At 63.8% G+C, this 54,581-nt stretch carries 57 protein-coding genes (1 of these 57 running past the window's edge); 19 read left to right on the forward strand and 38 right to left on the reverse strand.

Features of this window, described 5'->3' with window-relative positions; all coding sequences use genetic code 11:
* Positions 1-192 precede the first annotated feature (192 nt).
* Positions 193-1,056 (reverse strand): prephenate dehydratase, encoded by an 864-nt coding sequence (locus ACFFP0_RS22005; protein WP_377264356.1) that lies wholly within the window; start codon positions 1,054-1,056, stop codon positions 193-195.
* A gap of 12 nt (positions 1,057-1,068) precedes the next feature.
* Complete coding sequence (locus ACFFP0_RS22010; protein ID WP_377264357.1) at positions 1,069-1,824, reverse strand: 3-deoxy-manno-octulosonate cytidylyltransferase; 756 nt, start codon at positions 1,822-1,824, stop codon at positions 1,069-1,071.
* A 164-nt stretch (positions 1,825-1,988) separates the two neighbouring features.
* On the opposite strand from ACFFP0_RS22010, the gene ACFFP0_RS22015 reads away from it, so the two are divergent.
* Positions 1,989-2,576, forward strand: a complete 588-nt coding sequence (locus ACFFP0_RS22015) for a c-type cytochrome (protein WP_377264358.1) — start codon at positions 1,989-1,991, stop codon at positions 2,574-2,576.
* Positions 2,577-2,658: 82 nt separating this feature from the next.
* On the opposite strand, the gene ACFFP0_RS22020 is transcribed toward ACFFP0_RS22015, so the two are convergent.
* Positions 2,659-3,603 (reverse strand): AEC family transporter, encoded by a 945-nt coding sequence (locus ACFFP0_RS22020; protein ID WP_377264359.1) that lies wholly within the window; start codon positions 3,601-3,603, stop codon positions 2,659-2,661.
* Positions 3,604-3,968: 365 nt separating this feature from the next.
* On the opposite strand from ACFFP0_RS22020, the gene ACFFP0_RS22025 reads away from it, so the two are divergent.
* The gene (locus ACFFP0_RS22025) at positions 3,969-4,961 is read left to right on the forward strand and encodes an adenosine kinase (protein ID WP_377264360.1); all 993 of its coding nucleotides are present in this window, start codon (positions 3,969-3,971) and stop codon (positions 4,959-4,961) included.
* Here ACFFP0_RS22025 and ACFFP0_RS22030 read toward each other — a convergent pair.
* Positions 4,954-5,493, reverse strand: a complete 540-nt coding sequence (locus tag ACFFP0_RS22030; protein ID WP_377264361.1) for an SH3 domain-containing protein — start codon at positions 5,491-5,493, stop codon at positions 4,954-4,956. The two genes, ACFFP0_RS22025 and ACFFP0_RS22030, sit on opposite strands and share 8 nt — an antisense overlap.
* A gap of 156 nt (positions 5,494-5,649) precedes the next feature.
* On the opposite strand from ACFFP0_RS22030, the gene ACFFP0_RS22035 reads away from it, so the two are divergent.
* Entirely contained in the window at positions 5,650-6,654 is a 1,005-nt protein-coding gene (locus ACFFP0_RS22035; RefSeq protein WP_377264362.1) for a 2-hydroxyacid dehydrogenase, read from the forward strand.
* 2 nt (positions 6,655-6,656) lie between these two features.
* Here ACFFP0_RS22035 and ACFFP0_RS22040 read toward each other — a convergent pair whose 3' ends face one another.
* The 3 genes from ACFFP0_RS22040 to recF form a co-directional block, all read right to left on the reverse strand.
* On the reverse strand, positions 6,657-7,127 hold the full coding sequence (locus tag ACFFP0_RS22040) for a GNAT family N-acetyltransferase (protein ID WP_377264419.1): 471 nt from the start codon (positions 7,125-7,127) through the stop codon (positions 6,657-6,659).
* On the reverse strand, positions 7,127-7,897 hold the full coding sequence (gene moeB, locus ACFFP0_RS22045) for a molybdopterin-synthase adenylyltransferase MoeB (protein WP_377264363.1): 771 nt from the start codon (positions 7,895-7,897) through the stop codon (positions 7,127-7,129). Before moeB ends, ACFFP0_RS22040 begins: the two co-directional genes overlap by 1 nt.
* A gap of 184 nt (positions 7,898-8,081) precedes the next feature.
* Positions 8,082-9,206, reverse strand: a complete 1,125-nt coding sequence (gene recF / locus ACFFP0_RS22050) for a DNA replication/repair protein RecF (protein WP_377264364.1) — start codon at positions 9,204-9,206, stop codon at positions 8,082-8,084.
* A 760-nt stretch (positions 9,207-9,966) separates the two neighbouring features.
* On the opposite strand from recF, the gene ACFFP0_RS22055 reads away from it, so the two are divergent.
* The 4 genes from ACFFP0_RS22055 (at position 9,967) to ACFFP0_RS22070 (ending at position 13,078) form a co-directional block, all read left to right on the forward strand.
* On the forward strand, positions 9,967-11,466 hold the full coding sequence (locus ACFFP0_RS22055) for a globin-coupled sensor protein (protein WP_377264365.1): 1,500 nt from the start codon (positions 9,967-9,969) through the stop codon (positions 11,464-11,466).
* 169 nt (positions 11,467-11,635) lie between these two features.
* Positions 11,636-12,175: a cupin domain-containing protein gene (locus tag ACFFP0_RS22060; RefSeq protein WP_377264366.1), complete on the forward strand. Its 540-nt coding sequence runs from the start codon at positions 11,636-11,638 to the stop codon at positions 12,173-12,175.
* Positions 12,172-12,378 carry a SlyX family protein gene (locus tag ACFFP0_RS22065; protein ID WP_377264367.1) on the forward strand — a complete coding sequence of 69 codons (207 nt, stop codon included), beginning with the start codon at positions 12,172-12,174 and terminating at the stop codon, positions 12,376-12,378. Before ACFFP0_RS22060 ends, ACFFP0_RS22065 begins: the two co-directional genes overlap by 4 nt.
* 118 nt (positions 12,379-12,496) lie before the next feature.
* Complete coding sequence (locus ACFFP0_RS22070) at positions 12,497-13,078, forward strand: LysE family translocator (protein ID WP_377264368.1); 582 nt, start codon at positions 12,497-12,499, stop codon at positions 13,076-13,078.
* 196 nt (positions 13,079-13,274) lie between these two features.
* Here ACFFP0_RS22070 and dnaJ read toward each other — a convergent pair whose 3' ends face one another.
* The 3 genes from dnaJ to ACFFP0_RS22085 form a co-directional block, all read right to left on the reverse strand.
* Positions 13,275-14,411 (reverse strand): molecular chaperone DnaJ, encoded by a 1,137-nt coding sequence (dnaJ, locus tag ACFFP0_RS22075; RefSeq protein ID WP_377264369.1) that lies wholly within the window; start codon positions 14,409-14,411, stop codon positions 13,275-13,277.
* 96 nt (positions 14,412-14,507) lie between these two features.
* Positions 14,508-16,409 (reverse strand): molecular chaperone DnaK, encoded by a 1,902-nt coding sequence (gene dnaK, locus ACFFP0_RS22080; RefSeq protein ID WP_377264370.1) that lies wholly within the window; start codon positions 16,407-16,409, stop codon positions 14,508-14,510.
* A 196-nt stretch (positions 16,410-16,605) separates the two neighbouring features.
* Positions 16,606-19,041: a transglycosylase domain-containing protein gene (locus ACFFP0_RS22085; RefSeq protein ID WP_377264371.1), complete on the reverse strand. Its 2,436-nt coding sequence runs from the start codon at positions 19,039-19,041 to the stop codon at positions 16,606-16,608.
* A gap of 197 nt (positions 19,042-19,238) precedes the next feature.
* On the opposite strand from ACFFP0_RS22085, the gene ACFFP0_RS22090 reads away from it, so the two are divergent.
* The 5 genes from ACFFP0_RS22090 to ACFFP0_RS22110 all read left to right on the forward strand — a co-directional run bounded on the left by ACFFP0_RS22090 (position 19,239) and on the right by ACFFP0_RS22110 (position 21,570).
* The gene (locus ACFFP0_RS22090) at positions 19,239-19,412 is read left to right on the forward strand and encodes a hypothetical protein (protein ID WP_377264372.1); all 174 of its coding nucleotides are present in this window, start codon (positions 19,239-19,241) and stop codon (positions 19,410-19,412) included.
* Between the two features lie 174 nt (positions 19,413-19,586).
* Positions 19,587-19,769, forward strand: coding sequence for a hypothetical protein (locus ACFFP0_RS22095; protein WP_377264373.1), 183 nt, complete (start codon positions 19,587-19,589; stop codon positions 19,767-19,769).
* 250 nt (positions 19,770-20,019) lie between these two features.
* Positions 20,020-20,232: a hypothetical protein gene (locus ACFFP0_RS22100; RefSeq protein WP_377264374.1), complete on the forward strand. Its 213-nt coding sequence runs from the start codon at positions 20,020-20,022 to the stop codon at positions 20,230-20,232.
* A gap of 658 nt (positions 20,233-20,890) precedes the next feature.
* Positions 20,891-21,103, forward strand: coding sequence for a hypothetical protein (locus tag ACFFP0_RS22105; RefSeq protein WP_377264375.1), 213 nt, complete (start codon positions 20,891-20,893; stop codon positions 21,101-21,103).
* 95 nt (positions 21,104-21,198) lie between these two features.
* Positions 21,199-21,570, forward strand: a complete 372-nt coding sequence (locus ACFFP0_RS22110; protein WP_377264376.1) for a hypothetical protein — start codon at positions 21,199-21,201, stop codon at positions 21,568-21,570.
* A 91-nt stretch (positions 21,571-21,661) separates the two neighbouring features.
* On the opposite strand, the gene ACFFP0_RS22115 is transcribed toward ACFFP0_RS22110, so the two are convergent.
* Entirely contained in the window at positions 21,662-22,144 is a 483-nt protein-coding gene (locus ACFFP0_RS22115; RefSeq protein ID WP_377264377.1) for a YbaK/EbsC family protein, read from the reverse strand.
* A 476-nt stretch (positions 22,145-22,620) separates the two neighbouring features.
* On the opposite strand from ACFFP0_RS22115, the gene ACFFP0_RS22120 reads away from it, so the two are divergent.
* On the forward strand, positions 22,621-22,830 hold the full coding sequence (locus tag ACFFP0_RS22120) for a cold-shock protein (protein WP_037151572.1): 210 nt from the start codon (positions 22,621-22,623) through the stop codon (positions 22,828-22,830).
* A 446-nt stretch (positions 22,831-23,276) separates the two neighbouring features.
* Here the strand turns inward: ACFFP0_RS22120 and ACFFP0_RS22125 are convergent, their stop codons facing one another.
* The 6 genes from ACFFP0_RS22125 to ACFFP0_RS22150 all read right to left on the reverse strand — a co-directional run bounded on the left by ACFFP0_RS22125 (position 23,277) and on the right by ACFFP0_RS22150 (position 27,368).
* Positions 23,277-24,665, reverse strand: a complete 1,389-nt coding sequence (locus ACFFP0_RS22125) for a dipeptidase (protein WP_377264378.1) — start codon at positions 24,663-24,665, stop codon at positions 23,277-23,279.
* Between the two features lie 169 nt (positions 24,666-24,834).
* Positions 24,835-25,263 carry an arsenate reductase (glutaredoxin) gene (arsC, locus tag ACFFP0_RS22130; RefSeq protein ID WP_377264379.1) on the reverse strand — a complete coding sequence of 143 codons (429 nt, stop codon included), beginning with the start codon at positions 25,261-25,263 and terminating at the stop codon, positions 24,835-24,837.
* The gene (locus ACFFP0_RS22135) at positions 25,260-25,967 is read right to left on the reverse strand and encodes an aquaporin (RefSeq protein WP_377264380.1); all 708 of its coding nucleotides are present in this window, start codon (positions 25,965-25,967) and stop codon (positions 25,260-25,262) included. The genes arsC and ACFFP0_RS22135 overlap by 4 nt, the downstream gene beginning before the upstream one ends.
* A 3-nt stretch (positions 25,968-25,970) precedes the next feature.
* Positions 25,971-26,504, reverse strand: coding sequence for an arsenate reductase ArsC (locus ACFFP0_RS22140; RefSeq protein ID WP_377264381.1), 534 nt, complete (start codon positions 26,502-26,504; stop codon positions 25,971-25,973).
* Positions 26,501-26,857, reverse strand: a complete 357-nt coding sequence (locus ACFFP0_RS22145; RefSeq protein WP_377264382.1) for an ArsR/SmtB family transcription factor — start codon at positions 26,855-26,857, stop codon at positions 26,501-26,503. Before ACFFP0_RS22145 ends, ACFFP0_RS22140 begins: the two co-directional genes overlap by 4 nt.
* A 79-nt stretch (positions 26,858-26,936) precedes the next feature.
* Entirely contained in the window at positions 26,937-27,368 is a 432-nt protein-coding gene (locus ACFFP0_RS22150; RefSeq protein ID WP_377264383.1) for a MarR family winged helix-turn-helix transcriptional regulator, read from the reverse strand.
* A gap of 427 nt (positions 27,369-27,795) precedes the next feature.
* Here ACFFP0_RS22150 and polA point away from each other — a divergent pair, with 427 nt between their 5' ends.
* Positions 27,796-30,780, forward strand: coding sequence for a DNA polymerase I (polA, locus tag ACFFP0_RS22155; protein WP_377264384.1), 2,985 nt, complete (start codon positions 27,796-27,798; stop codon positions 30,778-30,780).
* Between the two features lie 9 nt (positions 30,781-30,789).
* On the opposite strand, the gene ACFFP0_RS22160 is transcribed toward polA, so the two are convergent.
* From ACFFP0_RS22160 to phnG, 15 genes are all read right to left on the reverse strand, one after another.
* Complete coding sequence (locus ACFFP0_RS22160; RefSeq protein ID WP_377264385.1) at positions 30,790-31,092, reverse strand: hypothetical protein; 303 nt, start codon at positions 31,090-31,092, stop codon at positions 30,790-30,792.
* A gap of 87 nt (positions 31,093-31,179) precedes the next feature.
* Complete coding sequence (gene phnN, locus ACFFP0_RS22165) at positions 31,180-31,776, reverse strand: phosphonate metabolism protein/1,5-bisphosphokinase (PRPP-forming) PhnN (protein ID WP_377264386.1); 597 nt, start codon at positions 31,774-31,776, stop codon at positions 31,180-31,182.
* Positions 31,773-32,912, reverse strand: a complete 1,140-nt coding sequence (locus ACFFP0_RS22170) for an alpha-D-ribose 1-methylphosphonate 5-triphosphate diphosphatase (RefSeq protein WP_377264387.1) — start codon at positions 32,910-32,912, stop codon at positions 31,773-31,775. The genes phnN and ACFFP0_RS22170 overlap by 4 nt, the downstream gene beginning before the upstream one ends.
* The gene (locus ACFFP0_RS22175) at positions 32,909-33,622 is read right to left on the reverse strand and encodes a DUF1045 domain-containing protein (RefSeq protein WP_377264388.1); all 714 of its coding nucleotides are present in this window, start codon (positions 33,620-33,622) and stop codon (positions 32,909-32,911) included. The genes ACFFP0_RS22170 and ACFFP0_RS22175 overlap by 4 nt, the downstream gene beginning before the upstream one ends.
* A gap of 166 nt (positions 33,623-33,788) precedes the next feature.
* Positions 33,789-35,138, reverse strand: coding sequence for a phosphonate ABC transporter, permease protein PhnE (gene phnE, locus ACFFP0_RS22180; protein WP_377264389.1), 1,350 nt, complete (start codon positions 35,136-35,138; stop codon positions 33,789-33,791).
* On the reverse strand, positions 35,138-36,118 hold the full coding sequence (phnE, locus tag ACFFP0_RS22185; RefSeq protein WP_377264390.1) for a phosphonate ABC transporter, permease protein PhnE: 981 nt from the start codon (positions 36,116-36,118) through the stop codon (positions 35,138-35,140). Before phnE (ACFFP0_RS22185) ends, phnE (ACFFP0_RS22180) begins: the two co-directional genes overlap by 1 nt.
* Positions 36,119-36,358: 240 nt before the next feature.
* Positions 36,359-37,270: a phosphonate ABC transporter substrate-binding protein gene (phnD, locus tag ACFFP0_RS22190; protein WP_377264391.1), complete on the reverse strand. Its 912-nt coding sequence runs from the start codon at positions 37,268-37,270 to the stop codon at positions 36,359-36,361.
* 67 nt (positions 37,271-37,337) lie between these two features.
* Positions 37,338-38,186, reverse strand: coding sequence for a phosphonate ABC transporter ATP-binding protein (phnC, locus tag ACFFP0_RS22195; protein WP_377264392.1), 849 nt, complete (start codon positions 38,184-38,186; stop codon positions 37,338-37,340).
* Positions 38,187-38,301: 115 nt separating this feature from the next.
* Complete coding sequence (locus ACFFP0_RS22200) at positions 38,302-38,919, reverse strand: DapH/DapD/GlmU-related protein (RefSeq protein WP_377264393.1); 618 nt, start codon at positions 38,917-38,919, stop codon at positions 38,302-38,304.
* Entirely contained in the window at positions 38,916-39,626 is a 711-nt protein-coding gene (phnL, locus tag ACFFP0_RS22205) for a phosphonate C-P lyase system protein PhnL (RefSeq protein ID WP_377264394.1), read from the reverse strand. The genes ACFFP0_RS22200 and phnL overlap by 4 nt, the downstream gene beginning before the upstream one ends.
* A 75-nt stretch (positions 39,627-39,701) precedes the next feature.
* A complete protein-coding gene (gene phnK / locus ACFFP0_RS22210; RefSeq protein WP_377264395.1) occupies positions 39,702-40,478 on the reverse strand; it encodes a phosphonate C-P lyase system protein PhnK in 777 nt (258 codons plus the stop codon).
* A complete protein-coding gene (locus ACFFP0_RS22215; RefSeq protein WP_377264396.1) occupies positions 40,478-41,359 on the reverse strand; it encodes an alpha-D-ribose 1-methylphosphonate 5-phosphate C-P-lyase PhnJ in 882 nt (293 codons plus the stop codon). The genes phnK and ACFFP0_RS22215 overlap by 1 nt, the downstream gene beginning before the upstream one ends.
* A complete protein-coding gene (locus ACFFP0_RS22220) occupies positions 41,356-42,462 on the reverse strand; it encodes a carbon-phosphorus lyase complex subunit (RefSeq protein WP_377264397.1) in 1,107 nt (368 codons plus the stop codon). Before ACFFP0_RS22220 ends, ACFFP0_RS22215 begins: the two co-directional genes overlap by 4 nt.
* Positions 42,463-42,555: 93 nt before the next feature.
* Positions 42,556-43,158: a phosphonate C-P lyase system protein PhnH gene (phnH, locus tag ACFFP0_RS22225; RefSeq protein ID WP_377264398.1), complete on the reverse strand. Its 603-nt coding sequence runs from the start codon at positions 43,156-43,158 to the stop codon at positions 42,556-42,558.
* Positions 43,158-43,631 (reverse strand): phosphonate C-P lyase system protein PhnG, encoded by a 474-nt coding sequence (phnG, locus tag ACFFP0_RS22230; protein WP_377264399.1) that lies wholly within the window; start codon positions 43,629-43,631, stop codon positions 43,158-43,160. The genes phnH and phnG overlap by 1 nt, the downstream gene beginning before the upstream one ends.
* 84 nt (positions 43,632-43,715) lie before the next feature.
* Here phnG and phnF point away from each other — a divergent pair, with 84 nt between their 5' ends.
* Positions 43,716-44,456 (forward strand): phosphonate metabolism transcriptional regulator PhnF, encoded by a 741-nt coding sequence (phnF, locus tag ACFFP0_RS22235; RefSeq protein WP_377264400.1) that lies wholly within the window; start codon positions 43,716-43,718, stop codon positions 44,454-44,456.
* Positions 44,457-44,578: 122 nt separating this feature from the next.
* On the opposite strand, the gene ACFFP0_RS22240 is transcribed toward phnF, so the two are convergent.
* The 6 genes from ACFFP0_RS22240 to mepA form a co-directional block, all read right to left on the reverse strand.
* On the reverse strand, positions 44,579-45,214 hold the full coding sequence (locus ACFFP0_RS22240; RefSeq protein ID WP_377264401.1) for a 2,3-bisphosphoglycerate-dependent phosphoglycerate mutase: 636 nt from the start codon (positions 45,212-45,214) through the stop codon (positions 44,579-44,581).
* Positions 45,215-45,235: 21 nt separating this feature from the next.
* Positions 45,236-46,057, reverse strand: coding sequence for a 4-hydroxy-tetrahydrodipicolinate reductase (gene dapB / locus ACFFP0_RS22245; protein WP_377264402.1), 822 nt, complete (start codon positions 46,055-46,057; stop codon positions 45,236-45,238).
* Positions 46,058-46,079: 22 nt separating this feature from the next.
* Entirely contained in the window at positions 46,080-47,903 is a 1,824-nt protein-coding gene (locus ACFFP0_RS22250; protein WP_377264403.1) for an ABC transporter ATP-binding protein, read from the reverse strand.
* Between the two features lie 88 nt (positions 47,904-47,991).
* A complete protein-coding gene (locus ACFFP0_RS22255; RefSeq protein WP_377264404.1) occupies positions 47,992-49,014 on the reverse strand; it encodes a glucokinase in 1,023 nt (340 codons plus the stop codon).
* An 8-nt stretch (positions 49,015-49,022) separates the two neighbouring features.
* Positions 49,023-49,403 carry a methylglyoxal synthase gene (locus ACFFP0_RS22260; protein ID WP_377264405.1) on the reverse strand — a complete coding sequence of 127 codons (381 nt, stop codon included), beginning with the start codon at positions 49,401-49,403 and terminating at the stop codon, positions 49,023-49,025.
* Positions 49,404-49,522: 119 nt separating this feature from the next.
* A complete protein-coding gene (mepA, locus tag ACFFP0_RS22265; RefSeq protein WP_377264406.1) occupies positions 49,523-50,575 on the reverse strand; it encodes a penicillin-insensitive murein endopeptidase in 1,053 nt (350 codons plus the stop codon).
* Between the two features lie 39 nt (positions 50,576-50,614).
* Here mepA and ACFFP0_RS22270 point away from each other — a divergent pair, with 39 nt between their 5' ends.
* The 4 genes from ACFFP0_RS22270 to ACFFP0_RS22285 form a co-directional block, all read left to right on the forward strand.
* Positions 50,615-50,758, forward strand: coding sequence for a hypothetical protein (locus ACFFP0_RS22270; RefSeq protein ID WP_377264407.1), 144 nt, complete (start codon positions 50,615-50,617; stop codon positions 50,756-50,758).
* A 3-nt stretch (positions 50,759-50,761) separates the two neighbouring features.
* Positions 50,762-52,600, forward strand: coding sequence for an extracellular solute-binding protein (locus ACFFP0_RS22275; protein WP_377264408.1), 1,839 nt, complete (start codon positions 50,762-50,764; stop codon positions 52,598-52,600).
* A gap of 147 nt (positions 52,601-52,747) precedes the next feature.
* Positions 52,748-53,833 carry a microcin C ABC transporter permease YejB gene (locus tag ACFFP0_RS22280; RefSeq protein WP_377264409.1) on the forward strand — a complete coding sequence of 362 codons (1,086 nt, stop codon included), beginning with the start codon at positions 52,748-52,750 and terminating at the stop codon, positions 53,831-53,833.
* Positions 53,833-54,581, forward strand: partial view of an ABC transporter permease gene (locus ACFFP0_RS22285; protein WP_377264410.1) — the 5' portion only. It continues 397 nt past the right edge of the window; only the first 749 of its 1,146 coding nucleotides appear in the window; it begins with the start codon at positions 53,833-53,835; the stop codon falls past the right edge of the window. The genes ACFFP0_RS22280 and ACFFP0_RS22285 overlap by 1 nt, the downstream gene beginning before the upstream one ends.

A 54,581-nucleotide genomic window follows, 5' to 3' on the forward strand; every position in this document is an offset into this window, starting at 1 on the left:
CGCAGAGGGACCGGAGTTGCGCGGAAAAACACACCGAACGGGACACGTCGCGTGTCACTTATCAATTTCAATACGAGGCACTCGACGTGTCCCGGCCGAAACCTTGCCCCCGGTCAAACCGGGAGAAAATCAACCGGGATCGCCAAGGGATTATTGCGCCTGTCGTCATATGGCTTCACGCCGGGGCGTTCCTCACCCCTTCTGCAGCGCTCCCCGCATCGGATGGCCCTTGTAGGTGCCGAGGATGCGGACCTTCTCCGAGAAGAAGCGCAGTTCCTCCAGCGCGCGGCGCACGGGCGCGTCGTCGGGATGTCCCTCGATATCCGCATAGAACTGCGTCGCCACGAACTTGCCGCCGAGCTGATAGCTTTCGAGCTTCGTCATGTTGATCCCGTTCGTCGCAAAGCCGCCCATCGCCTTGTAGAGCGCGGCCGGAATGTTGCGGACGTTGAACACGAAAGTCGTGACGATCACTTCCGAGGGATCGCTCCGCGGCACCCATTTTTCATCGCGGGACAGGATCACGAAGCGGGTGACGTTGTTTTCGGTGTCCTCGACATTCTCGGCCAGGATCTCCAGTCCGTAGAGGTCGGCGGCAAGCCGCGGGGCGAGCGCCGCCATGGAGCGGTCGCCCTTTTCCGCCACCAGTTTGGCCGCCCCCGCGGTGTCGCCCGCCACGACCGCTTTCCAGCCGTTGGCGCGGATGACCTTGCGGCACTGGCCGAGCGCGTGGATATGGCTGTGGACGGTGCGGATTTCCTCGCGCGCGACCCCCGGCAGGACCATCAGCTGGAAGTGGATCGGCATGAAATATTCGCCGACGATATGCAGCCGCGATTCCGGCAGGAGATAATGGATGTCGGCGACGCGGCCGGCGATCGTGTTCTCGATCGGGATCATCGCCAGATCGGCGTCGCCGTTTTCAAGCGCCTGGAAGGCATCCTCGAACGTCGGGCAGGGCAGCGGCTCCATGGTCGGGAACATGTCGCGGCAGGCCATGTCGGAATTGGCGCCGTGGTCGCCCTGGAAGGCGATGCGATTGGTGGGAGCGTTCATCGGAGACATCCGTCAGGAAGCACGCGCGGCAAGCATTGCACGCGCCTTTTCAAGGTCGGCGGGAGTATCGACACCGAGCGGCACGGAGTCAACGATTTCAGCATCGATGCGCATGCCGGCTTCCAGCGCCCGGAGCTGCTCGAGCGATTCGCGCCTTTCGAGCACGGACGGTCCGAGCGACACGAATTTTTCAAGCGCGGCGCGGCGGTAGGCGTAAAGCCCGATGTGGTGATAGAGCGGACCGTTGCCGTAGGGCGCGGTGGCGCGGGTGAAATAAAGCGCCCTCAGCCGCGTCGGGGAAAGCGGCGAGCCGACGATCTTCACCACGTTCGGATTGGTCTTTTCATGCTCGTCGGTGATCTCGACCGTCAGCGTCGCGATGTCGGTCGAGGGATTTTCGAGCGGACGCAGGGAGGCGCGCACGGCCTCCGGCTCGATCGTCGGCAGGTCGCCCTGCACGTTGATGACGAAATCCGCCTTCGCATCGGGGTCGGCTTTCCGCACGGCTTCGAAGATGCGGTCGGAACCCGACTGGTGATCCTGGCGGGTCATCACGACCTCGAACCCGGCGGCGGCCACCGCATCGTAGACGTCCTGATGATCGACCGCGACGATGATTCGCCCGGCTTCCGCTTCCCGCGCGCGCTTTGCCACCTGGACGATCATTGGCAGTCCGGCGATATCAGCCAGGGGTTTTCCTGGCAGGCGTGTCGAGGCCATTCTGGCCGGGATCAGCACCAGCGTCCGGTCAAAAGCCGAATTCTTCATGGGGGGACCCTTCTATTCCCGCGGAAACAGTGTCAAAAAGTCTCACGAGCGGGACGAATATCGTGTTGCAACGATGATGCAAAAGACATAGGTTCCGCGCAATTTCAAGATGGTCCGCCCTGGGAATGGGGGAGGGACAGGCGGTTGCGAAGGAGCGGTTGCGGATGAATTCCTATGTGAACATGGCTGCAGGCGCCCTGCTTGCTACGGTTTTCGTCATGATGTCGGTGTCGATTGCCTCGGAGGGCATCTTCCATTCGCCGCTTCCTGAAAAGGCCGGTTTTGCCATCGTTGCCGCCGAAGAGCCGGCTGCCGGCGAAGGTGGCGGCGAAGCCGCTCCCGCCGCCGTTCCGGTCGGGCAACTGCTTGCCAAGGCCGATGCCGCTGCCGGCGCGGCCGTTTTCAAGAAGTGTCAGAGCTGTCATTCCATCGAGAAGGGCGGGCCGAACAAGGTCGGCCCGGACCTCTGGGGCGTTGTCGGCCGCCCGGTCGCCTCGCATGAAGGTTTCGCCTATTCGGCGGGCATGAAGGATTTCTCCAAGGGCGGTTCGGAAACCTGGACCTTCGATCACCTGAACCACTTCCTGACGGCCCCCAAGGCCTATGTGAAGGGCACGGCCATGGGTTTCGCCGGTCTCAAGAACGACACCGAGCGCGCCAACCTGCTCGCCTATATTCGTGAACAGTCCGACAGCCCGGCTCCTCTTCCGGACCCGAACGCGGCGCCGGCCGCCCCGCCGGCCACGAACTGATCGGCCGCAAGGCGGAGTTTTTCCACAGATCGGATGCCCGGCTTCGGCCGGGCATTTTCGTTATGGGGTTCCGCTTCCGGAATCAGCCGAGCAGCCAGGCCCAGAAGCTGACGGTGACGACGCCGAAGGCCGTGGTGATGCTGATCACCGAGGCCGCCAGGCTGTGGCCGGCGCGGAAACGCTGGGCGATCAGCCAGGCGTTGATGCCGGTCGGGACCGAGGCCGTCAGCACCAGCGCCGCCGTCCAGTCGGCGGGCAGGCCGAGGAGGTGGCCCGCGAGGAACACGACCGCCGGCAGCAGCGTGAGCTTCAGCAGCGCCGCGGTGCCTGAAAGGCCGATATCGCCACGGATCTGGTATCGCGTCAGCGCCATGCCGATCGACAGCAACGCCACAGGGCCTGCGGCGGCCGAGAGCTGGTCGACGACGGTGGCGATCACCGGCGTCAGATGCAGGCCGAGGAGGTTGAAGATCACGCCGGCGAGGAGGGCGATCACCAGCGGATTGCGGGCGAGATTGGTGCCGACCTGCTTCAGGATGGCCATGATGCCGCGCTTTTCCCGCCCGTCGGTCCTGGCGACCGCGCCCTCCATCAGGATGGTGCCCGCCACCATCATCAGCGGCAGGTGGATTGCAAGCAGGATGGAGAGCGCGACCAGCCCGTCCTTGCCGACGATGTGGGCGACGAGCGGCAATCCGATGAAGACGTTGTTGGCGAAGGAGGCGGACATGCCGGTAATGACGCCGAGCTTGGCATCCCGCCCGAAGACGCGGGTGGCGATGAGATGGCCTGTCGCCCAGGTGACGGCGACGCCGAGAAAATAGGCCATCCACAGCCGGAAGGGCGAGACACCCTCGAAATGCGCGTCCGTGAGCGTCCGGAAGATCAGCATGGGCACCGCGATCTTGAAGACGAATTCACCCAGCGCGTCGCCGGTTTCCTCCTTCAAGATCCCGGTTTTCGCCGACACCCAGCCGACCAGGATCAGGATGAAGACGGGCACGACATTCACGAGAACGGAAGACACGGCAGGCAAGCTTTCGACAGACCAGGTTTTATGCGTCTAGCGCATATCGCAGGCCGCGACAAATGCGTTGATCGCAGAGGAACTTTCCGCAGGCGGGAGTGTCGGCCGCCAGCCAACAAAAAAGCGGGGCAATCCCCGCTTTCCCTCCTGGTCTCGTCCAGGACCCCGGATACTACGCCGCCAGTTCATCCGTGGTCGGCAGTACAACCGGATCGGGGATCTGTATAACCCCGGATCGTGACAGGGGCATGACGCTTGCCGGAAAGCCTTGTCTTGCCGGCATTGCCGTTATTTCTGCTTCCAATCGGGTCGAAACAGGAATACCGGTTTTCGCGGATCAACCTGTTCAAGAGGATCAAGACCGGATGCCCAAATTCGACGTGCTGACCATCGGCAACGCCATTGTGGATATTCTTGCCCGCTGCGAAGACAGCTTTCTGAGCGAGAATGCGATCATCAAGGGAGCGATGAACCTGATCGATGCCGAGCGCGCCGAACTTCTCTATTCGAAGATGGGCCCGGCGGTGGAAGCCTCGGGCGGCTCGGCAGGAAACACGGCCGCCGGCATCGCCGGTTTCGGCGGCAGGGCCGCCTATTTCGGCAAGGTCGCGGAAGATCAGCTCGGCACCATCTTCCAGCACGATATCCGGGCCCAGGGCGTGCATTACCAGACGAAGCCGGAAGGCACCTATCCCCCGACCGCCCGCTCGATGATCTTCGTCACGCCGGATGGCGAGCGCTCGATGAACACCTTTCTCGGAGCCTGCGTCGACCTCGGTCCGGAACATGTCGAGGAGGATGTGGTCGCTGAGGCGAAGGTCACCTATTTCGAGGGCTACCTCTGGGACCCGCCGCGCGCCAAGGAGGCGATCCGCGAGGCCGCCCGCATCGCCCATGCGCATGGCCGCGAGGTCTCGATGACGCTCTCCGATCCCTTCTGCGTCGGCCGTTACCGGGCGGAATTCCTCGATCTGATGCGCTCCGGCACGGTCGACATCGTCTTCGCCAACCGGCAGGAGGCGCTCTCGCTCTACGAGACGGAGGATTTCGAACTGGCGCTGGAGAAGATCGGGCAGGATTGCAAGCTCGCGGCGGTCACGCTCAGCGAGGAAGGCGCGGTCGTCATCCGTGGCGGCGAGCGCGTGAAGGTCGCGGCCTATCCGATCAAGGAACTGGTCGACACGACCGGTGCGGGCGATCTTTTCGCGGCCGGTTTCCTCTTCGGCTACACGCAGGGCCGTTCGCTCGAGGATTGCGGCAGGCTCGGCTGCCTGGCGGCCGCCATCACCATCCAGCAGATCGGCCCGCGCCCGATGGCGTCGCTGAAGGAGGCGGCCGGGGCGGAAGGCCTTATTTGAAGGCTTCGCCCGGATAGGCGCCCCAGATCTCGCCCTGCGCGACCCAGCCTTCGGTGCCGCCGGCTTCCGCGCGGCACCAGTCGCCGTTGCATTCGTCTATGCTGAGCACGACGCCGGGCTCCAGCTTGGCGACGATGCCGGCGCTGGCCTGCGGGTCGCGGCGCATGTTGACGAAGATGTCCTTGCCCTTGCCGCGCATCCAGGGTGCGGCAACCGCGGTGCGCTCGCCGGAAAGCAGCGCCTGGTTCACCCAGCCCTCGGTGCCCTCGGCATCGCGCACGCGCCGCCAGTTCTCGTATTCCTGGATGACTTCCATCGGCGTTCCGGATTTCATGTACATCCAGGAGACGGCGTAATCCGTGCTCGGGCCGATCCGGATATTCACCTTCCTCGACTTGAGGCTGACGAAGCGCGGCAGCGGCAGGCCGCTTGCCCCTTTTGCGCCCTGGGCGTAAGCCGTTGTCGAAATGGACAGGCAGGTGGCGATGCCGAAGGTGAAAGCGGCGAGGGAGCGGAGAATGACGCGACGCATGAGTATGGTTCCGGCTGAAAGACCACGGGCGTCGAGCCGACCTTCGCGAGGTTTTGTTTGTCTTCGCCGACGGGTCTGGTAGAAAACGCCCTGGATGAACCGAATATCGCGCGACTTGGTTAAGGACCTCCTAAAAGGCGCCGGATAGCGAACCTCATGACGGCAAAAAAGAAACCCAAGGTCTACATCACCCGCAAGCTCCCGGACGCGGTGGAAACCCGCATGCGGGAACTGTTCGAGGCCGAACTCAATATCGACGATGCGCCGCGCACGCGCGACGAGATCGCCGCGGCGATGAAGACCGCCGACGTGCTGGTGCCGACGGTCACCGACAGGATCGACGAGGCGCTGATTGCCGAGGCCGGGCCGCAGCTCAAGCTGATCGCCAGCTTCTCCAACGGTTTCGATCATATCGACGTGGATGCCGCCGCCAGGAAAGGCATCACGGTCACCAACACGCCCAACGTCCTGACCGAGGACACCGCCGACATGACGGTGGCGCTGATCCTGGCCGTCAACCGGCGGCTGGTGGAAGGTTCGCGCATCCTCACGGACCGCCCGGGGGACTGGGCCGGCTGGAGCCCCACCTGGATGCTGGGACGGCGCATCTGGGGCAAGCGCATCGGCATCGTCGGCATGGGGCGCATCGGCACCGCCGTTGCCCGCCGGGCCAAGGCCTTCGGCCTGTCGATCCACTACCACAACAGGAAGCGGGTCAACCCGGCGACCGAGGAAGAGCTGGAGGCGACCTATTGGGACAGCCTCGACCAGATGCTCGCCCGCGTCGATATCGTCTCGGTCAACTGCCCGTCGACGCCGGCGACCTTCCACCTGCTTTCCGCGCGCCGGCTGGCGCTGATGCAGCCAAGCGCGATCATCGTCAACACGGCCCGCGGCGACATCATCGACGAGGCGGCGATGATCCAGCTTCTGCGTGACGGCAGGATCGCCGGCGCCGGCCTCGACGTCTACCAGAACGAACCGGTGGTGAATCCGAAGCTCGTCAAGCTGGCGAACCAAGGCCGCGTCGTCCTGCTGCCGCACATGGGGTCCGCGACGATCGAGGGCCGGATCGACATGGGCGACAAGGTGATCATCAACATCCGGACCTTCTTCGACGGGCATCGCCCGCCGAACCGGGTGCTGCCGGGCCGCAACTGAGATCAGGCCAGCCGCTTCTGCATTTCGATGGAGGTGGTGCGGGCAAAACCCGGATGGGATTTCTCGGCGGTCCTGGAAAAGCCCCACCGCGCGAAGGTGGCGTGATTGCCGGCAAGCTCGATCCGGGCCTCGAGCCTGAGCGCCGGCAAGCCCCTTTCCCGGGCGACGTCCTCGGCGATCGTCAGCAGCCGGCGGCCGAGACCCTTGCCCTGATGGTCCGGCGCGACGGCGAGCTTGCCGATATAGAGGAAACCGGGTTCGGGCCTCAGGAAAACGCAGCCGGCGAGTCCCCCGTTCTCGATCGCGGCGAAGGCGGTTTCGGCCTTCGCCTTTTCGGCGAGCGATGCCGGCGTCAGCAGATGCGCCGAGGAAGGCGGGTCGATGACGCCGTCCATATAGGCGAAGGACGCAAGGATGAGCGCCAGCAGCTCGTCGAAGCGGCTGAAATTCTCGTCGATGCGGATCGTTTCGATCATTCGGCGGCAGCCTTCGCGGCACGTCGCCTGTATTTGATCGTGTCGAACCGGGCGGCGAGCGAATCGTAGAGCATCAGCCGGCCGACGAGCGGTTCGCCGATGCCGGTCAGAAGCTTGATCGCCTCCATGGCCATCACCGTGCCGATGACGCCGGTCAGCGCGCCGACGATGCCGGTTTCGGCGCAGGAGGGGATGAGACCTTCCGGCGGCTTCTCCGGGAAGAGATCGCGGTAGGTGGGATTGAGAGCGCCGTCCGCCCCCGCCTCATAGGGCTTCAGCACCGTCACCGAACCGTCGAACCGGCCGACCGCCCCGGTCACCAGCGGAATCCTGGCGCGTTCCGCCGCATCGGCCGCGGCATAGCGGGTGTCGAAATTGTCGGAGCCGTCGATCAGCAGGTTGAAGCGGGAAAGATGCCGTTCTGCCCATTCCAGCGAGAAGCGCTCCTCGAAATCCACGATCCGGACGTTCGGGTTGAGTCTGGCGATCGCGTCGCGCGCGCTCTTCGTCTTCATCTCGCTGATCGTGCCGGTATCGTGGATGACCTGCCGCTGCAGGTTGGAAAGGGAAACGCGGTCGTCATCGACGATGCCCAGCGTGCCGATGCCGGCAGCGGCCAGGTATTGAAGGACCGGCGCGCCAAGCCCGCCGGCTCCGACCACCAGCACGCGCGCGTTCTTCATCTTCTGCTGTCCCGCGCCGCCGATCTCCGGCAGCAGGATATGGCGGCGATAACGCTCGATTTCTTCGCGGGTGAGGGTGTCCATGGAGTGAGCATAGCACCGGGGAAGGGAGGGTGTAAGATAGTTTAATTGGCTGCCACGATGCGCTGTCGGCCATGACCCCGTCATGCCCGGGCCTGTTCCGGGCATCCGCAACGGCCCGATATTTAGATTCTTGGGATAAGCCCAAGGATGACGAGGGAGTTCTTCACGGGCTGCTCGCCGAACCTCAGCCGCCGATGCCGCCGTGTGCGACGGTGAAGAACTGCGCCCGGTCGGCGAGCGCGGAAAACATTCCTCTGTCGGTGCCGGTCATGAAGGACTGGCCGCCGAGACCGTGGACAAGGTCGAACAGGGCCGTGCGCCGTCCCTCGTCGAGATGGGCGGCGATCTCGTCGAGCAGCAGGACCGGCGCCGAACCGGTCATGTCGGCGGTCAGGCGCGCATGGGCGAGCACGAGGCCGATCAGCAGCGCCTTCTGTTCGCCGGTCGAGCAGCGCTCGGCCTCCATGTCCTTCTCGCGGTGCCGGACGAGAAGATCGGAGCGGTGCGGCCCTTCGAGCGTGCGTCCGGCGGCGGCATCCCGTCCGCGTCCGTTGCGCAGCATGTCGAGGTATTCCTCCTCCAGGTCGGCGGCCGGCCGGTCCGCCGCATGGCCGAGAAAGCCTTCGAGGGCGAGAACCGGCGAGGGGAAGGGTGTTTCGCCGGAACCGGCCGACAGGGTCCTGAGAAGCCCGAGCATCTCCTGGCGCGCCGCGGCCATGGCGATCCCGAGGCTCGCCATCTGGGCCTCGATCGCCGAAAGCCAGGAGGGATCGAAACGTCCCTCCGAAAGCAGGCGGTTGCGGCTTCTCATGGCGCGCTCGAAATCGCTCGCCCGGCGGCCATGCGCGGGATCGAGCGAAAGCACGAGCCGGTCGAGGAAGCGCCGTCTGTCCGCCGAAGGACCGGTGAAGAGACCGTCCATCGCGGGGGTGAGCCAGAGGACGCTCAGATGGTCGGACAGTTCCTCGGTCGATTTAGCCGGCGTGCCGTTGATCCGGAGCTTGCGGCTCGCGGTTTCGCCATCGATGCCCTCGATGCCGGTGCCGATCGAGACCTCGCCCTCCATCCCGTCGACATCGGCGAAGATGGCGAAGCCGCCGGCGGCGCCGACACGCGTGACATCGGTCAGGACGGCGCGGCGAAGGCCGCGGCCCGGCGAAAGGAAGGAGACCGCTTCCAGAAGATTGGTCTTGCCGGCGCCGTTCTCGCCGGTCAGCACCACATGTCGCCCGTCGAGCACCAGCGCCGCTTCCGCATAGTTGCGGAAATCGGTGAGCTTGAGCCGGGAAAGGGAGATCTTCTGCGCCATCGGGAATCTTCAGTGTCGTTGAACAGGAGCTAAGGTTTCGAAGCCCGGATGGCAAGCGTTTGCGTCCATGCGGTCGAACGGGCTGGCCTTTTCCCCCGTGCGGCTTGCTCCCTCTTCTCCCCGGCGGGGAGAAGAGGGAGCGCTTCGCCTGCCCATCACTCCATAAAAACCCCGGCATGACTTGCTCACACGCAATCCGGGGAAGGCTGCCCGGAGAAGGCTTGATAGGAAGGTTTGCCTGTCACGGACCACCCTTCCATGGCTTTCACCTCTTCCACCTTTCCCGCACGTTACGGTTCCGATGAAAGCGCCGGCTCCCGCCTGCCCGCGAACGTCTCGCGAAATGCTCCGGCGACGGAAGCGGGGCTATTGCAGGCACAGCGGAAAGCGGCGGGGATGGACGGGAGCGCGTCTCCTGTTTCCTCCTCTGCGGGAGGGATAAGAAAATCAGCGACTTGACCGACAGGCCGCGCGCCGAATTCTTCAAGCCGGGGGAAATTTCGTCCCCGCCGGCAAGATGGCCGCACCGTCTCGACGACAAGAAGATCGCCATGTCCCGGCCGAATACTGCGGGTTTTTCCGCGTTGGAAAGAAGAGTTTCAGGGGCATGTTTCTTCGGTCCTTCTTTATTACGATTGTTGCGAATTCACCCGCATGGATAACAGTCCATTAAGACTTAATTCCTAGAAATGACCCTGCACACGCAAGCACTTCTCAAGCCCGGATGTTCGGGTTGCCCCCCTTCCTCCTGGAGTTATCCATGAAAGACCAGAAGCAGAAAGCTGATCTGAACGAGCGACTGGAATTCGTCGGTCTCGGCGAAGAACAGCGCCGGCATCTCTCCGAAATCCAGCCGGTCATCAGGAATGCTCTCGGCGCCACGCTGGATGCTTTCTATCGCAAGATGAAAGCCCAGCCGCACACGGCGAAGTTCTTCTCCAGCGAAGCGCACATGGAGCAGGCCAAGGGGCGGCAGTTCAAGCATTGGGAAGGGATCGCCTCCGGCCGGTACGATGCGGGCTATGTCGATGCCGTTTCGCGGATCGGCCATGCCCATGCCCGCCTCGGGCTGGAGCCGCGCTGGTATATCGGCGGATATGCGCTGGTTCTCGACGGGCTCATCCGGGCTGTGGTCAAGGAGGAGGTCAAGGGGTTCTTCAAGGAGAAGAAGGCCCGCGCCCTTTCCGACCACCTGACGGCCATCGTCAAGGCCGCCTTGCTCGACATGGACTACAGCATCTCCATCTACCTGCAGGCGCTGAACGACGAGCGCGAACGGGCGGAGGCGCAGCGCGAGCAGGCGAAAAGCGAGCAGGACACGGCGCTCGCCGCCCTGGACGCGGCGCTCGGAAGCCTTTCCGAACGGGATCTGACGGCCGAGCTGTGGCAGGAGCTCGCACCGGATTTCGCCAAGCTGAAACAGAACTACAATGCCTCCATCGCGGAACTGGATTCCGCCATGCGCGAGATCGACAGTTCGGTGGAACAGGTCCGTGCCGAGGTGCATGGCATTTCCTCCGGCTCCGACAACATGGCCAAGCGCACCGAACAGCAGGCATCCGCCCTGGAGCAGACGGCGGCGGCGCTGGAGGAAATCACCACGATCGCGGCCCAATCGGCGCAGCGCACGCGTGAAGTGCAGGACATCGTCCGCGATTCCGCCGCCGAGACCGTTCTCTCGGGCCGGGTGGTGGAAGAGGCGATCGCCGCCATGGGCGATATCGAGCAATCCTCCCGGAAGATGACGCAGATCATCGGCGCGATCGACGAGATCGCCTTCCAGACCAATCTGCTCGCCTTGAACGCGGGCGTCGAGGCCGCCCGCGCCGGCGAGCAGGGCAAGGGCTTTGCGGTCGTCGCCCAGGAGGTCCGCGAGCTCGCCCAGCGTTCGGCCGCCGCGGCGAAGGAGATCAAGGAACTGATCGACCGGTCCTCCGCCGACGTGCATCGCGGCGTCGATCTCGTCAACAAGACGGGCGAAGCCCTGGTCAGCATCGGCGCGCGGGTGAAGTCGATCGACGAACATATCGGCTCCATCGCGCTGTCGGCCCAGGAACAGTCTTCCGGCATCGAGGAGATCAATTCCGCGGTCCGCGACATGGACCAGATCACCCAGCAGAACGCCGCGCTGATGGAAAAGACCCATGCCTCGACCCAGAGCCTCGTCGGCATCAGCAGCCGCCTTGCCGCGCTGGTCGGACGGTTCAAGACGAAGGCTTCGCGCGAGGCCTTCGTGGAGCGGCCCCGCCTTCGGGCCTGACCCGGGACGCCCGATCCGAACCTGTGGCGCGCCGCGCCGAAAGCCGGACCGGCATCGCGAATCCATTCACATCGGCCCGAAAATCGATTTCGATTTTCGGGCCGATGTTATAGTGTCGCGCCTTTCCAAGAAATTGGGTCGAGAGACATTGGGCCAAGGGAGATTGGGCATGACCGACCAGGACCGTCCTTCCTGCATCCGACACTGGACCGAGGTCGAGAAGCCGACCGAAACGCATTATCGCGGCGACGACGAACTGATGGGTTTCGGCGCGGCGCTCGGCCGGCATTTCGGCCTGACCCGGCTCGGCATCCATCACCATCGCCTGCCGCCCGGCCGCCGCACCTCGTTCCCGCATGCCGAAAGCCTGGAGGAGGAATTCGTCCATGTGATCGAGGGCACGCCGGATGTCTGGCTGGACGGCGAACTGCACCGCCTGAAGCCGGGCGACTCGGTGGGTTTTCCGGCAGGCACCGGCCTGGCGCACACGTTCATCAACAATACGCAGGCCGAGATACGCCTGCTGGTCGTCGGCGAGACGGAGAAACCCGAAAACCGCATCGTCTATCCCAGGAATCTCGACATGCAGCCGGTCCGGTCCGACTGGTGGAATGACGCGCCCGTCCGGCCGCTCGGAGCCCATGACGGCATGCCGGACAAGGTTCGGGCCTGGAAGGCCGCGAAGGGCGGCGAGGGAAAGAGGCAGTGACCGACGAGGAAAGACTGGTGAAGCTCGAGGAGCTCGCCGCCCATCAGGCAAAGGTGATCGAGGAACTCTCCGACCAGCTTGCCGGGCAATGGAAGGTGCTCGACCAGACGCGCATCAAGCTCGACCGCCTGACGGAGCGGTTTCTGGAGCTGGAGGAGACGTCGCGGGAGGCAGCGCCCGTCACCAGGCCGCCGCATTATTGAACGGCTGGATTGAATGCCTGGATTGAATGTTTGGGCTTGATGGAAATCAAGGGAGGCGCGGGAGGCGCCTGCTATCGGGGAATGGCCGGAATCGCCGGCATTCCGGACAGGTCGCTTCATGACGCCCTTGCAATTCATCCTCGCCATCCTGCTGCTTCTGTGCACGCCCGGACCGACGAACACGCTGATGGCGCTCGGCGGCTATTCCCGCGGCTGGGCGAGGGCCCTGCCGCTGATCCCGGGCGAGCTTTTCGGCTATCTCGTCGTGATCGTTCCGGTGGCCACGCTCGCGGCCCCTTTCTTCGATGCCTATCCCGAGGCTGCGATCTGGACCAAGCTCGCGGCCGGCCTGTGGGTCCTGTATCTGAGCTATCGCCTGTGGACGTCCGGGAAGAAGGCGAAGGAGGGCGCGGAGATTTCCGTCCGGCAGGTCTTCGTGACGACCGTGCTCAATCCCAAGGCGCTGATCATCGCGCTCGTCATCATGCCGCATGCCGGGTTGCTGCGGCTTCTGCCCTGGCTCGGCCTGTTTGCGGCGCTCGTCCTGTTTGCCGCCAATGGCTGGATAGTGTTCGGCAACCTGATGCGCCGGACCGAAAGATTCGAGATCAAGCCGGTCCTCGTGCATCGCGTCGCGGCGGCCTGCCTTTTCCTGTTCGCGATGATCCTTGCGAGCTCTTCGATCCAGTCGCTTGCCTGATTGAGCCGGCCTTTACCTGAGCTGAGCATCCCGCCCGAGCCGAGGTCGCAGGTCAGGCCGATGCCCTGCGCGCCGTCATCCTCGGGCTTATCCCGAGGATCTGCCGTGCTTCGATAGGTCGAAAGGCCTGTATGCCCGGCACGAGGCCGGACATGACGAAAGTGAAGCTGGGGCGCCAAAGGTCGGCGCCGGAAGCTCAGTTGTCGAAGAATTCCTTCATCCGGGCGAAGAAGCCGGTGGATTCCGGATTGTTCTCCTTGGAGGAGAGCTCTTCGAATTCCTGTAGCAGCTCGCGCTGCCGCTTGGTGAGCTTCTGGGGCGTCTCGATCTGGATCTGGATGTAGAGATCACCCGTCTGCGAGGATCTCAGCACCGGCATGCCCTTGCCCTTGAGGCGGAACTGTTTGCCCGCCTGTGTGCCTTCCGGCACGGTGACGCGGGATTTCGTCCCGTCGAGCGTCGCCACGTCGAACGTGCCGCCAAGCGCCGCCGTCGTCATGGAGATCGGCACGGCGCAATAGAGGTCCGCTCCGTCGCGCTGGAAGAACTGGTGCGGCTTCACCGACAGGAAGATATAGAGGTCTCCCGCAGGTCCCCCGCGCGTGCCGGCCTCGCCTTCGCCCTGCAGGCGGATGCGGGTGCCGTCCTCGATGCCGGCCGGAATGTTGACCGACAGCGAGCGCTCTTCCGTGACGCGGCCCTGGCCGTGGCACTTGGTGCAGGGATCGGTGATCGTCTGGCCCCGGCCATGACAGGTCGGGCAGGTCCGTTCGACCGAGAAGAAACCTTGGGAGGCCCGCACGCGGCCGGAACCCTGGCAGGTGGCGCAGGTCTTCGGCTGCGTGCCGGGCTTGGCGCCCGAGCCAGAACAGACGTCGCAGGTGATCGAGGTCGGGACTCGGATCTGCGCCGTCTTGCCGGAGAACGCTTCTTCCAGCGAAATTTCCATGTTGTAGCGAAGGTCGGCGCCGCGCTCGCGGCCGCCGGCCGAGCGGCGGGCGCGCCCGCCACCCATCATCTCGCCGAAAATGTCCTCGAAGATATCGGAGAACCCACCGGCGCCTGCGCCCGAGAAGCCGCCTGCGCCACCGCCGCCCATTCCGCCCTGCTCGAAGGCGGCATGGCCGAAACGGTCGTAGGCCGCGCGCTTCTGGGGATCTTTCAGGGTCTCGTAGGCCTCGTTGATCTCCTTGAACTTCTTCTCGGCCTCATCATCGCCCGGATTCTTGTCCGGATGATATTTCATGGCCAGCTTGCGGAAGGCGCTTTTCAGTTCCTTCTCGTCGGCCGATCTGCCGACACCCAGCGTTTCGTAAAAGTCTGCTTTTGCCATGGAGATAACCGGCTCCGGAAAGGGTTCCGGCTGCACGAAGGCAGCCGGATACTTCAGTCAACTATGGTCGAGGTCTTGCCATCAGGCAACCGACGATCAAGCCGACTTCTTGTCGTCCTTGACTTCCTCGTAATCGGCATCGACGACATCGTCGTCCTTGCCGCCTTCGGAGGATGCCCCTTCCGCCTGCTGGGCCTCGTAGATGGCCTGGCCGAGCTTCATGGAGACTTCCATCAGCGTCTGCGTCTTCGCCTGGATGTCGTCGGCATCCGGCTCGGAAGCCTCGACGGCGGTCTTCAGCGAAGCGACGGCATCCTCGATCGCCTTCCGGTCGGTCTCGGAAACCTTGTCGCCATATTCCGTCAGCGACTTCTCGGTCGAGTGGATCAGGCTTTCGGCCTGGTTCTTGGCTTCCACGCCGGCGCGGCGCTTCTTGTCGGCCTCGGCATTGGCCTCGGCGTCCTTGACCATCTTCTCGATCTCGGCGTCGGAGAGGCCGCCGGAGGCCTGGATGCGGATCTGCTGTTCCTTGCCGGTGCCCTTGTCCTTGGCCGAAACCTGCACGATGCCGTTGGCGTCGATGTCGAAGGTGACTTCGATCTGCGGCATGCCGCGCGGCGCCGGCGGCAGGCCGACGAGGTCGAACTGGCCGAGCAGCTTGTTGTCGGCCGCCATTTCACGCTCGCCTTGCGAAACGCGGATCGTCACGGCCTGCTGGTTGTCCTCGGCGGTCGAGAAGGTCTGCGACTTCTTGGTCGGGATCGTCGTGTTGCGATCGATCAGCCGGGTGAAGACGCCGCCGAGCGTTTCGATGCCGAGCGACAGCGGGGTCACGTCGAGCAGCAGAACGTCCTTGACGTCGCCCTGCAGAACGCCGCCCTGGATCGCGGCGCCCATGGCGACCACTTCATCCGGGTTGACGCCCTTGTGCGGCTCCTTGCCGAACAGCTGCTTGACGGTTTCCTGCACCTTCGGCATGCGGCTCATGCCGCCGACGAGCACGACTTCGTCGATTTCGGCAGCGGTGACGCCGGCATCCTTGAGGGCGGCCTTGCAAGGCGCCACGGTGCGCTGCACGAGGTCGTCGACCAGGCTTTCGAACTTGGCGCGGGTCAGCTTCAGCGTCAGGTGCTTCGGACCGGTCGCATCGGCCGTGATGAACGGCAGGTTGATTTCGGTCTGCTGCGAGGACGAGAGCTCGATCTTGGCCTTTTCCGCAGCTTCCTTGAGGCGCTGCAGGGCAAGCTTGTCGTTCTTCAGGTCGATGCCCTGGTCCTTCTTGAACTCGTTGGCGAGATATTCGACGAGGCGCATGTCGAAGTCCTCACCGCCGAGGAAGGTGTCGCCGTTGGTGGACTTCACCTCGAAGACGCCGTCGCCGATTTCCAGCACGGAGATATCGAAGGTGCCGCCGCCAAGGTCGTAGACGGCGATCGTCTTGCCGTCCTTCTTGTCGAGGCCGTAGGCGAGAGCGGCAGCGGTCGGCTCGTTGATGATGCGCAGAACGTCGAGACCGGCGATGCGGCCGGCATCCTTGGTGGCCTGGCGCTGGGCGTCGTTGAAGTAGGCCGGGACGGTGATGACGGCCTTCTCGACCTTTTCACCGAGATAGGATTCGGCGGTTTCCTTCATCTTCTGAAGGACCATCGCGGAAATCTGCGACGGGGAATACTTCTTGCCATGGGCTTCGACCCAGGCGTCGCCATTGTCGCCCTTGACGATGTGGAAGGGGACGAGGCTCTTGTCCTTCTCGACCGTCGGGTCGTCGTAGCGGCGGCCGATCAGGCGCTTGACGGCGAACAGGGTGTTCGTGGGGTTGGTGACTGCCTGGCGTTTCGCCGGCTGGCCGACAAGGCGCTCGCCATCATCGGAAAATGCGACCATGGAGGGCGTGGTACGCGCGCCTTCGGCGTTCTCGATCACCTTCGCGTCCTTGCCGTCCATGATGGCGACGCAGGAATTGGTGGTTCCGAGGTCGATGCCAATTACTTTTGCCATTTCTTCTCTCTCCTTTAAGCGAACCGTCGGAACCCCGTTCAGGCATTCCCTTGACAGTTCCTCGACTGGGATGGTCTCGCAGCATCGGCTGCGGTCATGCCGCGTATATAAGGACGGGTTTTTCCGACTGCAAGGCGGGAAATCGCCTGTATCTCAGCAAATATAAGAGTTTGCTCCATCCTTTTGCGAGGACGCTTCATTGACCCATGAGGATGTCGAAGAGCGTCGTCTGCCGCGGCTGCCGCGTGGAGCCTGTTTCACCCACCTCGCCGGGCGGAATGGGACCGCCTCCGACCTCGACGGGCGGGACCGGACCGGGTGAGTCGTAGGGGCCGCGATACTGGCGGTAATCGCGCACCGGCACGTCGGCGGGCGGCACGATATCGCCGCGAGGACGGCGGTCGTCGTAGGCGGGCCGGTCCCCATGGGGATTGTTCCCGGCGGAGGCGGAATCCTGCGCCGGCGGGCGCGGCGCCGGCGGGTAGTCGGCGGGAGGTTCCTCCTGCGCATGGCGCGAGGAGCCCGGAAGAATGCCGGAAATGATATCGCCGATCGTCGTCGGCTCGGAGGCCGGCTGGGTCGCCGCGGGCGGCAGTTCGAGGCCGCGTCCGCTGCCGAACAGCGGCGTCGGCGTATAACCCTTCATGGCGGCCGTCATGTATTCCTTCCAGGCCTTGGCCGGCAGGCCGCCGCCGGTCACCTTCTTCATGAAGGCGCCGTCGTCGTTGCCGAACCAGATGCCGGTGGTCATGATGCTGGTATAGCCGACGAACAGCGCGTCGCGGAAAGACTGGGTCGTGCCCGACTTGCCGGCCGCCTGCCAGCCGTCGACCCGCGCGGCCTTGCCCGTGCCTTCGTTGATGACGCGGTTCATCATGCTGTTCATCGTGGCCGCGACCGGTTCGCTCAGCACGCGGGGCGGACTGGTATAGTCGGCCTCGTAGAGCACCTTGCCGTCGGTATCGCTGATGCGTTTGACGATATGCGGGGTCGCCTTGTAGCCGCCGTTCATGAACGAGGCATAGGACGAGGTGAGTTCGACCAGCGAGACTTCCGATGTGCCGAGCGCGATCGAGGCGTTGGACTGGAGTTCGGATTCGATCCCCAGCCGGTGGGCGAGGCTCACCACGTTGTCCGGGCCGACCTCCATGACGAGCTGGGCGGCGATGGTGTTGAGCGACTGCGCGAAGGCGGAAGCCAGCGTCACCTCGCCGCGATATTTCTGGTCGTAATTCTCCGGCGTCCAGTTGCCGATCTTCACGGGCGCGTCGTTGCGGACGGAATCGGGCCGGTTGCCCGCTTCCAGCGCGGCGGCATAGACGAAGGGCTTGAAGGCCGAGCCCGGCTGCCGCTTTGCGCGGGCCGCGCGGTTGAACTGGCTTGTCGCATAATCCCGGCCGCCGACGACCGCACGGATCGCGCCCGTCGCGTCGACGGAAACGAGGGCCGCCTGCGAGGCGTTGAGCTTGCCGCCCTCTTTCTTCAGGACGTCGTTCAGCGCCTTTTCGGCCGCCGATTCGAGGCGAAGATCGATCGTGGTCTCCACGACGACGTCGACCTTCGGTTCGCCGATCAGGCTCTTCACCTCGTCGACGACCATGTCCGCCGCATAGTGCTGCGCCCCCGACCAGTAGCTCTTGGCCTTGGCCGGCGGTTGCGACATGGCGCTCTTCAGGTCGCTATCGGTGATATAGCCTTCTTCCCGCATGGCGCCGAGAACCACCTGCGCACGGGCTTCCGCTGCCTGGGGATCGCGGGCGGGCGACAGGCGGGACGGCGCCTTCAGGAGACCGGCAAGCGTCGCCGCCTCGCCGAGATTGACGTCGCGCGCGGACTTGTTGAAGTAGCGCCGGGACGCCGCTTCCACGCCATAGGCGTTCGAACCGAAGAAGACCCGGTTCAGGTACATGGCGAGAATCTGGTCCTTGGTGAACTTGTGCTCCAGCCAGAAGGACAGCAGCACTTCCTGGATCTTGCGTTCGAAAGTGCGCTCCGGAGAAAGGAACAGGTTCTTGGCGAGCTGCTGGGTGATGGTCGAGCCACCCTGGATCGGCTGGCCGGTCAGGTTGTTGACGAAGGCGCGCGCAAGCCCCAGTGGGTCGACGCCGAAATGGTAATAGAAGCGCCGGTCCTCGATGGCGATCACCGCCTGGGGCAGATAGGGCGACATCTCTTCCAGCGCCAGCGCCTCGCCGCCGGTCGAGCCGCGGTTGGCGATGACCGAGCCGTCTATCGCCGTGATCTTCATGTTCGGCGGGCGGTCGGGGATCGTCCAGGTGCTGGCCGACGGCATCCGCGCGCCGTAATAGAGGACCAGGCCGCCGACGGCTATGCCGCCCCAGATGCCGAGGACGACGCACCAGTAGACCAGTCTCCGCAACGGGCCGAAAAAGCCGCCGCCTCCTCCCCCTCGCCGGGGAGCTTTCCTGCGGGGCGGGCGGCCGCGTTCCGCGCGCTCGGAACGGTCGTTTCGCTCCGTGCGGTCGTCGTTTCGCTCGGCTTTCGGCTGGCGTCTGGCAGGCCGTCCCGTGCCGGCGATGCGTTCGTCCGCGTCGAGCCGGAAATCGTCGCCCGCCCGCGAACCCTCGAAGGACGGCTCGACGCGCCTGTCTGATCTGCCCCTGGCTGCCATGATGAGCCGGCGTACCCCCATATCTCGCCTGTCGAAACAGGCCGTTGCTCAAATGTCCGATCGCCCGAGCCTTCGCTGGACTCTAAATGCGGCGATTTAAGGAGGGGTAAAGGACCGGTTCATCGCCTGCGGGCCGCCGGACCGCTTGACTTTCGTTCTTTTTTGTGAGAACAAAAAGAGAACATATGGAGGTGCCGATGTCCAGAACCGAGCAGGTGATCGAACGCGCCATGGCCGCCGTGGCGGCATCCAGAGCAATCCGCGAGGCGGAAGCCCGGCGGCGGCGCGAGACGTTCCAGAAGATCCAGATCGCCAACCAGCGAAAACCGAACATTCCGAAGGGCATCCAGCTTTCGCTGGACCTGCATTGAGCCTTCCGGACGGCTTGTACGACGGCCTCCGGCGGTCCCTCGCGGCGCCGGATCGAAGCCGGATCGAAGATGGCCGGCGGCTTCTTTTCCTCACCTTAAAAAAATCCTATTTCAGGTGGAACAAAAAACCGGAATCCCCGTTAAGAGGGATTCCACCTTGGAGGAGGGGAGGAAATGCACAAGATCGTCGAGGCGGTCGTCCGCAAGGGAGACCAATGCGTGCCGGTTGGGCTGGTCAGTATCAAGCAAGCCCTCGAAATGCCCGATAAACCATCGTTCGAATTCAGTCATCCTGCCTATGAAGCGGGAAAGACGGACATATTCGTGAACCGGGAAACCCTTTCGAAGCTGATGTGACGGGCTCCGCCGCATCGGCCTGAAAACCGGAACCGATTTCGAAAAGCGCGACGGGTGGGGTGGCCGCAGGCCCTCGCGGTTTTTGCGCGTCGGTGACGCGCGGTTCCGTATGCCGGGGCGCGGAACGGGGAAGAGCCGGGACCAGGGAAAACCGGCGGGATGATGGCGCCTGGAAACGCAAATTCGTGATTTCTGGTTCATCGCGCGGCGGAGTAACGTGCTGCCGCAACCATAGCGAAAGGAGAATGACATGAAGGCATTTCTCGTCATCGCAGCCGTTCTCGGTCTGTCGTCGTCCGCAGCCCTTGCGGAATGCGCCGGCCACAACGTGACGGCTTCCGCCAAGGTGGACAAGGAAATCACCACGGCAAGCATTGCAACGCCGGCAACCGACAAGCGCACTGAAGAAGCCGTTGTCCTGAAGCGCCAGCAGGCCGAAGGACAGGTCGAAGCCGCCGAATGACCGTTTCACCCGCGCCGGTTCGTGTCCGGCGCGGGTTCCCCTTGCCGGGCCCGCTGCGGAACTTCCCGTTTTCCGCTGTGTTGTCTCCGAAAAGGAGGCGGCCATGGCCAGAAAATCTCGCGATGCCGGCTTCACCGGCGAAGTAAGGAAGAAAACGGGTGTCGCCCCGGGGCGAAGACCGCGACGCGCAGGGTGGGCGACGAGGCGGGCATGGCCGCGCCCATGCGATCGATCATCCGTCGATCACGGGTTCGACCGTGGCGATCGCGGGTTTTCTGAGTCTTGTCGTCGGCTATCGGCTGGGTGCGTCACTGGCGTGGCGCGATCGCCGGCGGTGATGCTGCGCTGCAATTCTGGTTAGCAACCCGCGGCGGGCTGCACGTCCATATGCCATAAAAGCAATTTTAGGTAGAAATCCGTACGGGCATACCCCTATAATATACCCCTCTATAGTTGTTGTTGCCAATTTATTAGAAAAGGCTCACGCTAACTCATCTTCGATCGGGAGACCCATCTCTCCCCGGGGCGGTGGAAGGTCGGTCCGGGCCGGTCGCAATACAAGGGCCGCTGGATATTGCTTCCGACCCGGTTGCGAAAGAGGCAAAAAAGAGGGAGAAGAGCGGGTTTCTGATCGGATGTATATGGTCGGGAGGGTACAATGTCTACACAGATGGTCCGCAGCCCTGTCAATCCGGAACAGCTCAACCTGTTGCAGGAGGTTTTCGACCAGGCCTGTGCCGAGCACCATATCGACAAGGCGAGCCCCGATGCGGAGGCGCTTGCGCTCATTCTCGTGAACTCCCTGCAGAAGGGTTCGGGAGACAAGGACAGGCTGGCGGCGCTTGCCGAAACCCTGGCGAGGAGCCGTTGAAGCGCCGCATGGCGCCGGTCTGCAGCTTTGCATAAGGAACCTATCGGCCCCTCGACAGTTGACCGGTCTCTCGATCAACGCGCAAGGAGGCCGGCATGGCAGAACCAGTCAGAAACCTGAAAACGTCCGTCAAATCGAACAGCCCGTCTTTCGATCAGGAGCCGGGTGAGGATTTCAACGTCGAGATCGCGACGTTGCGCTCCGAGATCGCCGATCTGCGCGAGCTTCTCGCCGAAAAGACGGGCCTTGCCTATGACCGGATCGCCGAACGGGCAAGCGGCGCCGCGAGCTATGTGCAGCAGGAGGCCAGTTCCGTGGCCGGCACAATCCGCGAGCATCCCGCCGCCACGACAACGCTCTTCACGCTGATCGGCGCGATCGGCTTCGCGATCGGTTACGTCGTCGCGACAGCGTCCTCCGAAAGCAAACAGGCCTGGTATCGCCGTTATCTCAACGATCGCCTGTAGAACGCCATGCGTCCGGATGGACGCATGAAGGACGCTCGAACCTATTGAATCGATGTCATGGCCGCACCGGCGCGCGCGCCGCGCTCCGGCTTCAGGCCGCGACGTGGCCGTTGGGTTCCTGGCCGACGTCGACCCATGTCGCGCCGGTCAGGTCCGCCATGCGCTGGGGAGCGATGCGGACGGCGGCGTTGGTGGCGCCGGCGGCCGGTACGACTTCCTGGAACTTCCGGAGCGAAACGTCGCAATAGACCGGAATCCCGGAGGGCAGGCCGAAGGGGCAGACGCCGCCGACCGGATGGCTGGTGATCGCCACGACGTCCTCGCCGCCCAGCATGCGGGGCTTGGCGCCGAAATGATCCCGGAACTTGCGGTTGTCCAGCCGGCTGGTTCCGGCCATGACGATCAGCGCCGTCATCTCCCCGGCCCGCACGCAGATCGTCTTGGCGATCTGCTCGGGGGCAACGCCGTGGGCGGCGGCGGCAAGCGCCACCGTTGCCGAGCTTTCCTCGGTGACGATGACCTCGATATCGGGAGCGTGGGCGGCGAAAAAGGCGCGGACGGATTCAAGACTCATGGACCGCAGGATGGCGCAGGAAGGAGCCTGTCGCAAGCGGCGACGGAAGGTATGCATTTTTTGCATTGCTGCGGTGCGAAATTCTGGCTGTTTTTTAAGCTTCGATGCTGTATAACACAATCATCGAAGGGCGCACTCCTCCTCCCAAGCGCCCTCGATAGGACCAACAACACCTCCTCCTCCCGGTTGTTGGTCAGTTTCAGAAGCCCGGCGCTCCTCCTCCCGCGCCGGGCTTTCTGTATTCAAGTCCCTTGAAATCGTTAGCCCTTTGGGTTCGCTGAGCAGCATCTGCTTTTCCCGATCTTGACCTTTCGGCGCGAACGCCCTAGATGGGTGGCCATCGATATTTGTTTGATAGCCAGCACTACGCGCCTAGCGGCGTTTGCGACGATCTCTCTTCAAATACGAAACTTAAACGTTCCAGAGCGATCTATGCGAGGAACAGTCGGTCATATTTGCAAGGGAAAGGCATCGTTATGGCTACCGGTACTGTAAAGTGGTTCAACGCAACCAAGGGCTATGGCTTCATTCAGCCGGATGACGGTTCGCAGGACGTATTCGTCCATATCTCCGCTGTAGAGCGCGCCGGCCTCGGGCAGCTCAAGGATGGCCAGAAGCTCTCCTATGAACTCGTCAGCGACAAGCGTTCGGGCAAGGTTTCGGCAGATCGCCTCCAGGCGGCCTGATCGCGGCGGAAACCCGAGTCGAGACGAAAGGCCGGTTCGCCGGCCTTTTGCTTTTTTGGGTGATTTCAGGTTTGCCTCTTGCAAACGGAGATCATCGATCCCATCTGAGGATCAATAGCGTTTCCGACGCACCGCATGGCCAGGGCCGATAAAGGCACGGTGGCCATGTGCGTAACGGCAAATACGGGTGACCGTGCCGTCTCGGGGATGGTTCATATGTCCGTATTAACGGGATGTTTACCGATCTGAGAGACGATGACCGCTAGAGCCGCGTGGGTCTGAAGAAGATCGAAAGCGGCCGCGTCGGAAATGCTTGTCCCATTTCGAGTGACCACGGATGTACTGGCACCGGTGAATGGGAGTGGAAAGGTCGGGCTTGCCCGGCCTTTTTGTTTTCAGGGCCCTGCCGCGAAAGCGGCGGGGCCTTTTGTTTGGGGCCGGAAATGTCAGCCCGCGAGCGCGGCCATGATGCGCGCCCAGGAGCGGATGCCCTTGTGGAAGGATTTCAGGTCGTATTTCTCGTTCGGCGAGTGGACGCGGTCGTCGCTCAGGCCGAAGCCGACCAGCAGGGATTCCATGCCGAGCATGTTCTGGAAATCCCCGACGATCGGGATGGAGCCGCCGACGCCCACGACAAGCGCGGGCTTCTGCCACTCCTCCGAAAGCGCGGTCTTGGCCTTGGTCAGGACGGGAGAATCGTAGGCAAGCTGGATTGCCGGCGAACCTCCGTGCTTCAGGAATTCCACCGAGCAATCCGCCGGAAGTCTGGACTGCACATAGGCGCGGAAGCTGTCCCGGATCTTTTCCGGGTCCTGGTGGCCGACGAGGCGGAAGGAAATCTTGGCCGATGCCTTGGAAGCGATGACGGTCTTGAAGCCCTGGCCGGCATAACCGCCGCTGATGCCGTTGATCTCGCAGGTCGGCCGCGCCCAGATGAGTTCAAGCAGCGAGCGGCCCTTTTCGCCCGCAAGCTCGGAAAGGCCCACCTCGTCCAGGAAGTCGTTGCGGCCGCCGGTCAGCTTTTCCCATGCAGCCTTGATGTTGGCCGGCGTCTCCTCGACGCCGTCGTAAAATCCTTCAAGCGTAACGCGGCCGGTCTCGTCGTGCAGGCCCGCCAGGATTTTCGAAAGGATCTGGATCGGATTGGCCGCTGCGCCGCCATACATGCCGGAATGCAGGTCGCGGTTGGCGGCGGTGACGATGATCTCCTCTCCGACCAGGCCGCGCAGGGAGGCGGTGATCGCCGGCGTGTCCGCGTCCCACATGCCGGTGTCGCAGACGAGCGCATAGTCGGCCTTCAGCTCGGTGGCATTGGCTTCCAGGAAAGGCTGCAGCGAGGGAGAGCCGGATTCCTCCTCGCCCTCGAACAGCACCGTGACGCGCACCGGCAGGCTGCCATGCACGTCCTTGTAGGCCCGGCAGGCCTCGACGAAGGTCAGAAGCTGCCCCTTGTCGTCGGAAGAGCCCCGGCCGGTGATGATCTTGCGGCCGCCGCCGAGGTCCTTGACCTTCGGATCGAAGGGATCGTCCTCCCAGAGCTCGACGGGGTCGACCGGCTGCACGTCGTAATGGCCGTAGAAAAGCACATGCGGCGCATCGGCGACCGCGCCCGGGTGATGGCCGACGACCATGGGATGGCCGGCGGTGTCGTGCACCGAGGCTTCGAAGCCGATCTCCCTGAGATCCGCCGCCAGCCATTCGGCGGCCTTGCGGCAGTCGTCCTTGAAGGCGGGGTCGGTGGAGATCGACCTGATGCGGACGAAGCCGAACAGGCGCTCGAGGCTGGCCGGAAGGTTCTGGTCGGCGCGGGAAAGGACGGAGGAAAGATCGGTCATGAAAGAGATCCTGTCTTGAAATCGAGATCCGGCTCCTCTCGGGAGCTGAAAGTGTCGGTCGTTACGGCCCCGCCTTTGTTAGCAAGCCTTTACGGGTGGGCACAACGGCAAACAGGAAAAAGGATCGCGAGGGACAGGAAGGGAGGCGACGGTCGCGGCCGTCACGCGTTCAGACGATGCGCCTGCCGTCCGCATCGAGGACCTGCTCGCCGTCTTCCTTGGTGAATGGTCCCTTGTGCGTGTCCGGCAGAATATCGAGCACGATCTCCGATGGACGCGCGAGCCGCGTGCCGAGCGGCGTCACCACGAACGGCCGGTTGATCAGGATGGGGTCCCGGAGCATGGCATCGAGCAACTGGTCGTCGGTCAGGTCCGGATTGTCCAGGCCGAGTTCCGCATAGGGCGTGCCCTTCTCCCGGATCGCCTGGCGCACGGTGAGGCCCGCATCGGCGATCATCCTGACGAGCTGTTCCCGCGTCGGCGGGGTCTTCAGGTATTCGACGACGGTCGGCTCGATCCCGGCATTGCGGATCATGGCAAGCGTGTTGCGCGAGGTGCCGCAGGCAGGATTGTGATAGATGGTGGCTTCCATGGTCATCTTGGACCTTCCGGCGTGGCGGTCGTTTGGGATCGGGAACTATCTGCCAGCATCCAGCCCGCCAGGGCAAGCGCCAGGAGCGCGCCCGCAACCTCGGCGGCGATGAAACCGGGCAGGTCCGACGGGCGGATGCCGGCGAACGTGTCGGAAAGGGCGCGGGCGATGGCGACGGCGGGATTGGCGAACGACGTGGATGCCGTGAACCAGTAGGCGGCGGTTATGTAGAGCCCCACCAGCCAGGGAATGGTATCGGCGCGAAAGCGCAGGGCCGAAAGAATGGTGAAGACGAGCCCGAACGTGGCGACGGTTTCGGCGAGCCACTGCCCGAAGCCGGCGCGCGCCGTGGCGGAAAGCTGCACCAGCGGCAGTTCGAACATGGCATGCGCCAGGAGGGTGCCGGCGATCCCGCCGAGGACCTGCGCCAGGCCATAGGCCAGAGCGGCGCCGCTCGTCAGGTCGCGTCGCAGAGCAAGGACCAGGGTGACCGCAGGATTGAAATGCGCGCCCGAGATCGGGCCCAGGATCGTGATCAGCACCACGAGAATGGCGCCGGTCGGAAGCGTGTTGCCCAGCAGGGAGAGGGCGGTATCGTCCGTCAGCCTGTCCGCCATGATGCCGGAGCCGACGACGGCGGTCACCAGGGCTGCCGTTCCAAGGGCTTCGGCGCAAAGGCGCCGGGAGAGCGTGAAACCGGGCGCGCTCATGTCTCATGCGATCCCGGGTCGGGACGACGTGGCGCCTTCCATCGTGCCGATCGCACGCAACTGCCGCTGCAGGGCAAGCCTGTCGATCGAGGCAAGCGGCAGGTTGATGAAAGCCATGATGCGGTTCTTGAGATAGCGTGCGGCCTGGGAGAAGGCCTGCGCCCGGATGTAGGCCTCACCTGCGACGGCGGCCGGATCTTCCACGCCCCAATGCGCGGTCATCGGTTGGCCCGGCCAGACGGGACAGGCTTCGCCGGCGGTGTTGTCGCAGACCGTAAACACGAAATCCATCTGCGGCGCACCGGGAACCGCAAACACGTCCCAGCTCTTCGAGCTGAAGCCGTCTGCCGGATAACCGAGCGCTTTCAGCGTTTCGAGCGCCAGCGGATGAACCTCGCCCTTGGGGTGGCTGCCGGCGGAATAGGCGTGGAAGCGTCCCTTGCCTTCCGTGTTGAGGATGGCTTCCGCCAGAATGGAGCGGGCGGAATTGCCGGTGCAGAGAAACAGGACATGATAGATGCGGTCGGTATCGGTCATCGCAGGCTCTCCTTGGCTGAAGGGGTGCAGCAGGCCGCCATGGCGACCGTGGGGGCGCAGATCTCGGGATGTCCGGCACAGCAATCCTCCATCAGGAAGCGCAGCAGGCTGCCGAGCGCTTCATAATCGGCGCGATAGATGATCGAGCGGGATTCCCGATGTTGTGCGATCAGGCCGGATCGTTCGAGTTCCTTGAGATGGAAGGAAAGATTCGATGGCGAGACTTCCAGTTTCTCCGCGATCGCTCCGGCCGCCATGCCGGACGGTCCGGCGACGACCAGCATGCGCACGATCTGCAGGCGGGTCTCCTGCGAGAGAGCGCCGAAGGAAGCGATGGCCTGTCGTTCATCCATTATTCAATAATCCTTGAAATGTTGAAATAATGGATAACGCACATGAATGCGAACGGCAAGTCCATTTCTCGGGGACAGGTCAAAGCTTCCGCGCGTTTTCGACGATCATCCGCATGTACTCGATCATCAGCTCGCGTTCGAAACGCTTGAAGCCGGAGAAAAGGGCGGCGTCGGCGTCGGCTGCGGCCTCCACCGCCTGGGTTTCGAGATCGCGGCCGAGCTGGGTCAGCCTGATGATCTGGGCGCGGCGATCGTTGGGATGAGGGTTGCGCTGGATGAGCCCGTCCCGTTCCATGCGGGCGAGCGTATTGGCAAGCGTCGCCTGTTCCACCTCCAGCCGGTCGAGGAGCTGTTTCTGGGTGAGCTCGTCCTCGTGCCAAAGTTCGAGCAGGACGGGAAACTGGCCGGGGGAGAATCCGAGCGCCGTGGACCGTTTCTGCAGGGAGCGCGCAAAACCCTTGGCCAACTGGTTGGCAAGGTAGGTCGCCGAATGCGAGCGGTCGAATGCCATGGCTTCGGTTCCATTCCTCCCTGAATGAGTTTTCCCGACTGCGCGTCTTGCGGATATATCGCAGGCCATGCTTTCGCCAAGCCTGTGCGAAGACAGGTAAAATGGCAAGCCTCCGGAAAACGAAAAACCGCCACGGCCGGGAGGGGACAGCCGTGGCGGTTCTGATGGAGGGGCAAAGACCCGGAGAGGGGGATAGGCCTTTGCCCGGTCTGGTGCGGCGGGGGACAGGCCAGCGTCCAGACTGCGGCGTGATCAATCGCCGGTATCCATGAGATGTGGGGCCGAATACGGCTTTTCAAGGGAGCGTATATTACAATTCTGTAACGTTCCGGTGAGCCGACGGCCGGGCGGGAGACCGGCGGAACATCCCCGCCGGCTTCCAAGTTTTCATGGACGGATCAAGTGCCCCACGCTATTCCTTTCGCCCATGAAAAAAGGCGATCATCTCTTCCTTGTCGACGGCTCCGGCTTCATCTTTCGTGCGTTTCACGCGCTGCCGCCGCTCACCCGAAAATCCGATGGCTTGCCGGTCGGCGCGGTCTCCGGTTTCTGCAACATGCTGTGGAAGCTTCTGATCGATGCACGGGACACGTCCGTCGGCGTGACGCCTACCCATTTCGCCGTCATCTTCGATTATTCGGCCAGGACCTTCCGCAAGGAAATCTACGATGCCTACAAGGCGAACCGGCAGGCGCCGCCTGAGGAACTGGTCCCGCAATTCGGCCTGATCCGCGAGGCGACCCGCGCCTTCAACCTGCCCTGTATCGAGACGGAGGGGTTCGAGGCGGACGACATCATCGCCACCTATGCGCGGCAGGCCGAGGCGGCTGGCGCCGACGTGACGATCGTCTCTTCCGACAAGGACCTGATGCAGCTCGTGACGTCGATGGTCCACATGTACGACAGCATGAAGGACAAGCAGATCGGCATTCCCGATGTCGTCGAGAAATGGGGCGTGCCGCCGGAAAAGATGATCGACCTGCAGGCCATGGTCGGCGATTCGGTTGACAACGTGCCCGGCATTCCGGGCATCGGCCCGAAGACGGCGGCGCAGCTTCTGGAGGAGTTCGGCGATCTCGACCAGCTGCTTGCTCGCGCCGGCGAGATCAAGCAGGTCAAGCGGCGGGAGAATATCGTCGCCAATGCCGATCTTGCGCGGCTGTCGCGCCGCCTCGTTTCGCTGCGGACCGACGTGCCGCTCGACCTCGATCTGGGCGCCCTGGTGCTGGAGCCGCAGGATGGCCCGAAGCTCATCGCCTTCCTGAAGGCCATGGAATTCACCACCCTGACGCGGCGCGTGGCGACGGCCTGCGATTGCAATGCCGACGAGATCGAGCCGGCCGCCCTGAAGATCGAATGGGGCGAGGCGGCGCGCGGCCCGGATCTCGATGCCGGTGCTCCGGCACCGGCGGATACCGGCGAGGCGGCGGCCGAAGCGCCCGCCAATCCGCCGAAGACGCCCGTCGCCAGGGGCACCGGGGCGGCGACGCCCGCCGAACTCGCCGGGAGCCGGATCGAGGCTTTCGGCAGGTCGAGCCTCGATGTGAGCCGTTATGTGACGATCCGGGATGTGGAGGTGCTCGACGACTGGATCAGGGCGGCGCGGGAGACCGGCCTCGTCGGTTTCGATACGGAAACCAATTCGCTCGATCCGATGCAGGCCGAATTGGTCGGTTTCTCGCTGGCGATCGCCGACAATACGGAAAATCCCTCCGGCCTCGACGTCCGCGCAGCCTACGTGCCGTTGATCCACAAGACGGGCGTGGGCGACCTGCTCGGCGGCGGCATGGCGGAAAACCAGATCCCGACGCGCGAAGCGCTGGCCCGGCTGAAGCCGCTGCTGGAAGACCCGTCGGTCCTCAAGGTCGCCCAGAACCTGAAGTTCGACTACCTCGTCATGAAGCGCCACGGCATCACCGTCGAAAGTTATGACGATACGATGCTGATGTCCTACGTGCTGGAGGCCGGCAAGGCCAGCCATGGCATGGATTCGCTTTCGGAACGCTGGCTGAACCACAAGCCTATCGCCTTCAAGGATGTCGCCGGCAGCGGCAAGGCGGGCGTGACCTTCGATTATGTCGGTATAGACAAGGCGACGGCCTATGCGGCGGAAGACGCCGACGTGACGTTGCGCCTCTGGATGGTCCTGAAGCCGCAGCTTGCCGCGGCGGGGCTGACCACCGTCTACGAGCGGCTGGAGCGGCCGCTGGTCTCCGTGCTGGCGCTCATGGAGGAGCGCGGCATCACCATCGACCGGCAGATTCTCTCGCGCCTTTCCGGTGAGCTTGCCCAGAAGGCGGCGGCCTTCGAGGACGAGATCTACCAGCTTGCCGGCGAAAGGTTCACCATCGGCTCGCCGAAGCAGCTCGGCGACATCCTCTTCGGCAAGATGGGCCTGCCGGGCGGCGCCAAGACCAAGACGGGCCAGTGGTCGACATCGGCGAGCGTGCTGGAGGACCTTGCGGCCACCGGCCACGAGCTGCCGCGCAAGATCGTCGACTGGCGCCAGCTCACCAAGCTGAAATCGACCTATACGGACGCATTGCCCGGTTACGTCCATCCCGAGACCAGGCGCGTCCACACGTCCTATTCGCTGGCGTCCACCACGACCGGGCGTCTTTCGTCCTCCGAGCCGAACCTGCAGAACATTCCCGTGCGCACGGCGGAAGGCCGGAAGATCCGCACGGCCTTCATCTCGACGCCCGGCCACAAGCTGGTTTCGGCGGACTACAGCCAGATCGAGCTGCGCGTGCTCGCGCATGTCGCGGACATCCCCCAGCTTCGCCAGGCCTTTTCCGATGGCATCGACATCCACGCCATGACGGCTTCGGAAATGTTCGGCGTGCCGGTGGAAGGCATGCCGGGCGAGGTCCGCCGCCGCGCCAAGGCGATCAACTTCGGCATCATCTACGGCATTTCCGCCTTCGGGCTCGCCAATCAGCTCGGCATTGAGCGCTCGGAGGCAAGCGACTACATCAAGAAGTATTTCGAACGCTTTCCGGGCATCCGCGACTACATGGAAAGCACCAAGAATTTCGCGCGCGAGAACGGCTATGTGGAGACCATCTTCGGCCGCCGGGCGCATTATCCGGAAATCAAGTCTTCCAATCCGTCGGTGCGGGCCTTCAACGAGCGCGCCTCGATCAACGCGCCGATCCAGGGGTCGGCGGCGGACATCATCCGCCGCGCCATGGTGCGGATGGAACCGGCGCTCGGGAATGCCGGTCTTTCGGCCCGCATGCTGCTGCAGGTGCATGACGAACTGATCTTCGAGGTCGAGGACGAGGAGATCGAACGGACGCTGCCGGTGATCATCTCCACGATGGAGCACGCCGCGATGCCGGCGATTTCCATGAAGGTGCCTTTGAGAGTGGATGCGCGGGCCGCCAGCAATTGGGACGAGGCGCATTGAGCCGGTGGTTCAATGCTCGCGCGGAGAAGCCGGATAAAGGGATAGAAGCGCGGTCGAAAGCAATTCGTCCGCATAGGAAGAGGCGGAAAGCCGCGTGTCGGCCGCCATTCCTATTTCGTCGCAACGCCGGCGCACCGTTTCCAGCACCAGGTTGGCGATGCCGCGGGCATGCTCCACGTCCGCGTTCTCGGATGTATCCATTGCCAGCGCGAGCGCCGTCATCGAAACGATCTCGAGAACGACGACGCGTGCTTCGAGATCGACCTTTTTTCCTTCCGGCTGTCTCCCGTCCTGCGGACTGGTCCGAATCATGACCTTCCCTTTTTCTTCTTGTATGGAAAAAGGGAAATAGAGCCGTCCGGAAGACTTTAAAGCATCGGCCAAAGGTTTTTTGGAAATTTATCTTCCGGTGGTCGTGTATTCGCGGAGCACTTCGACCATGGCTCCGCCTCCCGTTTCGATCGCGCCGCTGTTGTCGATCGTGATCACCTGGTAATCGCCTTCGACGGACAGTGAACTACGCTCCAGCCGGCGGAGGATTTCTTCGCGCGTCTCGCGGCCGCGCGATTCCAGCCGGGCGGCCAGCACCTCCCGGCTTGCCGTCACGTTGATCACCAGGAGGCGGGGATAGGCGGCCTTGAAACGGCTGAGCGCCGAGCGGGAACCGTTGGCCACGACGAGCCGGCCCTGCGCGATGGCCTCTTTCGTCTCGACGGGAATGCCGTAGCTGAGCCCATGGGCTCCCCACGAGACCGCGAAGCGCCCGGCTTTTTCGAGGGCCTGAAATTCGGCCTCCGACACGCCTTCATGGTCCTCGCCGCCGGCTGCGGCGTCACGGGTGATGATCCGCCGCGCGAAGACGACGTCGTCACGCCCTTCGAAAAACCGGGCGGCATAGGCCATCAGCGTGTCCTTGCCGGCGCCGCTCGGCCCGACGACGGCGACCATGCAGCCGCCCGAACCGGTCTCCGCCCCTGTCGGTCGGTTGTCCATCATGCCACCCGCCGGCCGTTGCGCCAGACCGCGCGGGCGACCGGAACGCCGTGTTCGCGGTGCACGCGCACGAGATCGGCACGCAGCCCGGTATCGATTCGGCCGCGATCGTCGAGGCCGACCGTGCGGGCCGGCGTCGCGGTCACCATGGCGAGCGCCTTAGGCAGGGAGATGCCTTCCACCTCGTCCGCCAGCACGAAAGGCGCATGCAGGAGGCTGAGCGGCACGTAATCGGAAGAGAGGACATCGAGTACGCCGCGCTCGGCGAGGTCGCGGGCGGCGATATTGCCGGAATGCGACAGTCCGCGCACGACGTTCGGCGCGCCCATCAGCACGCTCATGCCTGCTTCGTGCGAAGCCCTGGCGGCATCGAAGCTGGTCGGGAATTCCGCCAGCCGGACGCCGTTTTCGATCGCCTCGTCCACATGGGCGAGCGTCGCGTCGTCATGGCTCGCGACCGTGATGCGCCGGTCGGCGCAGACCTGCGAGATCGCGATGCGGTGCGGAGTGGAGTTGCGGGCCGATTCCGCTTGCCGCTTGGCCACGAAAGCGGCGAAAGCCTCGTCGCTGAGCCCGCGCTTCTTCTGGTAGTAGAGCGTATACTGGCCCATCGTCTGGAACTGGCGCTGGCCGGGGGCATGGTCCATCAGCGACACGAGCTTGACATGGGGATCGTTCTCGAAATCGACGAAATGCTCCATGACATTGTCGGCCGAGACTTCGCAGCGCAGGTGGATGAAATGTTCGGAACGCAGCCGTCCGTCGCGGCTGGCGGCCTGGATGGCGTCGGCCATCTCGCGCATCTCGCCCCTGGCGAAACCGCCGTCCTCGTCCGCGCCCATGCGCAGGCAGTCGAAAACCGTGGTGATCCCCGAGGTCGCCACCTGCGCGTCATGGGCCTGGATGGCAGCCGTGGTGTTCCAGCGCACGCCGGGGCGCGGCGAATAGTGCTGCTCCAGGTGGTCGGTATGCAGCTCGACCAGGCCGGGGACCAGGTAATCGCCGTCAAAATCCTCGCCGACGCGGACACTGCCTTCGGAAACGTCGGCGATCCCGCCGTCGCGGATCTGGACGGAGCCGTGGATCACGCTGTCCTCCAGCACGATGCGGGCGTTGGTGAGCACGAGTTCGGCGGTCATGATGCGATCTTTCTATTTTCGGAAGCGGGCGCGAGCGGGAGCCAGCGGTGAACGATGAAGGGCGCCCCCCGCTCCTGTTCGACGAAGAGTGCGATCCCGTCGATCGCGAGCGGCGCATTTGCGAAGGCGGAAAAGCGGCGGTCGAGTTCCCCGCGCATGGCCGGCGCATGTTCGGGCGGCACCTGGCCGGTCAGCGTCATGTGGAAGCGGAATTCCTCCATGACATAGGGATAGCCCCAGCGGTGGAGGTTGGCGCGGTGCGCTTCGCTCAGGGCCTCCGGCTTGCGGCGGGCGATATCCGCCTCGGAAAGCGGCGCGCGGAACGGTTCGAATTCCTCGACGACGCGGGCGGCGAAATCCTGAAGCTCGGGATAGACGGTGTCGGGAACGAGAGCGAAGAAACGGCCGATCTGGCCGATGATGGCGTTCGAGATATCGAAGGCCGGGGTCTCTGACGCGAAGCGCTCGAAGGCGGCGATCAGCTCGGCTTCGCTGCGGTCCGGATGCAGCTCGAACGGCGCTTTCAGCGTTGCATGGAACCCGTAGCGGCGCGGATCGGCGGTCAGCTCCCGGATCGTGTCCCCGGCCAATCCGTCGGCCTCTGGCGTGGGGAAGGTCTCGCCGCCAAAGGCGTTGCGGGCGAGCCAATGCGTTGCCGCCTTCGTCAGCGGATGATGTTCAGCGGGCGAAAAATAAAGAGCGTAGCGCAAGACGGGATTCCGGAATCAGGAGAGGCCGGTGGCAGACTAACCTGCCACCGCGCCCCGAAACAGGACCCCGGGCTAAAAGATTTCCGTGACAGAATGATGATGGAATCCGGTTATTCGGCGCATGCGCGCCGTTATCCCGAAACCGGTGCGTGGCAGGCGACAGGCGTCAGTGGTTCTTCTTGCCCATGACGCGCGAACGCAGCGCGTTGGAGAGGTTGTCGAAGATGAAGACGACGCCGAGGATGAGCAGGACCATGTAGGCGACCTTGTCCCAGTCGGAATTGGTCTTCATCGATTCGAGCAGTTTCAGGCCGATACCGCCGGCGCCGACGGCGCCGATGACGGTCGCCGAGCGGGTATTCGATTCCCAGAAATAGAGCGATTGCGAGATGAAGATCGGCAGGACCTGCGGAACGACGCCATAACGCTGCACGATGACAGGCGCCGCGCCGACCGACTTCACGCCTTCGCGCTGCTTGTCGTCGACATTTTCCAGCGCTTCCGCATAGACTTTGCCCAGCGCCCCGCTGTCGGTGAAGAAGATGGCCGCGATGCCGGGCAGCGGTCCGGGTCCGAAGGCGCGGGTGAAGAACAGCGCCCAGATCAGCATGTCGATCGAGCGCAGGAAATCGAAGAGGCGCTTCATGCCCCAGTTCGCGACGCGGCTGCGGGTGATGTTGCGGGCCGCGACGAAGGCGAGCGGAAATGCGACCAGCGTGGCAAAGAGCGTGCCGACAAAGGCCATGACCAGCGTCTGCATGAGCTTCGACAGGATATCGGCGTGCTGCCAGCTCGCATTGTTGAGGAAGTTGTCGAGCGCGAGCGAGGCGTTGGACCGGGCGGGGTCGAGCCGCTCGCCGGAGAACATCAGGCCGGCGACCTCGCCGAAGCCGCGGCCCCAGAAGGGGGATTGGGTATCGAAGAAGAAATTCGCCCAGCCGAGGAAGCGCCTCTGTATGTAGACCTGGCTGTTGCGGATCTCGGCCTGGCCCTCGAAGCCGAAATAGACGTTCACCTTGTTGCCGTCCTGCTCCATCTGCGCCGGTGCGCCGGCCGGCAGCGACGCCCGTTCGGGCGTGATCGTCACGGGATAGAGCCTGCCGTCCAGATGGACGTCGACGCGGCTCGGCGTAATGTCCAGCCGGTCGCCACTGCCGCCGAAGGTGACGGTGTAGCCGCCGTCGGCCGAGGGGGTCATCCAGGGGATGGTGGCGTTTTGCGGATACTGGGCGCGGCTCGTCCACTGCGGCACCACCTGGCCGTTCTGGAAGCGCAGGCGCGGCTGGGCGCGCCAGGAATACCAGTCCTGGAGATAGATGGCCGCGCGGTCCCAGTTGCCGTTCACGAAGGTCGGGATGACGTTGAAGAAGACGAAGCAGAAAGCGAGATAGACGAGCACGACGGCGGCGGCCACGGCGAGGCCCCAGCGCTGCGCGAAGCTGCGGTGGAAGACTTCCGGATAGGAGGCAAGCAGGCGCTCGCGCTCGGCGGCGTTGACGGCAAGGACCGAAGACATCAGGCGGCTCCCCGTCCGAATTCGAAGGATTGCCTGCCGATCAGCCGGCGGCGCAGCCAGGCGGAGAACTGGTCGACGCAGATGACGGTGATCAGGAGCAGGATGATGATCGCATAGGTCTTGGCGGCATGGTCGCGGCCGATCGACAGGCTGAAGACCTCGCCGATGCCGCCGCCGCCGACCGCGCCGATGATGGTGGAGGCGCGCACGTTGATCTCGGTGCGCAGCAGCGTATAGGAGACGAAGTTCGGAAGCACCTGCGGCAGGATCGCGAACCGCACCCGTTCGAGCCAGCTGGCGCCGGCGGCGCGCAATCCTTCGTCCGGCTTCATGTCGGCATTCTCCACCACTTCGAAGAACAGCTTGCCGAGCGCGCCCGTCGTGTGCACCCAGACGGCGATGATCGCCGAGATCGGGCCGATCGACAGGATCGCCGCGAGAAGCCCTGCGACGACGATTTCCGGGAACGCGCGCATGATCTCCATGATCCGGCGCACCACCCAGCGCACGATGCCGGCGCCGACGAGGTTGGTGGAAGCGAAGAAGCAGAGCAGGAAAGCGCCGCTCGCGCCGAGAATGGTCGAGACGATGGCGATATTGAGGGTGATCGCGAGCTGGTAGAAGAAATTCGGGATATAGAAGCTGTCGGTGATCCAGATGCGGTCGCTGGTATAGTCGTATTTGATCGAGCCGTCCGAATAGGGCGACGGCAGGTCGAACATCGCCCGGAAGATTTCCAATGGGCTGTCCGGCACGAAATGCTTCAGGAAATCGAAGAAATAGGGAAGGCGTTCGAAGAACTTGCCGGAATTGGCGTCGTTGGCGAAATTAAGCGACGCCGCGAGCACGACGAGGAAGACCGCGATGGAGGCGACGGTGTAGATCCGCCGGGTCCGCACCTGGCCCTGGTAGTGGTCGAGTATGGTGCGGGAGCTGTCGCTCAACCCGCTCGAATGGTCGGCTCCGGCTACGTTCGCCATACGGGGACTGTCCTTGTAACGAAAGCGGCCGCCGCCGATCCCTTCGCCTGCAATATCGAGCCCTTTGCCGAAGCCTGGATGCCGGAATTGCTTCCCCGCAAGGGGAGAGATGGGGATGCGGCTTGCCGTGGGTTTACCTCCCCCTTGGCGGGAGAAGTTGCAAAATCAGCCCCCGGTTTCGGCCAGGGGCCGGATTTTGTTGGCGGGGAATCTGCTTTCGACAGGTCCCCCGCCGAAGGATCAGCCGCCGATGACCGACTTACGGGCATCGATGATCGTCTGGTAGAAGCTCTGGTCGACCGGGGCCCAGTCGACATAGCCGCCGCCGGTGAAGGATTCGAAGCAGGCCTTGTCCGTCTTCGGCAGTTCGGCGAAGTAGGCGGTGACCTTCTTCTGGAGGTCGGCGGGCAGCTTGTTGGAGACCATCAGCGGACCGTTCGGGATGAGCGGCGACTTCCAGACCTCGACGACGTCGTCCATGTCGAGCAGGCCCTTGGAGACCATCTGGTGCAGGTTGCCGGAGGTGTAGCCCTGGGCCCAGTCGCCCTGGGCGGAACCGAAGGTGGTGCCGACGTCGAACTTCTTGTCGAGAACGCCGAGAACGAGGTTCTCATGGCCGCCGCCGAAACCGGTTTCGGAGAAGTACTGCTTGACCGGCATGCCGATGTCCTTCGGCAGGGAGACGTTCGGCACGAGGTAGCCGGAGGTCGAGTCCGGATCGGCGAAGCCGAGCTTCTTGCCCTTGGCGTCGGCGAGCGTCTTGATGCCGCTGTCCTTGCGGGCGACCATGATCGAGTAGTAGCCGGTGGAGCCGTCGGCCTGCTTGGTGGTCAGGACCGGGGTAACGGCGTTCGGGTCCTTGAGGTAGATCGAGGCGTAGGAGGAGGCGCCCATGACGGCGAGGTCGATCGTGCCGCCGAGCAGGCCCTGGATGACGCCGTTGTAGTTCGGCGACGGGAAGAGCTGGACTTCGGAAACGCCGGTGGCCTTGACGAGGCCGGGCTTGACGCACTCGGTGCGGCGAACCTGGTCGGCTTCGTTTTCACCGCCGTCGAGGCCGATGCGCAGGACCTTGACGTCCTGGGCAAGCGCGTTGCCGGCGAGAGAGGCGATGGCGATCGTGGCCATCAGGATCTTGCGGAATGCAGACATGGAAGTCTCCTTTGGTGACATGGATGGTGTCAATCTTCCGGCCGTTGTTCCGGCGGCCGGCAACGGGTCAGCGCATGACGGCGGCCTGGGCCATCACGTTGCCGGAGGGCGCGGCTTCCGGGCGGCGCGTCGATTCGAGGCTGGTCGACGTCATGGATTCGTCGATGCCGGCGCCGTCCTTGTCCGAACCGTAGATCTCGCGCACGGCCGTAGCGTCGAGCGCCTGCGGCGGACCGTCGAAGACGACGCGTCCCCCGGCCATGCCGATGATCCGTTCGCAATAGCTGCGGGCGGTGTCGAGCGTATGCAGGTTGGTGATGACCGTGATGCCTTCGCGCTCGTTGATGTTGCGAAGCGCATCCATGACGATCTTGGCATTGAGCGGGTCGAGCGAGGCGATCGGCTCGTCGGCGAGCACCATCTTGGGCGCCTGCACGAGGGCGCGGGCGATCGCGACGCGCTGCTGCTGGCCACCCGAAAGCGTGCCGGCCGGCTGCAATGCCGTCTGCTCGATGCCGAGACGCTCCAGGGCGGCGATCGCCATGACGCGTTCGTCCCGGTTGAAGATCTTGAGGAGGCTCATCACCGTCGAACGGTGGTTCAGGCGGCCGAGCAGGACGTTGGTCATCACGTCGAGGCGCGGGACGAGGTTGAACTGCTGGAAGATCATGGCGCAGTCGCGCTGCCAGTTGCGCAACGCGGCCCCCCTGAGGGCCGAGACCTCGACGCCGCCGAAGTGGATCGAGCCGGAACTCGGCTCCTGCAGGCGGTTGATCATGCGCAGGAGCGTGGACTTTCCAGCACCGGAACGGCCGATGATGCCGACCATCTGGCCCTGGGGAATCTCGACGTTCACGGCATTGACCGCGATGCGGTCGCCGAAACGGCGGGTGACATTCCTCAGCTCGAATTTCATTCTCTCTTGTCCGTCCAACCCTGTTATACAGTTTCGATTAGCGGCGGTTCGTGAAGCCTGAATGTCGGTTTCATGTCGGGATTGTTACAATCCGCCGACGTTCGTAACGGTTATGTTACGCCGCATGACGCGACAGGAACTCTTCGGCCGAAAGTGCCCGGAAATCCTCGAGAGCGGCTCTCAGCTTCAGGTGATCCCAGTCCCACCAGGCGAGCCTGTCCATCGCCTCGCCGACCGCTTTCGTGAAACGTTCGCGAATGAGTTTCGCCGGCACGCCGCCGACGATCGTATAGGGCGCGACATCCTTCGAGACGACCGCGCCGGCGCCGATCACCGCGCCGTTGCCGACGGTGACGCCCGGAAGCACGGTCGCGCCATGCCCGATCCACACGTCATGGCCGATGACGACGCGGTTGTCACGCCGCCATTCGAAGAAGCTTTCCTCGTTCCCGGCGTCGTCCCAGTAGTTCGCGGCGCGGTAGGTGAAGTGATGCAGCGTCGCTCGCCAGGTCGGGTGGTTGGTGGCGTTGATGCGCACGGAAGCCGCCATGTTGACGAACTTGCCGATTGTCGCGCACCAGATCGATCCGTCCTGCATGATGTAGGAATAGTCGCCGATCTCGGCCTCGTCGATGCGGCAGCGCTCGGAGATTTCCGTGTACCGGCCGAGAGTGGAACCGGTGACGCTGGCGCTCGGATGGATAGCCGGCTCCAGACCAAGTTTCGTGCTCATGCTGCAACCGCCTTTCGCGGGGAGAACTGCGTGATGTCGAGGATGCGGTCGGCCACCGCCTCGCGGACTTCCTCGTCGTGGAATATGCCCAGAAGCGCGACGCCTTCGCGCTTCTTCTCCGCGATCATGTCGACCACGACGCGGCGGTTCACGGCGTCGAGCGAGGCGGTCGGTTCATCGAGAAGCAGGATGCGGTGGCGGGTGATGAAGCCGCGGGCGATGTTGACCCGCTGCTGTTCGCCGCCGGAGAAGGTGGCGGGCGGCAGCGACCACAGTTCCTTCGGCAGGTTGAGCTTCGAGAGAAGTTCGGCGGCCCTGTCCTTCGCCTCCGCCGCATCGGAGCCGCGGGCGGCGAGCGGCTCGGCCACGACGTCGAGGGCCGCGACGCGCGGCACGGTGCGCAGGAACTGGCTGACATAGCCCATCGTGTGCCTCCGCACGTCGATGATGGTGCGCGGGTCGGCATGGGCGATGTCGACGAGCCGGTCCCTGTGATCGACGAGTATCTGTCCGGAATCGACGGCATAATTGCCGTAAAGCATCTTCAGGATCGAACTCTTGCCGATGCCGGACGGACCGCCCAGCACGACGCATTCCCCGCTTGCGACGGAAAAGTTCACGTCGTTGACGACCGGCAGCTTGATGCCGTCGCGCAGGTGCATGATGAAGCTCTTGAAGACTTCCGAAACGACGAGGGGAGTAGCCATGGGTTTATCCTTGTTTTCGCATGGCCCTGTCCGAAGAACGGAGGTCGTCCCGTCTTTCGGGGGCCATGCGTCTCCTCAAACCTGGAGGATCGAGGAGACGAGCAACTGCGTGTAAGGCTCGCGCGGATCGTCGAGAACCCGGTCGGTGAGCCCGTGCTCGATCACATACCCGTCCTTCATCACCATCATCCGGTGCGACAGCAGGCGCGCGACCGCGAGGTCGTGGGTGACAACGACGGCCGACAGGCCGAGATCGTTGACGAGCCCGCGCACCAGGTCGAGCAGGCGGGCCTGCACGGAAACATCGAGGCCGCCGGTCGGCTCGTCCATGAACACCAGGCGCGGGTGGGTGACGAGGTTGCGGGCGATCTGCAGGCGCTGGCGCATGCCGCCGGAAAAGGCGCGCGGCTGGTCGTCGATGCGGTCGGTGCTGATCTCGACGCGGGCGAGCCAGTCGCTCGCCGTCTCGCGAATCCTGCCGTAGTGCCGGTCGCCGATCGCCATCAGCCGCTCGCCGACATTGGCGCCGGCCGATACGGTCATGCGCAGCCCATCGGCCGGGTTCTGGTGCACGAAACCCCAGTCTGTGCGCATCAGGAAGCGCCGCTCGGCTTCGTTCATATGGTAGAGATCACGGAAATTGCCGTCGCGCATGCGGTATTCGACACTGCCGGTCGTCGGAATGAGCCGCGTGGAAAGGCAGTTGAGCAGCGTCGTCTTGCCCGAGCCGGATTCGCCGACGATTGCAAGCACTTCGCCCGGCCAGAGCTCGAAGCAGACGTCCTTGCAGCCGATGCGGCTGCCGTAGAATTTCGAAACGCCGCTGACCTTGAGAAGAGGGGTATCGGTCATTATTCTGCGGCCTCTTTGCTGGGCGCGAGCATCTCTCCCGCATGCCCGTGCTCGCGGCGCTCCTCGCAATGGTCGGTATCGGAGCAGACGAACATGCGTCCGCCCTTGTCGTCGAGCACGACCTCGTCGAGATACACGCCTTCGGCGCCGCACAGCGCGCAGGGCTGTTCGAATGTCTGGATCTCGAACGGATAGTCCTCGAAATCGAGGCTCACCACCTCGGTATGGGGCGGCACCGCATAGATGCGCTTCTCGCGGCCGGCGCCGAAGAGCTGCAGCGCCTCCGACATGTGCATTTTCGGATTGTCGAATTTCGGCGTCGGCGAGGGGTCCATCACATAACGCCCGGCGACCTTCACGGGGTAGGCATAGGTCTTCGAGATGCGCCCGTTATGGGCGATGTCCTCGTAGAGCTTCACATGCATGAGGCCGTATTCCTCCAGCGCATGCATCTTGCGGGTCTCGGTCTCGCGCGGCTCCAGGAAACGCAAGGGTTCCGGAATCGGCACCTGGTAGACGAGGATCTGCCCCTCCGCGAGCGTCTGCTCCGGAATGCGATGGCGGGTCTGGATGATCGTCGCATCCCTGGTATGGGTGGTGACGGCGACGTTCGCCACCTTCTGGAAGAAGGCGCGGATCGAGACGGCATTGGTCGTGTCGTCGGCACCCTGGTCGATCACCTTCAGTACGTCGTCCGGCCCGATGATCGAGGCGGTGACCTGCACGCCGCCTGTGCCCCAGCCGTAGGGCATCGGCATTTCGCGCGAGGCGAACGGCACCTGATAGCCGGGGATGGCGATCGCCTTCAGGATCGCCCGGCGGATCATCCGCTTCGTCTGCTCGTCGAGATAGGCGAAGTTGTAGGTGGCAAGGTCGGTCACTCGGCGGCCTCCTGCATGTCTTTCTGGCCGTTTCGGGCGGCATCGATGTCGGAACGCATCTTCCGCACCAGTGCGAGTTCCGCCTGGAAGTCGACATAGTGCGGCAGTTTCAGGTGCTCGACGAAGCCGGTCGCCTGAACGTTGTCCGAGTGGGAGATGACGAATTCCTCGTCCTGCGCCGGAGCGCCGATATCCTCGCCGAGTTCTTCGGCGCGCAGCGCCCGGTCGACCAGCGACATGGACATCGCCTTGCGCTCACTCTGGCCGAAGACGAGGCCATAGCCGCGCGTGAACTGCGGCGGCGCCTTGGACGAGCCCTTGAACTGGTTGACCATCTGGCATTCGGTGACCCGGATGCGGCCGAGCGATACGGCAAAGCCGAGTTCGGGGATGTCCAGTTCCACCTCCACCTCGCCGATACGGATCTCCCCGACGAAGGGATGGTTGCGGCCGTAACCGCGCTGGGTCGAATAACCGAGCGCCAGCAGGAAGCCCTCGTCGCCGCGGGCGAGCGCCTGCAGGCGGAGATCCCGGCTCATCGGGAACTCCATCGGTTCGCGGGTGAGGTCGCCGGCGACATGGTCCTCGGAAAACTCCCCGTCCCCTTCGATCAGCCCTTCATGGGCGAGGATGTCCGAGACGCGCATGACATTCTCCCCGGCGGCGTCCTTCCGGTCCGGCTCGTCGACCGGCTCGTCGGCGAGCAGCGAAGGGTCGAGAAGGCGGTGCGTGTAGTCGAAGGTGGGGCCGAGAAGCTGGCCGCCCGGAAGATCCTTGTAGGTGGCCGAAACGCGCCGCTCCACCTTCATGGCCGCGGTGTCGACCGGCATCGACGCGCCGAAGCGCGGCAGGGTGGTGCGATAGGCGCGCAGCAGGAAGATCGCCTCGATCAGGTCGCCGCGCGACTGGCGAACGGCCAGCGCGGCCAGCGCCCTGTCGTAGAGCGAGGCTTCCGCCATCACCCGGTCGACGGCAAGCCCGAGCTGCTCGACGATCTGGTCTATGGTGACGGAAGGGAGCGAGCGGTCGCCCCGGCGCCGGTCGGCCTGCAGCCGGTGAGCGTTTCTGATGGCGGTCTCGCCACCTTTGACGGCAACATACATTATTTCACTCTCCTGCCCATCGACCGGCATTCCCCGCTGATGCCGGAAAGGGTTGGTCATTCCGCCCGAAGGCCGGACAAACGGGCGTCCCGTTCACTGGATGGCGATCTTGGTCGTTCGCGGAAGGCAAAGAAGGTTCTTGCCGGCCACCAGGATGACGTCGATCCCGCGTGGAAACAGGGCCCGGTTGTCCGCCCACAGCCGCGGGAAGACCTCGGGCAGGCCCTTCACCTTCACCGCCGTCGCATGCTGGATTCCGGGGCCGCTCAGCGTGAGCGTCTGGCCTTCGCCAAGTGCCGCGATCTCGATCACCAGCGTCGTGGAACGGTCCGGGTATTCCTGTGTGCCAGGGGAAAAGAGGCCGAAGGAGGCGAGCGTGGCGCCAGCTTCCACGAAGGCGAAGCGAGCCTCGGCCTTTTCGCGGGTGATCGTTGCGCCGGTGTGGAACACGATCCATTCACCGACGGCCGATTTCGCCAGGCCGCTGCTCAGCCACACGGGCGTCTCATGGTCGCAAAGGGTCAATGCGATCGCGCCGGCTGCCCCTCCAAGCGGCTCGGGCTGGCCGACATCCGGGCCGACGGTGCGGATCGTACCCGGCCGCGCCATGCCGTCCATCAACATGCGGAACACGCTCTGCGATTCGAATACGGGTTCTCCGAAACCGCCGGAGAGCGATTGCGCCTTGATGTTCATCAGTCCTCCCCCCGTACCATCGTGAAGAAATCGACGCGGGTGGCCGCCGTCTCCTCTGCTTTTTGCCGGTCCTCCGCCGCGATGCGCTCCTCGATGGGGGCAAGCAAGGCGGTTTCCACGAAACCGGACGTCCCGCTCTCTTGCCAGAGCGCATCGAAGATCGCGGCCAGCCTTACCTTTTCCTTGTCCGTTCCGAGCGCATGCGCATGGCCGGCCGTGCCCGAGGGGAGCAGGATGGTGGCGCGCGTGACCGTCGCTTCGCCGAGATTGAAGGGCGCGCCGCCGCCGCCGATACGCCCGCGCACCATGACAAGGCCCGTTTCCGGCCCGCGCACGGGCTTCACTTCCGGCCTGGTGGGGAGCTTGTCCCAGGCGTTGCGCAGTTCCTCGGTCTTCGCGCGTGCAAGCAGGTCGGCGGCGCGGCGGCGCCCGGCGTCTTCCGCCTTCGGCTCGGTTTGTTTTGCCAGGTCCATTGCCAAACCCTTAAATGTCTATTAATATAGACAACTGTACAAATCACTTTTATTCATAACCTTCGGATATAACAGGCGTGTGACATGGATGTGGGGCGAATAAACGTCCAGCGGCAGAACGGCGTGGCTCTCTGGCGGCAGATTGCCGATCGCATCCGGGCCTCGATCGCGAACGGCGAATATGATTCCACCGGCAAGGTCCCGCCCGAAATAGTGCTCGCGGCCCAGTTCGGGGTGAACCGCCACACGGTGAGAAGCGCGCTTGCCGCGCTGGCGCAGGAGGGCATAGTCCGCCCCGTGCAGGGCCGCGGCACGCTGATCGAGCGCAAGGAGCGCCTGAATTTCCCGATCTCGCAGCGCACCCGTTTCAGCGAGGGGATCGGAGACCAGGCGCGGGAAAAGGAGGGGCTGCTCCTTCAATCGGCGGAGGAGACGGCATCGGCCGATCTTGCGGCGCGCTTGCGCATCCCCCAGGGAGCGCCGGTCATCCGGCTGGAGGCGCTGAGAAAGGCGGACCGCCGCCCGGTCTCGCGTTCGACCAACTGGTTTCCGGCCGGCCGGTTCCACGGGATCACGGAAGCCTACGAGGAGAGCGGTTCGATTACCCTGGCTTTCAGGGCGCTTGGCCTTTCCGACTATTTGCGTGTTTCCACCGAGGTCACGGCCGTTCACGCGGATGGAGCGGATCTCACCGACCTGCAATTGTCGCCCGGAGCGATCATCCTCGTCGCCAAGGCGTTGAACACCGATACGAATGGCGCGCCGGTGCAATATGCCGTCAGCCGCTTCCCGGCGGATATGGTCCAGTTCACCATCGGAAATTGAAAATACCGACCCTTGTTCCGTACAGGGGCCGGTATTGCGAACAGAAGAAAACTGCGCTTCAACCTACTGAAACTGTATCATTGGTCCGAAATTGGAACGGTTCCGGGCCGATGACGCAGCCGTCAATGCGCGCCGGACATGTCGCCGAGGATTTCCTTGGAGGAGACGGTCGAATCGGCGTTGAGCTTGTAGACCATCGGCACGCCGGTCGCGAGGTTGAGGCTCAGGATTTCCTCCTTGCTCAGGCGGTCGAGCACCATCACCAGCGCGCGCAGCGAATTGCCGTGGGCCGCGACCAGCACCGTCTCGCCCCGCAGCACGCGCGGCAGGATTTCCGTCATGTAATAGGGCCAGACGCGGGCGCCGGTGTCGCGCAGGCTCTCGCCGCCGGGCGGCGGGACGTCGTAGGAGCGGCGCCAGATATGCACCTGCTCCTCGCCCCACCTGGCGCGGGCGTCATCCTTGTTGAGGCCGGAGAGATCGCCGTAGTCCCGCTCGTTCAGGGCCTGATCGCGGATCGTCTCGAGGTTCGGCTGGCCGACCTTGGAAAGCACGATCTTCAGCGTATCCTGGGCGCGCTTCAGCGCCGAGGTGAAGGCGATGTCAAACTTGATGCCCGTATCGGCAAGCGCCTGCCCGCCCGTTTCGGCTTCCTGGATGCCGAGCGGGGTGAGATCAGGGTCGCGCCAGCCGGTGAACAGGTTTTCCAGGTTCCATTTGCTCTGGCCGTGGCGAACGAGGACGAGAGTGCCGCTCATGAAAAGAATTCCTCCGGAAGTTCAGTGGGAAAGCCCGAGCACGTCGAGCATGGAATAAAAACCTGGCTTCTTGTCCCGCGCCCAGAGCGCGGCCGCCACTGCGCCGCGCGCGAAGATGGAGCGGTCCCGCGCGCTGTGGGAGAGCGTGACGAGTTCACCTTCCCCGGCGAGGATGACGGAATGATCGCCGACGACCGAGCCGCCGCGCAGCGTCGCAAAACCGATCGTGCCGCCCGGCCGCGGACCGGTATGGCCGTCGCGGACCCGGACCGACTTGCTCGCGAGGTCGATTCCGCGGCCTTTCGCCGCCGCTTCGCCGAGCAGGAGCGCGGTGCCGGACGGTGCGTCGACCTTGTGCTTGTGATGCATTTCCACGATTTCCACATCCCATCCGGCCGCGGGAAGAGCTTTTGCCGCCTGCTCCGCGAGCACGCTCAGCAGATTGACGCCGAGGCTCATATTGCCGGATTTGACGACGCGGGCGTGACGGGCGGCGGCCCTGAACTTTTCCTCGTCCTCCACCGAGCAGCCGGTGGTGCCGATGACATGCACGATGCGCGCTTGCGCGGCGAGACCGGCGAAGGTGACGCTTGTTGCCGGGGTGGTGAAATCGAGCACGCCTTCCGCATCGAGAAAGGCCTGCAGCGGATCGGTGGTGACGGGCACGCCGAGTGCGCCGACGCCTGCGATCTCGCCCGCATCCTTGCCGATGAAAGCCGAGCCTTCGCGTCCCACGGCCGCATGCAGCGTCACGCCTTCGGTCTCGTGGATCACCCGTATCAGGGCTTGGCCCATCCGGCCCGCCGCGCCAACCACCACGAGTTTCATGTCATTTGCGGTCATGTGCGGTGCGGTCCCCGGTCCGTCAGATGCTGTTTTCACGCGATTGCAGATTGTTGAGGCGAGCGTAAAGGCCGTCCTTGCGCTGCGCAAGCACCTCGTGGGTGCCTTCTTCCATGACGCGGCCCTCGTGCATGACCACGATCTTGTCCGCCTTGACGACGGTGGAAAGGCGATGGGCGATGACGATCACGGTGCGGCCGCGCATGGCCGTGTCGAGCGCCTTCTGCACGGCGGCTTCCGATTCGTTGTCGAGCGCGGAGGTCGCTTCGTCGAGAAGCAGGATCGGCGCATTGCGCACCAGCGCGCGGGCGATGGAAAGACGCTGGCGCTGGCCGCCGGAAAGCGTCACGCCGTTTTCGCCGACGGGCGTCTCGTAGCCGAACGGCTGGGCGAGGATGAAATCGTGCGCATAGGCGAGCCGTGCGGCCGTTTCGACTTCCTCGTCCGTCGCATCCGGCCGGCCGTAGCGGATGTTGTCGCGGATCGTCCCTTCGAAGAGATAGGGTTGCTGCGAGACATAGGCGAGCTGGTGGCGCAGCGAGGCTTTCGTCACGCCCGCTATGTCCTGCCCGTCGATCAGGATCTGCCCTTCCGTAGGGTCGTAGAAACGCGGGATGAGGTTGATGATCGTCGACTTTCCGGCGCCCGACTGGCCGACCAGGGCCGTGGTTTGGCCGCCTTCGGCGACGATGTGGACATCCCTGAGAATCGGCGCGCCGCTGGCATAGGAAAAAGTGACGCCCTTCAGTTCGACGCGGGCGTCCGTCACGGTGAGATCCTTCGCGCCGGGCCTTTCCCGCTGCGCGGGTTGCATGTCGAGCAATGCGTAGATCATCTGCGCGTTGACCACGGCGCGGTCGATCTGGACCTGCAGCTTGGCGAGCCGGCGGGCGGGATCGTAGGCCAGCAGCAGTGCGGTGACGAAGGCGAAGAAGGCGCCGGGAGGCACTCCGTCGTAGATCGATCGGAAGGCCGCGTAGGCGAGCACGCTCGATATCGCAAACCCGGCAAAGGTTTCGGTGAGCGGTGACGTGCGTTCCGAAAGCCGTGCGATACGATTGGCGCGGCGCTCTGCGGTGTCGATGATGCCGTTCACCTTCCGCTCGAGCTCCTGCTCCATGGTGAAGGCCTTCACCACGGCAATGCCCTGGATGGTTTCCTGCATGGCCCCGAGAACGCGGCTGTTGACCTCGACCGATTCCCGCGTGGCAGCCCTGAGGCGCCGGGAGACGTATCGTAGAGCGTAGAGGAGCGGTGGCGCAACCGCGAAGACGATCAGCGACAGGACCCAGTCCTTGCTGACCATGACCCCGATCAGGGAGATGAGCGTCAGCAGATCGCGGGCCGTCGAGGTGACGGTCAGGTTGAGGACGTCGCGGATGCCGGCGACGTTCTGGCTGACCTGGGCGGCAAGATGCGCCGACCGTGCTTCCGCGAAGAAACCCACGGAGAGCGTCATCAGGTGCGAATAGAGCCGTCGCTGGTAGCGCGCGACGATATTGTTGCCGATCTTGGAAAGCGTCACGGCCTGCCCGTAGGTCGCGAAACCGCGCAGGACGAAGGCGGCGAGGATCGCTCCGCAGATCAGCCACACCACGTCCGCGCGCCGGTTGGCGAATGCCTCGTTGACGACGGATTCCATGATCCAGGCCGTGAATGCGGTGGAAAGGGCCACGACGATGAGGCAAAGGATCGCGAAAACATATCCGCGGATGTGGTCCCGGCCGTTTTCGGCGATCACCCGTTTTAAGACTGACACAACCGTCTCGGAACCGACGTGCTGTTTTTTTTCGCTGGCGGCTTTCAAAAAGGCCCTTCCCGTTTCGTCGGCAGTGCCGACTTTCATGTGAGGGGCGTATTAAACGCTCGGGACCGTTTTTGAAAGCAGCGGGGGCAAGATTCGGACAGGCTGTTGCATTCCGGCATGGTCGGAACTACCGCCGCCACCGGCGACCGTCGGTTGAAATTCCGTAGGCCGAAGGCGTGCGGGCGAAGCTTGCGAGCCCGGCAAGCGCGGCCTGCGGATGGGTGACGACAAAGGTCGGGATCGTGCCCATCAGTTCCGAATGCGGGGCCTTGTCTTCGAATGCGGCCCGGAATTCGGGGCCTTTCAGCGCCGGGACGATCTTTTGGGAAATGCCGCCGGCAAGGTAGACGCCACCGCGCGCCATGAAGATCAGCGCCATGTCGCCGGCCACGCGGCCGAGATAGGTGGAAAACAGCGAAAGCGTCTCGACCGCCTGCGGGTCCGTGCCGTTCAGGCCGCGCGCGGTGATGTCCGCCGGATCGGAAAAGGCGGGGTTCACACCATCGGCAGCGCAGACGGCCTGATAGATGTTGACGACGCCCCGGCCACTCAGGACTTCCTCGGCGGACACGCGGCCTTCTATCCTCCTGAGATGCGGAAATATCTGGAAATCCCGTTCCGAGCGCGGGCCGACATCCACATGCCCGCCTTCGCCCGGAACCGGGAACCAGGTCTGCCGGGCATAAACGAGCCCCGCGACGCCAAGCCCGGTGCCGGGGCCAAGCACGACGCGGGAAGCAAGATGCGGCTCGCCATCCGGGCCAAGGGTTTCGCGATATTCCTCCGGCAGGGCGGCGACGGCCAGCGCCTGCGCCTCGAAATCGTTGACGACCAGCACGTCCTCGAAGCCGAGATTGGCGATCATCGCCTTCGGCCGGACCACCCAGGCGCAGTTCGTCAGGTCGATTTCGTCGCCGTCGATCGGTCCGGCAATCGCAAGGATCGCGGAACGCGGCCGAACGGAGGCCTCGTCGAGCACGACCTGCTGGATCGCTTCGTCGATGGTCGCATAGTCCGCGGTGCGGACATGGGGGAAGGGTTTCGGTTCCGCGCGAGCGTCGATCAGGATCGAGAATCGGGCATTGGTGCCGCCGATATCGCCGATGAGGATGGGGAAGGGAAGGGTGTCGCTTTTCGAGCTATCGGCCATCGGGGAGCTCAGTCCTTCTGAAAGTCGATGAGTTTTTCGGCTGTGGCACGGTTGAGCGCCATCGGTATGTCATAGACGGTCGCAAGCCGGGTCAGGGCCTTCACGTCGACATCGTGGGGCAATGCGCTCAAGGGGTCGATGAAGAAAATCAGCATGTCGACCTCGCCGGTTGCGATCATCGCGCCGATCTGCTGGTCGCCGCCGAGCGGCCCGCTTTTGAGCCGTGTGACCTTCAGTTCCGGACAGGCGTCCTGAACCCGCCCGCCGGTCGTGCCGGTCGCGACGATGCGGAAGCGGGACAACGCGGCCTGGTGATGGCGGGCAAAATCCGCCATGTCGTCCTTCTTCTGGTCGTGCGCTATCAGCGCGATGCAGGGCTTGACCGACATGAACGGGCGTCCTTCCCCGGGGGCGGTTTCAATCGATTTGCACTGCTTCTAGCGTGCCGCCGCGCCCTTGGGAAGGTGCGGAGTGGCCGGCAGTTTCAATGCCGGCGTCATTCCGGGGACTATTGCAGCGGGCGCGGTGTCGGCACCGGCACGTTGGCCGAGGCGGTTGGCTGCTCGTCGATGATCGCCTCGATGTTCTTCACCGGCAGGGGCGCCGCCGGCTGGGCCGTATAGGCCATCGCGCCGCCGCCGAAGGTCGCTTCCTCCTCGGAACGCGCCGGGGCGGCAAGCACGGCCGCGCAGGCCCTGGGCAGGTCGGACAGCGTGACGGGGCGCGGCTTGACCGGCTTCTTGTTCGGATCGGGCTTTGGCGGCTCCCACGGTTCCTTGGTGAACCACCATGCGAGCGATTTGTCGCAACCGTCCCCCTTGGTGACGGCCGCCTGCTTCTGGCAGCCGGGGGCGCCGGGCGGACATGAGATGCGGATATGGAAATGTTCGTCGTGGCCGTAGATGGGACGCACCTTGCCGAGCAGCGAGCGGTCGCCGGTCCAGGTGTCGCAGAGCTTCTTCTTGATCGCCGGATTGACGAAGACCCGTTCCACCTGGGGGTAGCTCGCCGCCTTCATGACGACCTTGGCATGCGTGCTCGTCCATTTCGAGGAATCGACGGTCAGGAACTTGCTCTTGTCGAGCATGGAGGTGAACGGCATGTTCTCGCGCTCCTGCGGCGAGAGCGTCCGTTCGGGCTTCGGCGTGAACCAGACATCCGCATCGAGGCCGATCTGGTGCGAGGAATGGCCGGAAAGCATGGGGCCGCCGCGCGGTTGCGAGATGTCGCCGACAAGAATCCCCGATCCCCAGCCGAGCCTGGCGGCATCGCGGGAGAACTGTTCCAGAAGCGCGATCATTTCCGGGTTGCCCCAGCGGCGGTTGCGCGAAAGGCGCATGGCCTGCCAGGTCGGTCCGTCGGTGGGAAGCGCGACGGCGCCGGACATGCAGCCCTTGGCGTAGAAGCCGAGCGGCTGGGGTTCGGCATTGCTCGGCAGCGCCACTCCGCCGAACAGCTGCTTTGCCGGCGTGCCTTCCTGCGCCATCGTCGGGCCTGAGAAGGTGCCAAGAAGAAAAGCGGCTGCAGTCAGCCTGAGAATTGTACGCGAAATCGATGTCATGCCATCCGCCGCAAATCACCCCGATATGTCGAATCTACCGTGAAACAGGATTTTGGTGAAATGGAGATCGGCCCGGATCGCATCGATTTTCCGGCAGATAAATTGGTTGTGAGTGCCGGACTCCTGTTTTTTGCCGGCTTTTGTCCTATGCTTCGCCGCAACAAAGAACTTGAGAAGGGGTAGCGAATGATCTTGGCTCGGCTGAAGATAGGCTTCGCAATCGTTTTGGCGGCAGGGGTTTTCGAAGCATCGTCCGTCGCAGCCCAGGAACAGCAATGGCGTCACGGGGTTGCCGTGCTCGACGCGCTGAAACTGCCGGCAGATTTCAAGCATCTTCCCTATGTCAATCCGGATGCGCCGAAGGGCGGGGAGCTGCGCATGTCGGAGGAGGGAACCTTCGACAATTTCAATCCCGTCATCGACAGGGGCGCTCCTGCGGCAGGCATTTCCAGCATCTTCGATACGCTCATGAAGCGCTCGGAAGACGAGGTCTTCGCCACTTACGGCCTTCTCGCGGAAGCAATTTCCTATCCGGAAGACATGTCTTCGGCGGCCTTCCGGCTTCGTCCCGAGGCGAAATGGGCGGACGGCCAGCCCGTGACGCCGGAAGACGTGGTGTTCAGCTTCGAGAAGGCGAAGGAAAACAGCGCGTTCTTCTCCGGTTACTACCGGCATGTGACTTCGGCGGAGAAGACCGGCGAGCGCGAGGTGACGTTCCGCTTCGATGAAAAGAACAACCGCGAACTTCCCTCCATCGTCGGCGATTTCCCCATCCTGCCGAAGCATTGGTGGGAAGGAAGGAACGCCCAGGGCCAGCAGCGCGATATCTCCCGCACGACGCTCGATGCGCCGATGGGGTCCGGCCCCTACAGGATCGCATCCACCCAGCCCGGTTCCGCCATCCGTTATGAGTTGCGGGACGATTACTGGGGCAAGGATCTGCCGGTCAATGCCGGGCAGAACAACTTCCGGGTGATCAGTTATACCTATTTCTCCGACCGCGACGTGGAATTCGAGGCCTTCCGCGCCGGCAATGTCGACTATACGCAGGAAAACAGCGCAAGTCGCTGGGCGACCCGTTACGATTTCGCGGCGGTCAAGGAAGGGCGCATAACCCGCGAGGTGCTGACGAATCCCTTCCGCGCCACCGGGGTCATGCAGGCCTACGTACCGAATATCCGCCGCGATATTTTCAAGGATGCGCGGGTCCGCGAAGCGCTGAACTACGCCTATGATTTCGAGGATCTCAACAGGAATCTCGCCTATGGCGGCCTGAAGCGTGTCGACAGCTTCTTCTGGGGAACGAGCCTAGCCTCTTCCGGCCTGCCTGAGGGCCGCGAGCTGGAAATACTCGAGGGACTGAAGGACAAGGTGCCGCCGGAGGTCTTCACGACGCCCTATGCCAATCCTGTCGGCGGCGATCCGCAGAAGGTGCGCGACAACCTGCGCAAGGCGGTGGCCCTGTTCAAGGATGCGGGATGGGAGCTGAAGGGCAACCAGATGGTCAATACCAGGACCGGCCGGCCCATGAGCTTCGAGATATTGCTGAACAGCCAGTCGCAGGAGCGCACGGTGCTGCCTTACGTGGCGAGCCTCAAGAAGATCGGCGTCGATGCCCGCATCCGAACCGTCGATGCCTCCCAATACATCAACCGGGTCCGAAGCTTCGATTACGACATGATCTACGGCATCTGGGCGCAGACGATGAATCCCGGCAACGAACAGGCGGAATATTGGGGTTCCCAGTCCGCGACCCGGCCCGGCTCGCGCAATTACGCGGGCATTGCCGATCCGGCGGTGGACGATCTCATCCGCATGGTGACGACGGCTCCCGACCGCGATGAGCAGGTGGCGGCGGTCAAGACGCTGGATCGCGTTCTGCTCGCCAATCATTTCGTCATCCCGATGTTCTATTCCGGCGAGGCGAAGATCGCCTACTGGAATACGATCACCCACCCGGCGACCCTGCCGGAATACGGCATCGGCTTTCCCGATATCTGGTGGTCGACGAATGCCGGCAAGTGATTGGTGTGAGCCCGGGCTTGCGCCGGCATGCCTCACCTGTTCCAAATGAACCCGATGATTCGCACCGAAGAACCGAGGAAAGAGCCATTTGATCGACATGCGGATACGCGCTGAGCCAAGGCCCGTGGCAATGGGCAGGGAAATCTGATGGGCGCCTATGTCATCCGCCGTCTCCTGCTGATGATACCGACCATCGTCGGCATCATGGCGATTTCCTTCCTCGTCGTGCAATTCGCCCCGGGCGGCCCCGTCGAGCAGGTGATCGCCCAGATACAGGGACAGGACACCGGCGACAGGCTTTCCGGCGGCAGCGATATCCTGACGATGAACCAAGGGGGCAGCGGGGAGTCCCGCTATCGGGGCGCCCAGGGCCTCGATCCGGAATTCATCAAGAAGCTGGAGCGGCAATTCGGTTTCGACAAGCCGCCCCTGACGCGCTTTCTCGAAATGATGGGGAACTACATCCGCTTCGATTTCGGAGAGAGCTTCTTCCGCAATACGCCGGTTCTCGACCTCATCGTCGACAAGATGCCGGTATCGATTTCGCTGGGCTTCTGGATTCTCATCGTGTCCTACGTGATCTCGATCCCGCTCGGCATCCGCAAGGCGGTGAAGGACGGGTCCACTTTCGACGTCTGGACGTCCGGCGTCATCGTCGTGGGTTATGCGGTGCCGAGCTTTCTCGTCGGCATTCTGCTGATCGTTCTTTTCGCCGGCGGCTCCTTCCTCGACTGGTTCCCCTTGCGCGGCCTCGTCTCGGACAATTTCTCCGAGCTTTCCTGGTGGCAGAAGATCGTCGACTACTTCTGGCACCTGACGCTGCCGTTGATCGCGCTGTCGTTGTCCGCCTTCGCCACGACGACGCTGCTGACGAAGAATTCCTTCATCGACGAGATCAAGAAGCAATACGTGGTCACCGCCCGCGCCAAGGGGCTTACCGAGCGCCAGGTGCTCTACGGACACGTATTCCGGAATGCGATGCTGATCGTCATCGCCGGTTTTCCGGGCGCCTTCATATCGGCTTTCTTCACCGGCTCGCTCCTGATCGAGAACATCTTCTCGCTGGACGGGTTGGGCCGGCTCGGTTACCTCTCGGTCGTCAACCGGGATTATCCGATCGTCTTCGGGACGCTCTACATCTTCTCCCTGCTCGGCCTCGTCGTCAGCCTGATATCCGACCTGATCTATACCTGGATCGACCCGCGCATCGATTTCGAGCGGAGGGATGTCTGATGGAGGCTTCCGCCACAAGCGCCGCCCGTGTGGCTCCGCCGCAGAAGCGGCCCCTTTTGTCGCCGACCAACAAGCGAAGGCTGGCCAATTTCCGCGCCAACAAGCGTGGTTTCTGGTCCTTCTGGATCTTCATGGTCCTTTTCATCCTCAGCCTGCTGGCGGAATTCATCGCCAACGACCGGCCGGTCATCGCCTCCTACAAGGGCGAAATCCTCTATCCGGTCCTTGTCGATTATCCGGAGGAGAAATTCGGCGGCTTCCTGGCCACCACCGATTACCGGTCCGACTTCATCCAGCAGGAAATCGGCGCCAACGGCTGGATGATCTGGCCGCCCGTCCGCTATTCCTACCAGACGGTCAATTCGAACCTTCCCTATTCCGCGCCGACCAAGCCATTCTGGCTGATGGAGAAGGCGGAGCGCTGCAAGGCCTATCCCCAGGGAGACCGGGACCCGAATTGCACGCTGGGCAACATGAACTGGCTCGGCACCGACGACCAGGCGCGCGATGTCACCGCCCGCATGATCTATGGTTTCCGCATCTCCGTCCTGTTCGGCCTGGCGCTCACGATCTGCTCGGCGATCATCGGCGTGACGGCCGGCGCGCTCCAGGGTTATTTCGGAGGCTGGACCGACCTCCTGTTCCAGCGTTTCATCGAGATCTGGTCGTCCATGCCGGTCCTCTACATCCTCCTGATCATCGCCTCCATTCTGCCGCCCGGCTTCTTCATCCTGCTCGGCATCCTGCT

Source organism: Neorhizobium puerariae (assembly GCF_042429745.1).
GTDB lineage: Bacteria > Pseudomonadota > Alphaproteobacteria > Rhizobiales > Rhizobiaceae > Neorhizobium > Neorhizobium puerariae.

Coding starts and splice junctions, on each gene's coding strand:
- ACFFP0_RS22005 (WP_377264356.1), bottom strand. CDS start 1,056: ATGAACGCTCCCACCAATCGCATCGCCTTCCAGGGCGACCACGGCGCC.
- ACFFP0_RS22010 (WP_377264357.1), bottom strand. CDS start 1,824: ATGAAGAATTCGGCTTTTGACCGGACGCTGGTGCTGATCCCGGCCAGA.
- ACFFP0_RS22015 (WP_377264358.1), top strand. CDS start 1,989: ATGAATTCCTATGTGAACATGGCTGCAGGCGCCCTGCTTGCTACGGTT.
- ACFFP0_RS22025 (WP_377264360.1), top strand. CDS start 3,969: ATGCCCAAATTCGACGTGCTGACCATCGGCAACGCCATTGTGGATATT.
- ACFFP0_RS22030 (WP_377264361.1), bottom strand. CDS start 5,493: ATGCGTCGCGTCATTCTCCGCTCCCTCGCCGCTTTCACCTTCGGCATC.
- ACFFP0_RS22035 (WP_377264362.1), top strand. CDS start 5,650: ATGACGGCAAAAAAGAAACCCAAGGTCTACATCACCCGCAAGCTCCCG.
- moeB (WP_377264363.1), bottom strand. CDS start 7,897: ATGGACACCCTCACCCGCGAAGAAATCGAGCGTTATCGCCGCCATATC.
- recF (WP_377264364.1), bottom strand. CDS start 9,206: ATGGCGCAGAAGATCTCCCTTTCCCGGCTCAAGCTCACCGATTTCCGC.
- ACFFP0_RS22055 (WP_377264365.1), top strand. CDS start 9,967: ATGAAAGACCAGAAGCAGAAAGCTGATCTGAACGAGCGACTGGAATTC.
- ACFFP0_RS22060 (WP_377264366.1), top strand. CDS start 11,636: ATGACCGACCAGGACCGTCCTTCCTGCATCCGACACTGGACCGAGGTC.
- ACFFP0_RS22070 (WP_377264368.1), top strand. CDS start 12,497: ATGACGCCCTTGCAATTCATCCTCGCCATCCTGCTGCTTCTGTGCACG.
- dnaJ (WP_377264369.1), bottom strand. CDS start 14,411: ATGGCAAAAGCAGACTTTTACGAAACGCTGGGTGTCGGCAGATCGGCC.
- dnaK (WP_377264370.1), bottom strand. CDS start 16,409: ATGGCAAAAGTAATTGGCATCGACCTCGGAACCACCAATTCCTGCGTC.
- ACFFP0_RS22085 (WP_377264371.1), bottom strand. CDS start 19,041: ATGGCAGCCAGGGGCAGATCAGACAGGCGCGTCGAGCCGTCCTTCGAG.
- ACFFP0_RS22090 (WP_377264372.1), top strand. CDS start 19,239: ATGTCCAGAACCGAGCAGGTGATCGAACGCGCCATGGCCGCCGTGGCG.
- ACFFP0_RS22095 (WP_377264373.1), top strand. CDS start 19,587: ATGCACAAGATCGTCGAGGCGGTCGTCCGCAAGGGAGACCAATGCGTG.
- ACFFP0_RS22100 (WP_377264374.1), top strand. CDS start 20,020: ATGAAGGCATTTCTCGTCATCGCAGCCGTTCTCGGTCTGTCGTCGTCC.
- ACFFP0_RS22105 (WP_377264375.1), top strand. CDS start 20,891: ATGTCTACACAGATGGTCCGCAGCCCTGTCAATCCGGAACAGCTCAAC.
- ACFFP0_RS22110 (WP_377264376.1), top strand. CDS start 21,199: ATGGCAGAACCAGTCAGAAACCTGAAAACGTCCGTCAAATCGAACAGC.
- ACFFP0_RS22115 (WP_377264377.1), bottom strand. CDS start 22,144: ATGAGTCTTGAATCCGTCCGCGCCTTTTTCGCCGCCCACGCTCCCGAT.
- ACFFP0_RS22120 (WP_037151572.1), top strand. CDS start 22,621: ATGGCTACCGGTACTGTAAAGTGGTTCAACGCAACCAAGGGCTATGGC.
- ACFFP0_RS22125 (WP_377264378.1), bottom strand. CDS start 24,665: ATGACCGATCTTTCCTCCGTCCTTTCCCGCGCCGACCAGAACCTTCCG.
- arsC (WP_377264379.1), bottom strand. CDS start 25,263: ATGACCATGGAAGCCACCATCTATCACAATCCTGCCTGCGGCACCTCG.
- ACFFP0_RS22135 (WP_377264380.1), bottom strand. CDS start 25,967: ATGAGCGCGCCCGGTTTCACGCTCTCCCGGCGCCTTTGCGCCGAAGCC.
- ACFFP0_RS22140 (WP_377264381.1), bottom strand. CDS start 26,504: ATGACCGATACCGACCGCATCTATCATGTCCTGTTTCTCTGCACCGGC.
- ACFFP0_RS22145 (WP_377264382.1), bottom strand. CDS start 26,857: ATGGATGAACGACAGGCCATCGCTTCCTTCGGCGCTCTCTCGCAGGAG.
- ACFFP0_RS22150 (WP_377264383.1), bottom strand. CDS start 27,368: ATGGCATTCGACCGCTCGCATTCGGCGACCTACCTTGCCAACCAGTTG.
- polA (WP_377264384.1), top strand. CDS start 27,796: ATGAAAAAAGGCGATCATCTCTTCCTTGTCGACGGCTCCGGCTTCATC.
- ACFFP0_RS22160 (WP_377264385.1), bottom strand. CDS start 31,092: ATGATTCGGACCAGTCCGCAGGACGGGAGACAGCCGGAAGGAAAAAAG.
- phnN (WP_377264386.1), bottom strand. CDS start 31,776: ATGATGGACAACCGACCGACAGGGGCGGAGACCGGTTCGGGCGGCTGC.
- ACFFP0_RS22170 (WP_377264387.1), bottom strand. CDS start 32,912: ATGACCGCCGAACTCGTGCTCACCAACGCCCGCATCGTGCTGGAGGAC.
- phnE (WP_377264389.1), bottom strand. CDS start 35,138: ATGTCTTCGGTCCTTGCCGTCAACGCCGCCGAGCGCGAGCGCCTGCTT.
- phnE (WP_377264390.1), bottom strand. CDS start 36,118: ATGGCGAACGTAGCCGGAGCCGACCATTCGAGCGGGTTGAGCGACAGC.
- phnD (WP_377264391.1), bottom strand. CDS start 37,270: ATGTCTGCATTCCGCAAGATCCTGATGGCCACGATCGCCATCGCCTCT.
- phnC (WP_377264392.1), bottom strand. CDS start 38,186: ATGAAATTCGAGCTGAGGAATGTCACCCGCCGTTTCGGCGACCGCATC.
- ACFFP0_RS22200 (WP_377264393.1), bottom strand. CDS start 38,919: ATGAGCACGAAACTTGGTCTGGAGCCGGCTATCCATCCGAGCGCCAGC.
- phnL (WP_377264394.1), bottom strand. CDS start 39,626: ATGGCTACTCCCCTCGTCGTTTCGGAAGTCTTCAAGAGCTTCATCATG.
- phnK (WP_377264395.1), bottom strand. CDS start 40,478: ATGACCGATACCCCTCTTCTCAAGGTCAGCGGCGTTTCGAAATTCTAC.
- ACFFP0_RS22220 (WP_377264397.1), bottom strand. CDS start 42,462: ATGTATGTTGCCGTCAAAGGTGGCGAGACCGCCATCAGAAACGCTCAC.
- phnH (WP_377264398.1), bottom strand. CDS start 43,158: ATGAACATCAAGGCGCAATCGCTCTCCGGCGGTTTCGGAGAACCCGTA.
- phnG (WP_377264399.1), bottom strand. CDS start 43,631: ATGGACCTGGCAAAACAAACCGAGCCGAAGGCGGAAGACGCCGGGCGC.
- phnF (WP_377264400.1), top strand. CDS start 43,716: ATGGATGTGGGGCGAATAAACGTCCAGCGGCAGAACGGCGTGGCTCTC.
- ACFFP0_RS22240 (WP_377264401.1), bottom strand. CDS start 45,214: ATGAGCGGCACTCTCGTCCTCGTTCGCCACGGCCAGAGCAAATGGAAC.
- dapB (WP_377264402.1), bottom strand. CDS start 46,057: ATGACCGCAAATGACATGAAACTCGTGGTGGTTGGCGCGGCGGGCCGG.
- ACFFP0_RS22250 (WP_377264403.1), bottom strand. CDS start 47,903: ATGAAAGTCGGCACTGCCGACGAAACGGGAAGGGCCTTTTTGAAAGCC.
- ACFFP0_RS22255 (WP_377264404.1), bottom strand. CDS start 49,014: ATGGCCGATAGCTCGAAAAGCGACACCCTTCCCTTCCCCATCCTCATC.
- ACFFP0_RS22260 (WP_377264405.1), bottom strand. CDS start 49,403: ATGTCGGTCAAGCCCTGCATCGCGCTGATAGCGCACGACCAGAAGAAG.
- mepA (WP_377264406.1), bottom strand. CDS start 50,575: ATGACATCGATTTCGCGTACAATTCTCAGGCTGACTGCAGCCGCTTTT.
- ACFFP0_RS22275 (WP_377264408.1), top strand. CDS start 50,762: ATGATCTTGGCTCGGCTGAAGATAGGCTTCGCAATCGTTTTGGCGGCA.
- ACFFP0_RS22280 (WP_377264409.1), top strand. CDS start 52,748: ATGGGCGCCTATGTCATCCGCCGTCTCCTGCTGATGATACCGACCATC.